The organism is Arthrobacter sp. S39 (genome assembly GCF_004320525.1).
Lineage (GTDB): Bacteria > Actinomycetota > Actinomycetes > Actinomycetales > Micrococcaceae > Arthrobacter.
The window spans coordinates 341,453-396,792 of the sequence record NZ_SIHX01000001.1 but is presented as its reverse complement, the minus strand read 5'-3'; the positions used below and the strand labels follow the sequence as shown (position 1 = coordinate 396,792).

Genomic DNA, 55,340 nt, shown 5'->3' with positions numbered 1-55,340 from the left:
ACAGCAGCAGGTATGCCATGTAGCAGGCGCACCACAAGCGCAGTTCAACCCCGAGTTTCACTACGGGAGGGCTGAACAGCATCAGGGCGAACAACCCGGCAAAGACGAACGGCGCAAGCACGCCCAGAACCGGACCGAAGAGCTGGATGCCGGTATCGAACCACGGCTTGAACGGCACCAGGTCGTGTCCCCGCCAGACAGTTTCCGTCTTGGTGTACGCCTCGATATCACCTGTAGTGGCCCACGCCGCCGCCGGCCAGATCAGCGCGGCGGCCCCGCTGACGGCGGCGAGGCCTGCAAGGCCGCCCAGCTCCCGCGGGCTGTGGACCTGAGGTCCCTTTCCACGGCTGCGCTGCACCAGCCGGTAAACAAACAGCAGCCCCACCACCGCGGCGAACGGCACACCAACAGGGCGGGAAAGGCACATCAGCAGCACCACGGGCATCGCCACGTAGTACTGCCGACGAATGACGAGGAGCAGCGCCGCAGCCAGGAGGAGGACCGTCAGCGGCTCAGCGTAGGGCACCTGCAGTATGCCGGAAACGGGGAACGTCGCAAAGAAGGCAACCGCCCACATGGCCGTGCTGTGCTGCGCCTTATGGCGGAACAGGCTGTAGATCACCAGGGCGGCCACCAGTCCGGAGAGCATGGCGACAATTGTCAGCGCAGCCGCCGGGGCAATGCCAGCCAGTGTCGAAACGGCCCGGCCCAGGAAGGGGAAGAGCGGATAGAACGCCCAGGCGTTTTCCTGGACGTTTCCCGCGGCGTCGGCCGGCAGGGCCGCCGGGTAGCCGTTGCTGATGACTTCGCCGTACCACCGCGCGTCCCAGATATTGATGAAGTTCCAGTAGTCGGGCTTCGCGGGGAACCAGGGGTTCGTGCCCTGATGCAGGGCGGCGGCCATGAAGATGCAGGCGCTGGCCAGCCTTGCCGCCACATAGAGGGCTGAAACCTGGAGCCACCAGGGCCACCGGCGCATTGCGTCTCCGGCGCGCACGGCAAGGCCGCTGATCGAGGCGGCGGGTCCTGGCCTGCTCCCGGTGTCAGTAGTCAAGCCCCGACCACCGACTCGCCCCGGTCCTGGCCTTCCGGAAGTTGCTCCGGGTCCGCCGGATTCTGCGGCGGATACCGGGCTTCAGACAGCTGCGCCTTTAAGCGCTCCACTTCGTCGCGCTTGGCGGCCAGCTGGTCGCGGAGATCATCAAGCACCTGGTCCACCTGATCCATGCGGTAGCCCCGCAGGCCCAGGGAAAATCGGACACGGTCGACGTCGGCCGGGGCCGCGTCAGCGGGGAGCAGGACCGGAGGAAGGTTGGCGACCGGCTGCTCGAAGCCGCTGTCGAAGAGTCCGCTTTCCCGGACCCCGCCCGGGCGGCCGCGCCAGGACACGCCGCTTTTGGCGCCGGCACCCGCCCATACGACGGCGCCTGCCAGCGCGATGGCAAGGAAAACCAGAAAAAAGCTCACAGCATCAATCGTGCCAGATCAACTGTCACCTGCTATTCGGGCCGTTGCTCCCCGGTGGACGGTGCCCGGACCGTGCCATGGAGCACCCGGTCCACCGCATCGGCTGGATCATCAACCACCTGGATCAGGTCCAGGTCCTTCTCCGAAACCATGCCTTCGGCCACCAGTGTGCCTTTGATCCACTCGATCATGGGGCCCCAGAAAGCAACACCGAGCAGGACGATGGGGAAGGAGGTGACTTTCCGGGTCTGGACCAGCACCATCGCTTCAAACAGCTCGTCCAGCGTGCCCAGCCCGCCGGGGAGGACGATGAAGCCCTGGGCATACTTCACGAACATGGTCTTCCGCGCGAAGAAGTAACGGAAGTTGATGCCCAGATCCACCCACTGGTTGAGGCCCTGTTCAAACGGAAGCTCAATGCCCAGCCCTACCGAAACGCCGTTTCCTTCAACGGTCCCCCGGTTGGCGGCCTCCATGGAGCCGGGTCCGCCTCCGGTAATCACCGCCACGCCGGCTTCCGCCAGGTGGCGGCCCACGGCGACGCCCATCTCGTAGTAGGGGCTCCCCGGCTTGGTCCGGGCAGAACCAAAAACGCTGACCGCCGGGCCGAGGTCCGCCAATGCGCCAAAGCCTTCAACGAACTCGCTCTGGATCCTCAGCACACGCCATGGATCGCTGTGGACGAACTGCCCGGCGCCTTTGGTGTCAAGCAAATGCTGGTCAGACATTTCCACGGCCGCCTGCTTGCGGCGAAGTTCAAGGGGCCCCTTACGGCGCGGCTGGGTGGTTTTGGCCGGATCTGCGTTGATGCTCATCCCCCAAGGCTAGCGCCACGCCCGGTCCACAAGCGGCAGGTATCTCTTGAATCACGATCCGTATGAACTTGGCGTGATTCCCGTCATATCCAGTCTTTGTTCGCTAGATTCTTCTTATGACTACTCATGTGCCCGGCGATGCGCTCGTCTCCCTGAACGGTGTGAATAAGCATTACGGTCAGCTGCACGTCCTCAAGGACATCAACCTCCACGTCCGCAAAGGCGAAGTGGTTGTTGTCATCGGTCCGTCAGGTTCCGGCAAGTCCACGCTGTGCCGTGCCATCAACCGCCTGGAAACCATCGAGGGCGGCACCATCAGCATTGATGGGAAGGTGCTGCCGGAGGAGGGGAAGGAACTGGCCCAGCTCCGCGCCGACGTCGGCATGGTTTTCCAGTCCTTCAACCTGTTTGCACACAAGACCATCCTCGAGAATGTGACCCTGGGGCCCATCAAGGTCAAGGGCGTGGCCAAGGCGCAGGCCGACAAGGAGGCCATGGCTTTGCTTGAGCGTGTGGGCGTGGGACACCAGGCACCCAAGCTCCCGGCGCAGCTTTCCGGCGGTCAGCAGCAGCGTGTGGCCATCGCCCGCGCCCTGGCGATGAAACCGAAGGTCATGCTCTTTGACGAGCCCACTTCGGCCCTCGACCCCGAGATGATCAACGAAGTCCTTGATGTCATGATCCAGCTGGCCAAGGAAGGCATGACCATGGTGGTGGTCACCCACGAAATGGGCTTCGCCCGGAAGGCCGCTGACCGCGTGGTCTTCATGGCGGACGGCCAGATCGTCGAAGACGCCAAGCCGGAAGAATTCTTTACCAACCCCAAGAGCGACAGGGCCAAGGACTTCCTGTCCAAGCTGCTCACGCACTGATTTCCCGCTTTACGAACGCACACACTCCAGTTCGCACCCAGGCCGTGACCCACGGCCGACCAATGAAAGGAATGTCATGAAGGCATTTATGACCCGACGCAAGTCGTTCCTCGTGGCGGCTACCGCTGCCCTGGCGCTGTCCCTGAGCGCATGTGGCGGATCCACCCCCGGCACCACCAGCGACCCCACCGTTGCCGAGAAGCCGACATTCGCCGCAGGCACCACCATGGCGAAGCTGGCCGCGGACGGCAAAATCAAGATCGGCACCAAGTACGACCAGCCGCTCTTCGGCCAGGTGGGCCTGGACGGCAAGCCCGTTGGCTTCGACGTCGAGATGGGCAAGCTGATTGCCGCCAAGCTCGGAATCGCCGCCGACAAGATTGAGTGGTCAGAAACCGTTTCGGCCAACCGCGAACCCTTCATTGAGCAGGGCAAGGTTGACCTTGTTATTGCCACGTACACCATCAATGACAAGCGCAAGCAGGTTGTCAGCTTCGCCGGCCCGTATTACGAGGCCGGCCAGGCGCTGATGGTCCTCAAGGACAACGACACCATCAAGAAGCCCGAAGACGTCAAGGGCAAGAAGGTCTGCTCCGTGACGGGTTCCACCCCCGCTGCCACGATCGTGGACAAGTACGGTGCCGAACTGTCGCCTGCCGGGACCTACTCGGCCTGCCTTGAGCCGCTGCGCAACAAGCAGGTTGAAGCCATCACCACGGACAACGTGATCCTGGCCGGGTTTGTGGACAAGGAGCCTGACGTATTCAAGCTGGCCTCTGACGAGACCTTCACCAAAGAGCCTTACGGCATCGGCCTGAAGAAGGACGACACCGAGTTCCGTAACTGGATCAACGACCAGCTCGAGGCGTTTGGCAAGGACGGATCCTACAAGAAGGCTTGGGAAGCAACCGCAGGCACGGTCATCAAGACTGCACCTGACCTTCCGGCCATCAACCGTTACTAGGTAACAACGGCGGTTTTCCGGGGGATTCGTTGAATAACGGATCCCCCGGAAACCGCCTCCTCTTTTTCGACCGCCTACGCCCAGAGCCGAAGGATCCTATGGAAGTCATCATCGAAAACCTCCCCTTGTATTGGGAGGGCCTTCTCCGCACTCTTTTCCTTTCCGTCGTCTCCGGGATCATCGCACTTGTCCTGGGAACACTCCTGGCAGCCGCCCGCGTCTCACCCGTTGCAGCCCTCCGGGGTTTCAGCACCGTCTACGTGGAAATCCTCCGGAACACACCCCTGACCATTGCCTTCTTTTTTGCTGTGGTTGTCCTGCCCCGCCTCGGCGTGACATTCCAGCAGTTCGAGGTCGCAGCGATCATCGCACTCAGTGCTTACACAGCGGCCTTCATCGCCGAAGCTGTCCGCTCCGGCGTCAACAGCGTCCCGCTTGGGCAGGCGGAAGCGGCTCGCAGCATCGGCATGAATTTCGGCCAGGTCCTGAACCTCATCATCCTTCCCCAGGCGCTGAGGACCGTGATCCCGCCGCTGATCAACATCCTGATTGCCCTGGTCAAGAACTCCTCGGTTGCCGGTGCGTTCTTTGTCCTCGAACTGTTCGGTTACGGGCGCCAGCTGGCCAACGCAAACGGTGACCAGGTCATGGCAGTACTGCTGGGCGTGGCCTTCTTCTATCTGCTCCTCACCATCCCGCTGGGCATCCTTGCCAGCACGGTGGAACGAAAGGTGGCGATTGCCCGATGACTTCAGTCCTCTACGACGTTCCCGGCCCCAAAGCGCGCCGGGTTTCACTGATCGGTTCCGTGGTCGGAACCGTGCTGATCCTGGGCCTCCTGGCATGGATCGTCATGACACTCGCCCAGCAGGGCATTTTTGAAGGCCGCCGCTGGGCCATCTTCACCCGGGGCGACGTCTGGACGCTGCTCGCCAATGGCCTCGGTGCCACGCTCAGCGCCGCCGCCCTCGCCGCAGTGATCGCGTTCCCCCTCGGCCTGATGTTCTGCCTGCTGCGCATCTCGCTGGTCGCCTGGATCCGGATTCCGGCCCGCGTGGTCCTGGAATTCCTGCGCGGCATGCCCGTTGTCCTGATGATGCTCTTCGTCCTGCTGGTATTCGGGACGAGTTCCTTCGTTGCCGTGGTGACGGGGCTCGTCCTCTACAACACCGCCATCTTCGCGGAGATCATCCGGGCCGGCATCCAATCGCTGCCGAAGGGACAGCGGGAGGCGGGCCTGACCATCGGCCTGACCAGTTTCCAGTCCCGGATGCTCATCGAACTGCCGCAGGCTGTCCGACGCATGATGCCGTCGCTGGTTGCCCAACTGGTGGTGCTCCTGAAGGACACCTCGCTGGGCTACATCGTGGCGTACGGCGAACTTCTGCGCGCGGTGCAGGTCATGGCGGACTTCCTGGGTAACGCATTCCTGTTCCCCATCTTCTTTGTGGCCGCCGCCATCTACATTGTGATCAACATCTGCGTTTCCCGGCTCGCAATCTGGATCGAGCGCCGGGGTTCACAGAAGACGGCGGGCGGTGTTGCCAAGGCGCCAACCGCAGTGGTCGCACCGGAACTACCGGAAATACGCGAACCCAAGTAGCTATATCCATCGCACACGCAGAAGGGTCCGCAGCCAGTTCAAATCCAGGCTGCGGACCCTTCTGCGTGCGGGCTATGCCGCCAGCCAGCTCCGCAACGCCCGCAGGCACTCCCGGATGGCGTCGGCGTCCACGTGCTCGTTGTCCTTGTGGGCCAGCAGAGGGTCGCCGGGCCCGAAGTTCACCGCCGGGATTCCCAGTTCGCTGAAACGCGCGACGTCGGTCCAGCCGTATTTTGGTTTCGGCTCGGCTCCCACGGCTGCTACGAAGGACGCGGCAGCGGGATGGTTCAGGCCGGGCCGGGCGCCGGCCGCAGCGTCCGTGCGGACGACGTCGAAGCCGTCGAGCAGCTCCCGGACATGCGCCTCTGCCTGGTCCGGGGACTTGTCGGGCGCGAAGCGGTAGTTGATTTCCACCACGCACCGGTCAGGGATGACGTTGCCCGCCGTGCCGCCGTTGATCTTAACCGCGTTGAGGCTCTCACGGTAGTCGAGGCCGTCGACATTGACGGTCTGTGGTTCATAGGCGGCAAGCCTGGCGAGGATCGGTGCCGCGGCGTGGATGGCGTTGCTGCCCATCCAGGCGCGGGCGGAGTGTGCAGCTTCCCCCACGGTGGTGGCTTCGAAGCGGCTGGTGCCGTTACAGCCGCCCTCCACCGTTCCATGGGTTGGCTCGAGGAGGATGGCGAAATCGCCGTCCAGGAGCCCGCCGTGGTTGCGGACCAGGCGGCCCAGCCCGCTCTTGACCGCTTCCACTTCCTCGTGGTCGTAAAAGACAAAGGTGACGTCGCGCCCGGGTTCCGCGCCGCCGTCGAACATGGTGGCTGCCAGCGCGAGCTGGACTGCGACGCCGCCCTTCATGTCCGTGGCTCCCCGCCCGTACAGAACCCCCTCGCCCGGGATGCCGGATTCCCAGCTCGAGGGAACCGTGCCACGGGCCCCGTCGGTGACCGGCAGCGGAACGGTATCCAGGTGCCCGGCCAGGATGACGCGTTCCGGCCGTCCCAGTTCCGTCCGGGCGATCAGGGAGTCGCCGTCACGCACGATGCGCAGCCCGGGAATGCTGCGGAGGGCCGCTTCCACGGCGTCGGCCAACGCCGTCTCGTTCCCGGACACGCTGTTGATGTCCATGATCGCGGCGGTGAGCAGGGAGACGTCCTGGCGGAGGTCAAGCGGCAGGACGGAGGCAACGGGTGCGGTTTCGGCAGTCACGTTGCCAGTCTAGTTCGAACCCGGGGCCCCGCTCTCGATAGACTGGGGCCATGACTGAGACCGCTACTTCTGCCGTGCCCGAAAACCAGAACGCAACCGCTGATGCCCGCTCCGCCTATGGCTTCGGGCTTGCCACCATCGCCACCGCCAACGGTGACGCCACTGTCCTGGATGTCTGGTTCCCGGCGCCTGCCATTGGAGTTGCCGCGGAGAACCTGCGTGCCGTAGAGAACGCGGACCCGGCCCTCGCCACCATCGCGGCGGACGGAGCCGACGCGGACCGCGGTACCGAGCAGAAAGTGGTTTTCGTCCAGATCAACCTGGATGAGGCACCGGCCGACACGGCCGATGCGTACCTGCGGCTGCACCTGCTGTCGCACCGCCTGGTGCGCCCGAACTCCATCAACCTGGACGGCATCTTCGGCAAGCTGCCCAACGTGGTCTGGACCAACTTCGGCCCGGCCGCCGTGGACGGCTTCGAACTGACCCGCGCCAAGCTGCGCAAGCGCGGCGCCGTCACCGTTTACGGCGTCGACAAGTTCCCGCGCATGGTGGACTACGTGGTCCCCGCCGGGGTCAGGATCGCCGACGCCGACCGCGTCCGCCTCGGTGCCCACCTCGCCGAAGGCACCACCGTGATGCATGAAGGCTTTGTGAACTTCAACGCCGGCACCCTGGGGACCTCCATGGTCGAGGGCCGCATTTCCGCCGGTGTCGTGGCCGGTGACGGCAGCGACGTCGGTGGCGGAGCGTCCATTATGGGCACCCTGTCCGGCGGCGGCAAGGAAAAGATCGCCATTGGCGAGCGCGTCCTGCTGGGCGCCAATTCCGGCGTCGGGATCAGCATCGGCGATGACTCCGTCGTCGAGGCCGGCCTGTACGTCACCGCCGGCACCCGCGTCCGCGTGGTCGGCCCGAAGGACGCCGACGGCGAGGACACCACCAAGGTGGTCAAGGCCGTGGAACTGTCCGGCGTCCCGAACCTCCTGTTCCGCCGTAACTCCACCACCGGCGCTGTGGAGGTCCTCCCCCGCAAGGGCCAGACGGTGGAACTCAACGACGCCCTGCACGCCAACTGATCCGCGCAGCTGACCCCTCAGTGGCACGTCGACGTGGCCTTCACCGACCCGTGGTGCTGCTTCTCACCCTGGCATTGGTAGGAGGCGGCGTCTACACGGCTGTTTCCTTCCTGCAGCGCTCCGAGACCCTCGTATCGGAGCGCTGCACGGCCGAGCTTGGCTCCCGGACTGCGGAGCTGGCCACGGACCAGGCGGTGAATGCCTCGCTGATCACGGCCGTCGCTGTCCAGCGCGGGCTGCCGCCACGGGCCGCGACCATCGCCCTTGCCACCGCCATGCAGGAATCCAAGCTGCGCAACATCGGCCACGGCGACCAGGCCGGGCCCGATTCTCGGGGCCTGTTCCAGCAGCGCCCCTCGCAGGGATGGGGTACGGAGGCTCAGGTCATGGATCCCTACTACGCGGCCAACGCGTTCTACGACGCCCTGGTCAAGATCCCTGCCTACGAGTCCCTGGAAATCACCGACGCCGCCCAGCGCGTGCAGCGCTCCGCCTACCCTGAGGCGTACGCTCAGCACGAAGAGATGGGCCGGTTTTTCGCGTCGGGATTGTCAGGCCAAACGCCCGAGGCCGTGCACTGCACGTTGCGCTCCCCCGACGCTGCGGGCGACACCGCCCAGGTCGCCACTGAACTCGCCCAGGCCTACGGTCCGCTGGCCGCTACGGCCGAAGGGCAGACGCTGACCATTGAAGCCAGCGGCGCCCAGGCCTGGTCGGTTGCACAGTGGGCTGTCGCCAATGCCAAGGGCCTTGCCGTCACCGACGTGGCTGTTGCCGGGCGTAGCTGGAGCCGGGCTGCGGATGAAGGGTGGCAGGTTTCCGATGCCGCCGACGGCGAAGTCAGGATTACCGTCTCGCCAGCGGTCGAAAGCTGATGCTTCCCCTGGGAGCTGGGCTGCCCTGGGCCGAAAGTGCTCAGACGAGCATTTCCACCACTGGCTGGACGTAGCTGCGGAAGAGCTCGGGCTGGGACATCAGCTCATGGCTCATGATGATCTTGTCCGGTTCGAGATACCACGCCCGCTGCTCGTTCAGGGGCAGTTCGATGATCGTCAGGTTGAAGTCCCGGGAACCCCGGCCCACCTCCATCAGGCGGTCGTCAACCATGTCATCGAGCAGCTGGTCGGAGCCGCTGGCCACCCTCTCTGCTTCCAACTCCGCATACTCGCTGCGGCGCTCCCGTGCCCATGTCAGGGCTGCGCCAAAGTGCGCCTGCAGGACCCGTTGCAGGGCCGGCGAGTTACCAAAGGCCTCAAAGTCGGGCGGAGTGAGCTCCGGCAACATCTGGGGATGGGACTTGAGCAGCTGGTCCCACCAGGCTTCCCATTCAGTCTTGAGGGCGCTGAGCCCGCCTACTTCGGCCGTCAGATGGGTATGGTCCGCATGGCGGATCTTCGGAGCGGCGTGGGACAGTGCGGGACGGCCGGCGCCGTCCAGTCCGGCGGCATCACGCACATACAGGGCGATCATCATTGGACCTGATGTGTCCATGGTTATCTGCCAACCGGAACCGCCTGTGTGGTGCATCCCTTGTCCTTCCGTGGCGTGCGCTGTACCGGCCTGATGTCCGGATCTGCCTCCCCCGGCTCCCAGTCTATTCCCGAAGCTGCCCGACGTTAACGGCCTGACCAGCGGACATGCCAGCAAGGTGCCGCTCCAGGACGTCACGGCACATCTGCCCAGTCATCCACTCGGGCTGCAGCAGGGCGTGCATGCACAGGCCGTCGATCGTGGCCAGGAGCCGTTCCGCCTCGATAACCAGGGCTTGCTGCCCCCCGCCGTTGTCGGGCATGAGTGCCGTGACAAGCTGGCCGATGACGGCGGCCACCCCGCGGTGGCTCCGGTCAGCCTCGGCAGCCAGGAAAGGCTTGATGCGTGCCGCGTTTTTGAAGGCCATCCAGACGCAAGCGTCCACCGCACGTTCCACGTCCAGCGGCAACATTTCACCCAGCAGTGTTAATACAGCCTCGTGGTATCCCGGTGCACCCGGCGGCAGCGCTTCCAGTTTTGCCAGGGCATCGGACAGCCGGAGGATGATCCGGTCCACGACGGTGGCGAAGGAGTAGCTCAGGAGCTCCTCGCTGCTTGCGAAATAGTGCCGGACGGACCCCACCGCCAGCCCCGTTTCATCGGCAACTTCACGGAGCGAGGCCCTCTCCAGGCCGTCCACGGCAATGATCCGGAAAACGGCGTCGACAACTTCCCCGCGCCGGACTTCGGCATCTACGATTTTTGGCACTCCTCCTTTTTAACACACTTGTGCTGAAAAGATGGTTTTCTGTTGCGGCGTTTCCGGCCGGGACCGTGACCGGCATCCGGAATGGCCGGGCGACACGGACCTTAGTGGGATAGCGTTGAGGCATGAAAATTCTGGTCACAGGTGGCACCGGGTACATCGGCTCCCACACAGTTCTGTCCCTGCACGAAGCCGGCCACGACGTGGTGGTGATCGACAACCTGGTGAACTCCAGTGAGGAATCCCTGCGCAGGGTTGCCGAGCTCAGCGGGAAGACCGCCGAGTTCCACAACGTGGACCTGGTGGACGAGGCCGCCGTCGAAAAGGTGTTCGCCAACGGCGGGATCGACGCCGTCATCCACTTCGCCGGCCTCAAAGCCGTGGGCGAATCGGTCCGCGAACCGCTGAAGTACTACTACAACAACCTCGTGGGCACCCTGAACCTGATCCGGGTCATGGACCGGCACAACGTCCGCTCCCTCGTCTTCAGCTCCTCCGCCACCGTCTACGGCGAACACAACCCCATCCCCTATGTCGAGAAAATGGAAATCGGCGCCAACAACCCCTACGGCCGCACCAAGGAACAGATCGAGGACATCCTCTCGGACCTCGGCGACGCCGATCCCCGCTGGCACATCGCCCTGCTGCGCTACTTCAACCCCGTCGGCGCACACCCCTCCGGCCGCATCGGCGAAGACCCCCAGGGCATCCCCAACAACCTCGTCCCCTTCATCGCCCAGGTCGCCGTCGGACGCCGCGAAAAGCTCATGGTCTTCGGCGGCGACTACGACACCCCCGACGGCACATGCCTGCGCGACTACATCCACGTCGTCGACCTCGCCGAAGGCCACGTCGCAGCCCTCAACCACGTCGCAGACCGCACCGGAGTCTTCCGCTGGAACCTCGGCTCCGGCACAGGCTCCTCCGTCCTGGAAGTCCTGCGCTCCTTCGAAAAAGCCGTAGGCCAGCCCATCCCCTACGAAATCACCTCACGCCGCGCCGGCGACCTCCCCGCCTTCTGGGCCGACGCCACCTCCGCCCTGGCCGACCTCAGCTGGTCCACCACCAAAACCATCGACCAGATGTGCGAAGACCACTGGCGCTGGCAAAAGAACAACCCCCTGGGCTACAACGACTGATCGGTCCGGTGGTTGAGCCTGCCGAAACCTGGATCTCGACAAGCTCGATCACCGATGGCACGAAAAAGCGGCCGGTCACCTTCGTGGGGAAGGTGACCGGCCGCCGTCGTTAATCAGCCGGTGGGATCTAGCGGACCGGGTAGTCGCGCTCGGGCTCGCCGATGTACAGCTGCCGCGGGCGGCCGATCTTAGTGTTGGGGTCGCTGATCATCTCACGCCACTGCGCGATCCAGCCCGGCAGGCGGCCGATCGCGAAGAGAACGGTGAACATCTTCTCGGGGAAGCCCATGGCCTTGTAGATCAGGCCGGTGTAGAAGTCCACGTTCGGGTAGAGCTTGCGCTGGATGAAGTAGTCATCATTCAGTGCCTTCTCTTCCAGGCGCATGGCGATGTCCAGCAGTTCGTCGTTGCCGCCGAGCTTGCTGAGGATCTCGTGGGCCGTTGCCTTGACGATCTTGGCACGCGGATCGTAGTTCTTGTAGACGCGGTGTCCGAAGCCCATGAGGCGGACGCCGTCTTCCTTGTTCTTGACCTTCTCCATGTAGTCCTCGGGCTTGGTGCCGTCGGCCTGGATCTGGCGGAGCATCTTCAGCACGGCTTCGTTGGCGCCGCCGTGGGCCGGGCCGAAGAGGGCGTTGATGCCGGCCGAGACTGATGCGAAGAGGTTGGCGTTAGAGGAACCCACCAGGCGCACCGTGGACGTCGAACAGTTCTGCTCGTGGTCGGCGTGCAGGATCAGGAGCAGATCCAGCGCCTTGGCGATGACCGGGTCCACTTCATACTGCTCGGCCGGGAGGCCGAAGCTCAGGCGCATGAAGTTTTCCACGAGGTTGTGGGAGTTGTCCGGGTACAGCATGGGCTGGCCGATGCTCTTCTTCAGGGCGTAGGCGGCGATGACCGGCATCTTGGCCAGGAGCCGGTACGTGGAGACCTCTACCTGCTCGGCGTTAAACGGATCCAGCGAGTCCTGGTAGAACGTGGACAGCGCCGACACAGCCGAAGAGAGCACAGGCATCGGGTGAGCATCACGCGGGAAGCCGCTGAAGAAGCCCTTGAGCTCTTCGTGCAGCAGCGTGTGGTGACGGATCCGCTGGTCGAAGGCTTCCAGTTCCGTGGGGCTGGGCAGGTTGCCGTAAATCAGCAGGTAGGACACCTCAAGGAAGCTGGAGTGCTGCGCCAGCTGTTCGATGGGGTATCCGCGGTAACGCAGGATGCCGGCATCGCCGTCGATGTAGGTAATTGCGGACGTGGTTGCTGCGGTGTTCATGAAGCCGGGGTCAAAGGTGACTGCGCCCGTCTGCTTGAGCAGCTTGGAAACGTCGTAGCCTTCGTTTCCTTCAACAACCTGGATGCGCGGGAGCTTGAGCTCGCCTCCTGCATGGTGCAGGGTTGCGCTGTTGGTCTCAGTCATGGAGTCCCCTTCATGAGGCGCGTGGGCCTCTGTCGAAAGCTTGATCCAACATCCGGTGAGCCGTGGCACTGACCCTGTTCATCCAGGAATCCAACACCCGGGCTGCCTTCTTGTAGAAAGCCACCATTGATAGTCACTTAAAAAGTACCGCCCGATTGCGGGTGTCACTAATCGGAGGCGTGGGAAACCCCCGTAAAATGCCGTCTTTGTGGCGCGAGTCACACGATTGTTACGCGGCCGCCGCGAGCCGCGCCACCGCGGCGTCGATCCGTTCGTCGGTGGCTGTCAGCGCTACGCGGACGAACCCGTTGCCGGCCTCTCCGTAGAAAACGCCCGGGCCCACCACAATCCCGCGGTCCGCGAGGCGGCCCACGGTGTCCCAGGTGCCCTCACCCGCACTGGACCAGAGGTACAGCCCGGCTTCGGATTCCTTGATCTCCAGGCCGAACTGCTGCAGCGCCGGCACCAGCCGTTCGCGGCGTCCGCGGTAGAGGTCCTTCTGGGCCACGACATGTGCGTCGTCGCCCAAAGCCACACGCATGGCTTCCTGCACTGGATAAGGGACGATCATGCCTGCGTGCTTGCGGCTGTTGACCAGGTTGGCCATGATCTCCGGATCGCCGGCCACAAAGGCTGCCCGGTAGCCGGCCACGTTGGATTGCTTGCTCAGCGAGTACACGGCCAGCAGCCCCTCGTGCGACCCGCCGGCAACGCGGGGGTCAAGGATGCTGGGCACCGGTTCGCCGCCGCGCTGGACGTCCCAGGCGCCCCAGCCGAGCTCGGCGTAGCATTCATCCGATGCGACGACGGCTCCCAGTTCCCTGGCCTGTTCCACCAGCGCCCGCAGGGACTCAACGTCCCTGACGCTCCCGGTGGGGTTGCCGGGGGAATTCACCCAGATCAACCGCACCCTCGAGCGGGTGGTTTCGTCCAGTTCATCGAGGTTGTCCGTGGCGACCGATGTGACGCCGGCGAAGGTGGCACCGATGTCATAGGTCGGGTAGGCCACCTTGGGACGGACGACGACGTCACCCGGCTTGAGTCCCAGCAGCAGGGGCAGCCACGCAACAAGTTCCTTGGAACCGACGGTGGGCATGATGTTCTTGGGGTCCAGGCCCGCGACGCCGCGGCGCCGGTCGAACCAGGCGGCGATGGCTTCCCGCAGCGGGATAGTGCCGTGCACGGTCGGGTAGCCGGGGGCGTCCGCGGCGGCCTTGAGGGCCTCCTGGATCAGCGCGGGCGTCGGGTCAACGGGAGTGCCGATCGAGAGATTGACGGCCCCGCCGGGGTGCTCCGCTGCCCTGGCCACGTACGGCGCCATGGCCTCCCAAGGGTAGTCGGGCAGGCTCAGGCCAAAACTGTTCACCGCTGCGGTCACCGGGGCGTCCCGGCTCAGTGGTCTTGGTTCTGCGGGGGCAGGGCGGCGATCATCGGGTGGTCCTTGCCCGTGTTGCCGATCTTTGCGGCGCCGCCGGGCGAGCCGAGGTCGTCGAAGAATTCGACGTTTGCCTTGTAGTAGTCGGCCCACTCATCGGGGGTGTCATCTTCGTAGTAAATGGCCTCGACCGGGCATACCGGCTCGCAGGCACCACAGTCGACGCACTCATCCGGATGGATGTACAGCGAACGCTCACCCTCATAGATGCAGTCGACCGGGCATTCCTCAATGCATGCCTTGTCCTTGACATCTACACACGGCTGCGCGATTACGTACGTCACGTCCCTTGCCTCTCCACGTTGTTTCCGGCGACCGCCGGCAGTTGCATCCGGCGCATTGGCCGGACTCTTGACTTCTGAGCCTATTATCTCCCAGCCCGTTCCTGCGAACCTAGCGGGGCCCATAGTATGAAGTGGTGAGACCCACCCAGCCTACGCCCCAAGAGTTTCTGGCAGCAGCCGCGCCCGGGACCCGGGTGGTGGTCCGCTACCGGATCGCCGGCGGCGGCCTCACTGACGCACTGGGCCACCTGGTGGACACTGACGACGGCGACTGCACCGTGCGTACACGGCAGGCCGACGTCGTGATCCCCCTGGAGCTCGTGGTGGCGGCAAAGGAAGTTCCGCCCGCCCCGCCGCGGCGCCAGGCGCGCACCAGCGACTGAGCGCCGGCGCCTAACGGACTCAAAACAAAACTGCCGGCACGACGGCGGGGTTCCCGCCTGCCGTACCGGCAGTTTCAGTTAGTGCTGTTTGTGACTAGACCTTCGCGCGGGCGCGGTTGGCCTTGGCACGCTCGTTGGTGTCCAGGATGACCTTGCGGATGCGGATGGACTCCGGGGTCACCTCGACGCACTCGTCCTCGCGGGCGAATTCGAGGGACTCTTCGAGGGTCAGGTCGCGCGGCGGCGTCAGGTTCTCGAAGGTGTCGGAGGAAGCGGCACGCATGTTGGTGAGCTTCTTTTCCTTGGTGATGTTCACGTCCATGTCGTCGGCGCGGGAGTTCTCGCCCACGATCATGCCTTCGTAGACCTCGGAGGTGGGCTTCACGAAGAAGGAGCCACGTTCCTGCAGGTTGATCATGGCGAACGGCGTCACAACACCGGCGCGGTCGGCGATCATCGAACCGTTGGTGCGGTACTCGATCGGACCGGCCCAGGGCTCGTAGCCCTCGGAGATGGAGGCCGCGATGCCGGCGCCGCGGGTGTCCGTGAGGAACTTGGTGCGGAAGCCGATCAGGCCACGGGCGGGAACGATGAACTCCATGCGGCACCAGCCGGTACCGTGGTTGGCCATGTTGGTCATGCGGCCCTTGCGGGCTGCCATCAGCTGGGTAACGGCGCCGAGGTATTCTTCCGGCACGTCGATGGTCATGTGTTCCATCGGCTCATGGATCTTGCCGTCGACGGTCCTGGTGACAACCTGCGGCTTGCCCACGGTCAGTTCGAAGCCTTCACGGCGCATCTGCTCAACGAGGATGGCCAGTGCCAGCTCGCCACGGCCCTGGACTTCCCAGGCGTCGGGACGCTCGGTGGGGAGAACCTTGATGGAGACGTTACCGATCAGTTCCTTGTCCAGGCGGTCTTTCACCTGGCGGGCGGTGACCTTGGCGCCCTTGACCTTGCCGGCCAGCGGCGAGGTGTTGATACCGATCGTCATGGAGATCGCGGGATCGTCCACGGTGATCAGCGGCAGCGGCTGCGGGTTCTCGGCGTCGGTCAGGGTCTCACCGATGGTGATCTCCTCGATACCGGCGACGGCGACGATCTCGCCCGGTCCGGCGGACTCGGCCGGAACGCGCTCCAGTGCCTTGGTGGCGAGGAGTTCGGTGATCTTGACGTTCTTGAGCTCACCGTTGGCACGCGCCCAGGCAACGGTCTGGCCCTTGCGCAGGGTGCCGTTGTAGATGCGCAGCAGTGCGAGGCGGCCCAGGAACGGGGAGGCGTCCAGGTTGGTGACGTGGGCCTGGAGGACACCGTTCGGGTTGTACGTGGGGGCCGGGATGTGCTCAATGATGGTCTTGAACAGCGGCTCCAGGTCTTCGTTCTCCGGAGCAGTGCCGTCTGCCGGCTGCTCGAGGGAGGCGCGGCCTACCTTGGCGGCTGCGTAGACAACGGGAACGTTGAGGATCTTGTCCAGGTCCAGGTCCGGAACCTCGTCGGCGAGGTCAGAGGCGAGGCCCAGGAGCAGGTCCATGGACTCGTGGACGACTTCCTCGATGCGGGCGTCGGGGCGGTCGGTCTTGTTGACCAGCAGGATCACGGGCAGGTGCGCGGCCAGGGCCTTGCGCAGCACGAAGCGGGTCTGGGGCAGCGGGCCCTCGGACGCGTCAACGAGCAGGACAACACCGTCAACCATGGAAAGCCCGCGCTCGACCTCGCCACCGAAGTCGGCGTGGCCGGGGGTGTCAATCACGTTGATGGTGATGGTCTCACCATTGGAGGACGGTCCGTTGTAGGCCACGGTGGTGTTCTTGGCCAGGATGGTGATGCCCTTTTCGCGCTCCAGGTCACCGGAGTCCATCACTCGGTCTTCGAGGTGGTTGTGCTCGGCGAAGGAGTTGGTCTGCTTGAGCATGGCGTCGACCAGCGTGGTCTTGCCGTGGTCAACGTGGGCCACGATCGCGACGTTGCGCAGGTCACTGCGCGATGCAGTGGCTACCGCGGTGTTGGTGGTGGTTTCAGACATGCGTAATGGCTCGATTCAGTGGGTCAGCTGTAAGTATCGCCGCATTTCCAACCGGAACGCACGACGGATTGGCCCATTAGCACAGGGCACCTTCCCCCATTCTAGCCGCTGAGCCTTTTATTGGCCTAAAAACGCCGGACCGTCTTCAGCGGCGGGCCTCCGGCGATACCGCCACGACACGCATTTTTTGTGAGAAATATCACTGGCTATATTTGACTTGATGGACGATCATGGCTGTGATACTTCAAGCAAGTCCGGAGAACCACTGATGCGAAAAGCCTCGGCTCTGTCCCGCTTCGTCGCATCCGGAGTCGCTGCCGGCGTCCTCCTTTGCGGCTGCAGCCAGCCCCCTGCTCCCCCCGCTGCGTCCACAGTGCAGGCTCCCGCGTCCGGACGGTACGCGGCCCGGGGCGTGGATCCGGCGAATCTTCCTGCCGGCACCATTTACCGGAATCCGGCCAGCGGCCGGGACGAAGTGGTGGTCCCCGACATCAGCCGCACGGCACTCCTGATAGGTGACTCGCAGTCCGAACCGGCGGACGGCTGGCCCCGCCTGGGCCTGGCCGCGATCGGTTACAAGGTCCACTTCTGCGGGCTGGGCGGCACGGGCTTTGTGGCCGCCAACGGCAAGACCGGGAACTACATTGATGCCTTGGAGCGGGGCGACTGGAAGCTTCCCTATGGCACTCCCCCGCTGATCGTCATCCAGGGCGGCGGCAACGACGCCGGCAAGGGCGCCACTGACGCACAGATCGTGGCCAACGCAGACCGCCTTATCGCGGCCCTACAACAGCGGTATCCGGGTGTCCCGCAGGTGCTGATCGGCACGCTCGGGCGCGGCGCGAACTATGGCGGTGGCCGCCGCAGCCAGGTTGACGCCCTGCTGGGTACCGTCGCGGCCAGGCACGGCATGCGGTTTGTGGGCGTCGGCGACTGGCTGAGCAAGTACGGCCTCGCCAAGGACCTGGCCGACGCCGTCCACATGAACTCCTCCGGCCGGCGGGCGCTGGGAACCCTTCTCGAAGGCAGGCTGCGGGAGCTGGGTATAACGGCTCCGACCGGTGAGACGGCAGACTCCGCGACCGTCACCGACCAATACGTGACCGATCCCCAATAGTCCTTAAACGGGTGGAGCCGGCGCCCACCAGTGCACCGGCTCCATCAGATATCCGCTTGTCAGGCTACCTCGGGCGGAAGCATCAGCTTCGCTCCCGGGATGGCGTTCAGCAGCGCCTGGGTGTATTCCTGCTGCGGGGACTCGAAGACATCGTCTGTGGATCCCGTCTCCACCAGTTTGCCCTTTTCCATGACGCAGACGTGGTCTGCGATCTGCCGCACGACAGCCAGGTCATGGGTGATGAAGAGGTACGTGAGGCCCAGGTTGGACTGCAGGTCAGCCAGGAGGTTAAGTACCTGTGCTTGAACCAGTACGTCCAGCGCGGATACCGCCTCGTCGCAGATGATCACTTCCGGGTCCAGGGCGAGCGCCCGCGCGATTGCGACGCGCTGGCGTTGTCCGCCCGAGAGCTCGTTGGGATACCGCTGCATGCTTGACTGAGGCAGTGCAACCTGGTCCAGCAGTTCCCGGACCTTCTTTTCCCGGCTCGCCTTGTTGCCCACCTTGTGGGTCCGCAGAGGCTCCTCGATGGTCCGGTAGATGTTATACATCGGGTCCAGGGAGCCGTAGGGATCCTGGAAGATCGGCTGCACACGGCGGCGGAATTTGAAGAGTTCCGATGCCTTTAGCAAAGAGGTGTCGACGCCGTCGAAAAGGATCTTCCCGTCCGTAGGCTTCTCCAACTGCAGGACCATCTTTGCCACAGTGGACTTGCCGGACCCTGACTCCCCCACAATCGCAGTGGTGGTCCCCCTCGCCACGGCGAAGCTGACACCGTCCACTGCCGCGAAATCCGTGGACTTACCCAGCCCTTGCCGCAGCTTATAGACCTTGCGCAAGTCCCTGATCTCCAGAACATGGTCCGCGGCAGCCACCTCCGCATCAGGGGCGAGCAGATCAGACGCTTCCACGCCCTGTTCCTTAGCGACCTGGATCCGGCGGCTGGCGAGAGACGGCGCAGACTCGACCAGCCGTTTGGTGTACGGGTGCTGCGGATTCTGTAGCAGCGCCAAGGATGGTCCGGCCTCCACTACCTGCCCGCGGTACATCACCACCACCTTGTCGGCCCGCTCTGCCGCCAGGCCCAAGTCATGGGTGATCAGCAAGACGGCGGTGCCCAGGTCCGACGTCATCGTGTCCAGGTGATCCAGGATCTGCCGCTGGACCGTGACGTCCAGTGCCGACGTTGGCTCGTCCGCGATCAAGAGTCGCGGCTGGCAGGACAACCCGATGGCGATAAGCGCACGCTGGCGCATGCCGCCGGAGAACTCGTGCGGGTACTGGTTAGCCCGCCGATGGGCGTCGGGAAGTCCTGCCTGAGCCAGAACCTTGGCGATGTCATCCGGCCCGCTGGGCCGGCCGTTCGCGCGAAGCGTCTCCTTGACCTGATAGCCGATCTTCCAGACCGGGTTCAGGTTGGACATCGGGTCCTGCGGCACCATGCCGATCGTGTTGCCACGGAGTTCGATCATGCGCTTCTCGGTGGCATGGGCGATGTCCTCGCCGTCCAAGAGAATCTGCCCCCCGGACACCGAACCGTTGTTGGGCAGCAGGCCGATGGCAGCCAATGCCGTGGTGGACTTGCCCGAACCGGACTCCCCCACGATGGCCACAGTTTCACCGGGCATGATGGTCAGGTGGGCATTGCGAACGGCCTGAACGTCGCCACCGCTGGTATTGAACGTGATGGCCAGGTCGCGAATTTCCAGCAGGGGCCTGGTTCCTGAATACCCTGCTTCAGCAACGTGCACGTCGGGAATTGTCATCTTTTTGTCTCTCATCGCTGCCGGCTCTTCGGGTCGAGGGCGTCGCGGACAGCGTCGCCCAGCATGATGAAGCTCAGCACTGTGATCGACAGGGCCGCAGCCGGATACAGAAGAATTTCGGGCTTCGTCCTAATGGATGACTGCGCGCCGGCGATGTCGTTGCCCCACGACATGATGCCCTGCGGAAGTCCGATACCAAGGAAGGACAGCGTGGCCTCGGCCACAATGAAGATGCCCAAATCCAAGGTGGCCAAGACAATAATCGGAGCCAAAGCGTTCGGCAGCACATGTCGCACCAACGCCCCTACTTTCGATACGCCCAGCGCGCGCGCGGCTGTCACAAAATCAGCATTTCGGACCTCGATAACTGCGCCACGGGCAATTCTGGCCATCTGGGGCCATGCCAGCAGTGCGATGACCAAGACCACTGTCCAGACGCCTTTATTCTCCCGAAGCGCGGGCAACTGCGTGATGACCAAGGCGCCCAGAACCAGCGGGAGCGCAAAGAAAATGTCACCCAGCCGGGCAAGGACGGCGTCAACCCACCCGCCGTAATAGCCGGCAAGCGCGCCGAGCGTAACACCGACGACGATGACGCACAGAACGGAGAGCACACCAACAGTCAATGAAGCCTGGGTCCCGTGAATAACTCTGGAGTAGATATCACATCCCTGAAACGTAAATCCGAAGGGGTGTCCCGCCGTAGGACCGCCCTCAGAATTGCCCAGTTCGCAGCCGTCGTTTGGTGCTACGGAGGAAAACAAGCCGGGAAAGAGTGCCACTACCGTCAGCATAAGAATCAACAGCGCGGAAATAATGAACAGCGGACGACGGCGAAGCTTGCGCCAGGCGTCGGCCCACAAGCTCAACGGCGCCTGGTCGATCTTCAGCGTGTCCGTTGCGAGCAGCGGCGTCTCATCGATGGGGGCTACAAAGTGGTTGCTACTACTGGTCATAACGAATCCTTGGGTCCAGCCAGGCGTACAGGAGGTCTACGAGGAGGTTGGCCAACACAAACACCAACACCAGGACACTGACAATGGCAACGATGGTGGGACCTTCGCTTCGCAATGTGGCCTGGTAGAGCTTGTTGCCCACCCCCGGAACGTTGAAGATGGCCTCCGTGACGATGGCGCCGCCCATGAGTCCACCGAGATCTGCTCCCAAGAAGGTCACAACCGGAATCATGGAGTTACGCAGGATATGTGTGAGCACCACTCGGGGCCGGGAAAGTCCTTTGGCGGTTGCAGTGCGGACATAGTCGGCGTTCATGCTCTCGCTAACGGACGCCCGGGTCAGACGAAGGACGTACGCGAAGGACACGAGACCCAGCACCGTTGCCGGAAGCAAAAGGTTGCCCCAGTCCGCGTTGGCACCGACTGTTGGTTTCGCCCAGCCGAGTTGGACTCCGAAGACCAACTGAAACACGAAGCCGAGGACGAACGTGGGAACCGCGATGACAACCAGCGAGACCACCAGAACGGTTGAGTCAAACCACTTCCCACGACGAAGGCCTGCGAAAACACCGAAGGCAACGCCGAAGACCGCCTCGATAATGAGTGCTTCAACTGCCAGCATTGCCGTCACGGGGAAAATTCTGGTCAGTGATGCCGCGATGGGCTGGCCGGTGAAGTCATTGCCGAGATTGAACGTAAACAGGTTCTTGAGGAACAGTCCGTACTGGACCCAGAACGGCTGGTCAAGGTTGTACTGGGTCCGCAAAGTGTCAATAACAGCCTGAGGCGGCTGGCGGTCGCCGAACAAAGCAGCGATGGGGTCGCCGGGAAGGGCGAAGACCATGTAGTAGACAAGGAGGGTGGTACCAAGGAAGACGGGGATTACTTGCAGGAGCCTGCGCAGGATAAAGCGGACCACAGGATCACCGTCCTTCCGAAGGAATGGGGGTTCATAAATGCCTTCCTGCCGTGCAGGAGAATGGGGGCCCGGCTATGACACCGGACCCCCAAATGCCTGGCGGCAAGTTAGATCGTGGGACTACTTTGCCGTGATGTTGTAGTAGAGAATTCCGCCATTCCAGCCGGTTTCGGCCGAGACGACGTTCTCACTCCATACGATCGGCTTCGCCTGGTCCCAGAGCGGCAGGCCCGGCAGGTCCTCGAAAAGGATCTCCTGAGCCGCGTTGAACTTGGCATTGGCCTCCTCGGTGGTCTTGGCACCGAGGCCTTCCTGGAGCAGCTTGTCGAACGCCGGGTTGGTGTACTTCTCGTAGTTCGAAGGCGCCCCCGTGGCCCACACGGGTCCGAGGAAGTTATACAGCGACGGATAGTCACCCTGCCACCCTGAACGGGTCAGACCCGGGAGGGTCGCGGACTTACGCAGGTTCAGGACTTCAGCGAACTTGGCGAAGGGCTGAATTTCAGCCTGGATGCCGAGGTTGTTCTTGAAACCGTTGGCGACGGCGTCAATCCATTCCTTATTACCCCCATCGGTGTTGGAAGCAATCTGAAGCGGCTTGGAGGCATCGTAAGGCTGGATCTTTTCAGCCTGAGTCCACAGGTCCTTGGCCTTGGCGGCGTCGAACTTCAGGACTTCACTGCCCTTGAGGCCTTCTTTGTAGCCGTCGATCACCGGCGGTGCATAAGCCTTGGCCGGGGTGCGGGTTCCGCTGAAGACCACCTTGCAGATTTCCTCGCGGTTGATGGCGTAGGACAGAGCCTGGCGGCGCAGTTTTCCGGCTTCCCCCTGGAAGTTCGGGTTGTAACCCGGGATGTTCAGGGTGGAGTTCGTGGCAACCGGCTTGGTGGCGTTCCGGTCCTGGAAGTCCGTGGTGTACGTTTTGAGCGCGTTGGACGGCAGGACATCGGTGACGTCCAGGTTGTTGGCCTGAAGGTCCGTGTATGCGGGGCCCGGATCGGTGTAGAACTTGAAGGTCACGCCACCGTTCTTGGCTTCGCGCGGGCCGTTGTAGTCCGTGTTCTTCACGAGCGAGATGGACTGGTCATGGACCCAGGCGCCAGTCTTTTCCATCTTGTACGGGCCGTTGCCGATCGGGTTTTCACCGTAGGCCTTCGGGTCTGCCAGCGCGGCAGAGGGCATGGGGAAGAATGCCGAGTAGCCGAGGCGCAGGGACCAGTCCGCCTCCGGCTGGACGAGCTTTACGGTGATGGTCGAATCATCCGTTGCGACGAGGCCCGACATGGTCTCGGCAGTGGGTGCGGGCGAGGTCTTCTTTGTTCCATCGGCCGCAGTCTCGGTGGTAACTGCAGAGACGTCAGCGTAGCCATCAATGGACTCGAAGAAGAACCCGTTCTGCTGCACATTCTTCGAGTTCGCGGCGAAGTTCCAGGAGTCAACAAATGTCTTGGCGGTGATCGCCTCGCCGTTGGTGAACTTGTGGCCCCCCTTGACCTTGATCGTCCAAGTCTGCGCGTCGCTGGACTCGATCGACTCCGCCAAGGCTTCGACGGGTTTGCCGTCCGGGCCGTACGTCCGGAGACCTTCGAAGAGCAGCTCGACGACGCGGCCACCGTAAACTTCACCAGTATTTGCCGGCAGCAGGGTGTTCTGGGGTTCGTTGCTGTACGCGGTGATGACCTTGTTGGGATCGCCAGCGGATTGGCTGGCACCGTCATTGCTGCCGCCTCCAGCGCCGCAGCCGGTCAGGGCCAGTGCGGCGATTGCCACCATGCCCAGTGCTTTGGAAGTGCGCGTGAAACGCATTCCGCCTCCTATGAGTTGTGGGAGATTTTCAGGGGAAATCTTTTGCTTCCCCGCAGCCTGGCCACAGTCTTCTACTGTGACGCAGACTACATATACGAGTAGCCTAACCGCACAGAGTCCAAATACTGGTACTCCGTTGCCAAACCGTAACCGGTTAATGATCATTAGCTAGCCGGGTCGCGGAAGTTGTGCAAGTCACATGCTACTCGCAGGTAGGGTTTGCGGCGAATCGGCCCTGATATCTCCCCCATAGCCGCCGTGCAGGCGGCCAGGCGCCTACTTCTGGCGCCACTCCCAGACATTCCACCAGACGCCCAGTGGCCCGCCACTGGGCTTCACGCCGGCCAGGCGCCCTGCAACAGCGGTGGTTCCCGTGGTCTGGTAGAGCGGCAGGCCGTAGTCGCTTTCCCACACTCTTTTATCGATGTCGGCCATCAGTTCGTCCTGCTTGGCCAGGTCCGTGGTGGTGGACAGCTGTTCCATCATCCTGTCCGCGTCGCCGTCGGAATAGCCATTGAAATTCGTGCCCGCCCCGGTCCGGAAAATCTGCGGGACGCGGCCGACGCCCACGCCGGTGCTGATCCAGCCCAGGATGGCGGCGTCGTATGTTCCGCCACCGAGGGCCCTGGCCCAATCGGCGCTGCCCTGCCCGGCATCCAGGACACGGAATCCTGCGAGGGCGGCCGAGTCCCGGATGAGTTCAAAGGCCCGTACCCGGTTGGGATTGTCCCGGTTGTACAGGATCCGGATGGTAGGTGTCGTCCCGTCCAGGAGCGAAGCGGCACCATCGATGTCCACGTCCGCGTAGTCTTTGGAACCGTTGTCCTTCACGGTGTCGGCGTATTTGGGGTGGGACGGCAGGAAGACGTGGGAGTCGAGAGGTTTTGCGTCGGGAATCAGGTCGCCGACGATTTCTTCCACGATGTCCTGCCGCGGGACCGTCTTCAGGAACGCCTCGCGGATCTTGCGGTCGGCGAACGGACCGGCAAAGTTCAGGTCGAGATGGTCATATCCCGATTGGCTGTACCGCTGCACAGTGATCCCCTGCGCCTCCAGCCCGCTGAACAAACCCTCGGAGCCTGCGGAGGGCTGAGGCGAGATGATGTCGGCCCGGCCAGTCTTGAGCGCGTCCACGGCGGCCGTCACAGCACCGGTGAACTGGATGGAGATGTCATCCAGGTAGGGCTCCGGACCCCAAACGTAGTCCTTGTTCCGGACCAGCGTCACCGAAGTCTCGGGGACGATATCCCGCACAATGTAGGGGCCGTTCGACAGGTACACCGCCGGATCCCCTGGCAGCGTCTTGGCATCGAATCCGGAGTTCCAGAAGTTGCTGACCACCTGCAGGTCCGTATTCAGCGCTGGTTTTTTCGCGTCACCGCGTGGCGCATCGCGCAGCAGCTCAAGGAGGTCATCTTCGTCGTTCAGCCCGGCCTTGGCAGCCACCACGTGGGCCGGGAGACCGACGTCGAAGGCCACTTCCCAGTCGGCGTAGGGCGATCCGTACTCAAGCGTGATGGAGCGGCCGTCCCCCCCGATTTCGGGAAAGACGGTGGTGGCCAGGCCGCTGGTGTCCGACGCTGCCGAGAAGTACTTGGTTCCCGTGCCCGCGACGGGGTCTGCGTCGTCGTAGTAGCCGGACCCCGCGGTCCACGCAAGGACTAGGTCTCCGGCATCAACAGCTTCGCCGTCGGACCATTTGACGCCGTCATTGACCGTGTATTTCACCTTCAGCGGCTGGTCGGAGACCTTTTCATACCGGCCGAACTTCTCGTTCCGGACCACTCTCGCGGAGTCGTCCACGTAGTAGAACCCGGAGTGCGTGGCGTACCAGACCTTCGAATTAATGTCCGTGTTGCCGTCCATGCTGAACGGGTTGAACGACGAGAGCGCGTTGACTTCGGCCACCGTGGCACTGCCACCGCGCTTTGCCTCGCCCACCACTACGGGCACGGCTCGCCCGCCGCTGGAGCAGCCGGCAAGAAGCAGGGCGGCCGCCACTGCACCGCTGATGAGCTTGACCAGACGCCTGAGAGGCATGCCGTCTCTCCTTATGTGTTCCCTCTGCCGGAGGGGCCCTGGAGTCGCCAGGATCACGTCCAATGTCCTTCAGCAAGGATACTTCGTATGGTGCGCGGCCAGCACCATACGAGCTGCCCCGCTCCTAGATGCTCCGCTTAAGCCCGACGTGGGCAGTCCGATATCCGAGCCGGGTGTAGAAGGCCCGAGCCCCTTCCCGTGCTTCGTCGGTGGTCACCTGTGCCAGTTGAGCCCCACGCGTGCGCCCAAAATTGTGTGCCCACTCAAGCATCGCGGCGCCCAAGCCCTGTGAACGTTCCGAGGCCGCAACCCGCAGCCCTTCGATCTGTAGCCGGGAAGAACCACCCCGGGAAAGACCTGGAATGACGGTCAGCTGCATCGTGGCGACGATGCGGTCTGCACCGTTGCGGACAACCCCGAGATAGTTGGAACTGTCGCGAACAACCATGTTGTACGCCGCCTCGTATCGTTCGAGCTCGACGCACTCACGATCGGGACCGAACTGATCATCAGACAGCAGCGCGGCGATGGCCTCAACATCGTCGCGACCCGCCCTTTCCAGCCTGTAGGTCCGGCCCGCCACGCGCAGCAGTCCCCGGACCGAGGACCGCGCCTCTGCCTGCAAACGGGCCACCAGCAGATCAAGCCATCCGCCGACGTTGGCTCGAGCCTCAACGGTGTCGGGATAACGGCATCTCAGGTGCAGCCCGGACTCGTCCAGAATGAACCACAGCATGACGCCGTCGGTGTCGATCGTCGCGCTCACATACTGCGCTTCGAGTCCGACGGAGTCGATTCGCACCGGCAGTCTGCGCAGGTCCAGCCAGGAGATCGCGAACATGCCAGGAGCCACGGGCATGCCGCCCCATGGAGCGAGCACGTCCGCGAGCGGCCACGAGCCAAGCTGGACGGCTTCCTTTACCGCGGCCGCCGCCGAGTGCGGCTCGGCGACGGCCGATTCCAGTACCGAATTGGTGATGAACCAGCCGACTGAGTCATGCCAGTTGTCGTCGAAGCGGCTGTGCACGGGAAAAACTGCCCGCAGCGGGGTTCCCGCCAACTCGCGCGTTACCGCGGTCATTGCAACAACAGCGAGTGCGAGCGTCGACACACCGTCGTTGCGGGCCTGCACAGCAAATGAGGCGGCGTCGTCGAGACCGAAGACATCGCGCACTTCCACTCGCTCGTGCTGCGGATCGGGCGGACCCAGGGGCAGCGGGAATTGCGGCATGACACCGCCGCTGTCCCTGATGATGTCTTCCCATCGGTGACGCACATGGTCCGGCGCCGCATTCCGATCCAGCAGCGCCTGCGTGTGTTCAACAAATGCCGGCGCCGGGCCGGGCAACGGTTCACGGTCCGTGCTCCCAGCATCCAGCGCCGACAGCAGGTCGCGCGCGATCACCAGCATCGACCACATGTCGACGTGGGCGTGGTCGGCCGCAATCACGACGGTCAGTCCGGCCGCAGTCTCCAGAACGCACAGCCGATGTGAGGGCTGCGCGTATGGCGAACATGCCGCATCGAGAATGTCCCGCACCGCATCGTTGACGGCCTGACCAGGGGATATCTGATGCTCAACCCAAGTTCCCGGTGCAATCTCAATTTCGTGCAGTTCCGGAGAGCCGTCCGCACCGGGACTGAATGCCGTTCGCAGCGTGCCGTGACGGGCTACCACAGCCAGCCAGGCATCGGCAATTGACTCACGACGCGTTGGTGTAGGCAACCGAAAGGACAACGCCATCCAGGAGCCGGGGCGGTCGCCTGCCCCCACATGGAGCCGCTGGTCAAAGGACAACGGAAGGCGGCGTTCGAGCGCAGACACACTGACGTCGTAGCCCCAAAGTCGTCCGAACGGTAGGCGCAGGTGCTTGACGTTGGTCAGCCGCATGGCAGCATCCTATAGCCCCCAGGTAGCCTGAAGACTCCACGCGACCGCCCATGGTGACGCAGTCAGTCACGAAACGAGGAGCCTGATGCCCACTTTCGAGGTTCCCGGAGCCGAACTTGAGGTTGCTTTGAGCGACGAAGGAGGACACCCGGTTGTCCAACTGCACGGCCTGACCTCAAGCCGCGCACGCGACCGGGTGCTCAGCCTGGACCTCGGTCGAGGGCTCAGCGGAACCCGGCTGCTGCGTTACGACGCACGTGGCCATGGCCGGTCAACGGGTCGGATGGTCCCCGAAGACTATCAATGGCAAAGACTCGCCGAGGACCTCCTGCGGCTGCTCGACCACTGGTTCCCAGGGGAACGTATCCACGGAGTTGGCCCCTCAATGGGTGCCGGCACGCTCCTGCACGCGGCTTCCCGCGAGCCGGACCGCTTTACCGGGCTCACGCTTATGGTCCCGCCCACCGCGTGGGAAACCCGGCCTGCACAGGCTGCGAACTACCGGGCCGGCGCGGCACTTATCGAATCTGTTGGTGTCGAGGCATTCCTCGCCACCTCGCGCGAGGCAACACCGCCTCCGGCCACACGTGGTGCGCCGGAGACGGTGCCCGACGTGGCCGACGCCCTTCTACCGTCCTTGCTTCGAGGCGCGGCACTCAGCGATCTGCCAACTCCTGGGGCCATCGCTCGAATCGACGTACCAACGACGATCCTGGCGTGGGTCGAAGATTCGGGCCACCCGCTGTCGACCGCAGAATCCCTTGCCGCATTGCTCCCGCAGGCAACGCTGACCGTGGCCCGCACCCCAGGAGATGTCGAAACCTGGCCCAGTCTCCTGAGCCAGGATGTCGCCCGTCGGGGCTAACCGTGAATTAACAAGCCGATGGCGCACAACATGCTGCTGAGCGCCACCGGCCACTGCGGAGCTTATTTACACGTTAAAGCGGAACTCCACCACGTCGGCGCAGTTACGCCCCTTACGGGCGCCACCAGGATCATCGCTACCCGATCAGGTAGACCATGCCGCGCCCCTTATCGGCGAGATTCGCGGCGAAGACCCGTGCCCGTCGAAGATAGCCAACGGCATACTCGACGTCGAGGTCCCGATCGACATACGGCGAAACCGGCAACCGCAGCCTCACCTCCCCGTCAGAGACATCGTCCAAGTCCTGAGCAATCACCAAAACCTCGGACGGTGTCAGGGCCCGTAGCCACGGCTCCCAACCTTCACCATGCATCGTCACGTTGCCTTCGAACATTCGAAAAGCGGGTCGCGCCGCCATGCCCGCCCGCAATGGGGCAGTGAGAACCTGCAGATGCCGCCACGCCTTGTCCAGGTAGAGCATGTCGCGCCCAGATATCAATTGCCCGAAGGTGGTACCACTGGTTCCGGCACCAGGTTCAAGGCCCCAAGCATCAGCAAGCGGATCGACCGACACGACGCTCTTCGGGGCGGAAAGCACCTGTTCAGTGACGTCGCCGTCGAATGCATATGCGTAATATCTGATTCCCATTCACCAAGTATTGCCAAGGGGCAAGCTGCGCAGGACAGCCGCGTTGCGTTATGTGGATAACTCGCGAATGGACTTAACTGGCTCGCTGTTTGAGACCTGACGAATGCAGGGTTGGGGCCCCCTCGCTTGCCTGCGCGTGACTACACGGGCTGGCCCGGGGACGCCCTCCGCATCGAAAGCAGTTGGGTGCGACCAATCTGCATGGCTATGACCAGCCGCACCGATCTGTTCACGCGACCTTGAGAGGCGTGATGGCCGCGATCTGCTCGGCCGCACGATCTGCGGCAAGGTCGAGATCGTAATGCGTCTGCAGGTTGAGCCAGAACTGAGCCGACGTTCCAAAATACTTGCCGAGACGTAGTGCAGTGTCGGCTGTGATCGCACGCTTGCCATGCACTATCTCATTGATTCGGCGCGGCGGCACATGGATCGCCACGGAGAGCTTGTTCTGCGTGATGCCAAAACCCTCAATGAAATCCTCCATGAGAACTTCACCTGGGTGAATCGGCGCAAGATAATCAATGGCAGTCAACGATCTCCACCTCCTCTGGTCCAGCGTCCGTCCACCTAAAGCAGATCCGCCACTGGTCGTTGATCCTGATGCTGTATTGACCAGCCCGGTCACCTTTCAGCCCTTCGAGCCGGTTCCCCGGCGGAACGCGGAGATCCTCGATCGACTCCGCGGACCCCACCTGGCGAAGCTTGCGGAGGGCGGACCGAAGGATCCGTGAATCCATCGAAGCCACCTGCTCACGACGCCACAGTCGTTCGGTGTCCTTGCTCCCGAACAACCTGATCATGGCATCAGGATATAACGCATAGCGTTAATAACGCTAGACGTTAAACCTGAATTCCACGACGTCGCCGTCGGCCATCACATATTCCTTGCCTTCAATGCGCACCTTGCCGCGGGACTTGGCCTCGGCCATGGATCCGGCCTCGATCAGGTCGTTGAAGGACACCACTTCGGCTTTGATGAAGCCACGCTGGAAGTCCGTGTGGATGACGCCCGCCGCCTGCGGGGCCGTGTCTCCCTGATGGATGGTCCACGCACGTGTTTCCTTGGGACCGGCCGTGAGGTAGGTCTGCAGGCCCAGCGTGTGGAATCCCACCCGGGCGAGCTGGTCCAGGCCGGACTCGTCCTGGCCGTTCATTTCCAGCATTTCCCGGGCTTCTTCCTCGTCCAGTTCCACGAGGTCGGACTCGAGCTTCGCATCGAGGAAGACGGAGTCCGCGGGGGCCACCATGGCCCTCAGCTCTTCCTGCTTTTCCGGGCTGCCCAGGATGCCTTCGTCCGCGTTGAAGACGTAGATGAACGGCTTGGCCGTCAGGAGGCTGAGCTCCTTGAGGTGTTCCATTTCCAGCTTGTCGCTCTTAATGGATGCGAAGATCGTGTCGCCGCGTTCCAGGACCGCCTGCGCAGCCTTGATGGCTGCCAGCTCGGCAGCTTCCCGCTTCTTGATCTTGACTTCTTTTTCGATCCGGGGAATGGCATTTTCGATCGTCTGCAGGTCAGCCAGGATCAGCTCGGTATTGATGGTCTCCATATCCGAGCGGGGATCCACCTTGCCGTCCACGTGGATGACATCGGGGTCATCAAACACCCGGACCACCTGGGCAATGGCCTCGGCCTCACGGATGTTGGCAAGGAACTTGTTGCCCAGGCCTTCACCCTCCGACGCGCCCTTCACGATTCCGGCGATGTCCACGAAGGACACCGGCGCGGGCAGCAGGCGCTGCGAGCCGAAGATCTCCGCGAGTTGCTTCAGCCGTGGATCCGGCAGGTTCACGACGCCAACATTGGGCTCGATCGTGGCGAACGGATAGTTCGCTGCGAGCACCTGGTTGCGGGTCAGTGCGTTGAAGAGAGTTGATTTGCCGACGTTGGGCAGTCCGACGATGCCAATAGTAAGAGCCACGAGCATTGATTCTACCCGCAGCAGGCCGCGAACCTTCCCGCGGCCGTCAATGGAGGGCCTGCTGCACCGTACGGACATCGTGCCCGACGGATTGGCGCTGGCCTAAATTGTCACAGGGGCATGCCAAAGTGAGGATATGGATGCTTTCGCCCTGATTCTTGCCCTGTTGATGCTTCTGGTTGGCGCTTTTGCCGGTGCCGCCGCTACCTACTTTTCGTTCCGCCAACGCGCACACGCGCTTGAGGAGGATTTCGACGCCGTCTCGTCCCGTCTTTCCGAGGTCAGCGCCCAGTTCGCGGCCGCCGACGCCGAACGCCGCCTCCTCAGCATCCAGAACCGGGAGCTGGGCGACTCGCGCAGCCAGGACGGGAATGTGCTGCGTGCGCTCGCACCGGTAGCGGAAAAGCTGACTGCCGTGCAGCAGCAGGTGGCACTGCTGGAGCGCGACCGCCTCGAGCAGTACGGGCAGCTGGCACAACAGCTCCAGGAAGCCCGCCTGTCCGACGCCCAGCTGATCCGCTCCACACACGCCCTGGAGTCTGCCCTTCGCTCCAACAGCGCCCGGGGGCAGTGGGGCGAGGTGCAGCTGCGCCGCGTGGTGGAGGCATCCGGGATGCTCAAGCACGTGGATTTCCTGGAGCAGGTCCACAGTTCCGGAACGGACTCCACGGTCCGACCCGACCTCGTGGTCCAGCTGCCCGGGGAAAAGCAGCTGGTGGTGGACGCCAAGGTGCCGTTGTCCTCCTACCTCGCCGCCCAGGAGCTTGGTTCCGGATCAGGCACGGAACACAACAACCATGCGGAGAACTCCCAGCAGGCCCTGCTGGCCGCCCACGCAAAAGCCCTGCGCGCCCATGTGGACGCCCTCAGCAATAAGAAGTACTGGGACATTCCCGGGAACACCCCCGAGCTGGTGATCTGTTTCCTGCCGGCTGAATCGATCCTGGCGGCGGCGCTCATGGCGGACGCGACCCTCCTGGACCATGCCTTGTCCAGGAATGTGGTCCTGGCATCGCCGAGCACCCTGCTTGCTGTGCTGAAATCCGTGGCATTCACCTGGCGCCAGGATGTGCTGACGGACAGCGCCCGCGAACTGTTCGAGCTCGCCCATCAGCTGTACGAACGGATGGGAACCCTTGGCGAGAACGTGGGCAAGCTGGGATCGTCGCTGAAGTCCTCAGTGGACCGCTACAACTCCATGATCGGAACGCTTGAGGCCCGGATCCTGCCGACAGCCCGAAAGCTCAACGCCATGGACGGATCCGGCCTTGTCACCCCGCCGGCCCTGGACGTGACGCCGCGTTCACTCGCGGCGCCGGAACTTCAGCAGGACGAGGCCGCGGCCTGACGCTGGCGGAACGGGTCAGTCGCGCGACCGGCGTCCGCCGAGCGCGCGGCTGACGTCGCCGGCTTCCTTGAGTGTTGCGCGGAGCTCCTTCGGCAAGGAGAAGAGCAGGTCTTCCTCGGCGGTGACAACTTCTTCGACGGAACCGTAGCCATAGTCGGCGAGCAGCCGCAGGACATCTTTGACCAGGACCTCGGGCACGGAGGCGCCGGAGGTGACGCCGACGGTGGCCACGCCTTCAAACCATGCCTCGTCCACTTCGTTGGCAAAGTCCACGCGGTAGGAGGCCTTGGCGCCGTACTCCAGGGCTACTTCCACGAGGCGGACCGAATTCGAGGAGTTGGCCGAACCCACCACGATGACCAGGTCTGCCTGGGGCGAGATCTTCTTGATGGCCACCTGCCGGTTGGTGGTGGCGTAGCAGATGTCGTCGCTGGGCGGATCCTGGAGGGTGGGGAACCGTTCCTTGAGAAGCCGGACGGTCTCCATGGTCTCGTCAACGCTCAGGGTGGTCTGGGACAGCCAGATGACCTTTTCGGGGTCGCGGACTGTTACTTTGTCCACTTCATGCGGGCCGTTGATGATCTGGATGTGCTCCGGGGCTTCGCCCGCGGTGCCCTCAACTTCCTCATGGCCGTCGTGGCCGATGAGGAGGATGTCGAAGTCGTCCTTGGCGAACCGGACGGCTTCCTTGTGGACCTTTGTCACCAGCGGGCAGGTGGCATCGATGGTGCGCAGTCCGCGGTCCTCTGCGGACTGGACCACGGCGGGCGATACACCGTGGGCGGAGAAAATGACCAGGGCACCTTCGGGCACCTCGTCGGTTTCGTCCACGAAGATGGCGCCCTGCTCCTCGAGCGAGCTCACCACGTGGACGTTATGCACGATCTGCTTACGCACGTACACCGGCGGGCCGTAGTGCTCCAAGGCCTTTTCGACCGCAATCACAGCCCTGTCCACACCGGCGCAATAGCCGCGGGGGGCGGCGAGCAGGACCTTCTTGGGACCTGTCACCGGTGCAGCGGCGGATACTTCCTCAGGAGAGCGCCGCCTTCGCGGTACGGTTGGCATCGAGAGGGAAACAGCAGAGGAAGTCATTTCTCCATGCTACCGGCTGACGGCCCGGCGCCCCCGCGAAGCGATCCCGATCACAAGGCCGGCCGCGAGAAGCACACCGCCGGCAACCGCGGCTGCGGCAGTCCAGGACTGGAAGCTGCCGGACGCCGCCGCGGCAAACGCGTCCTTGAACATGTCGGCAACCTCGTTGCCGCTGGCCGTCGCCACGACGGCATCCCGAGCCAGCTGCGAGCCGTAGGTCCACAGCGCGGCCAGAAGAAGCGCCCCAACGCCCGCGCTGAAAACCACGGTCCAGCGCCGGCGTGCGGCCACCAGGGCAAGCGCCAGGGCGATTCCGGCGCCGATCGCCAGGGAATAGCCCAGCGGCGCGTACGCGGACACCCGTTCGATCCATTGCCGGTGTTCCGGCTGTCCGACGTTGATCAGGGTCTGCTCCGGCGCTTCCAGCGGCAGGCCGGTCGTGCGTGCAAGCTCCTCCGTCGCGAGCGCCACCAGTGGCGCAACGTCCAGCGTGAGCGATGTGGAGGTCTCAGCGTAGGCCGGCGGCGACGCGGGGTCGGGAAAGCTCAGCCGATGGCTCTTCCTGAGCGTCTCCTCCCAGGCGGCCGGGTAACCCGGCAGTCCGGTCAGGGATCCGGCCGCCGCTTCGACCACCGGCCGGACGACGTCCGCCAGGGCATCCGGGACGGCGCCAGTGTCGATGGTTCCGACAGCTGCGGCCGCGAGCCGCTGCTGGAAGTCTGCGTCCTGGCCCAGCGGGCCCGACAGCGCTACGAAGCCGTCCTCCTGCACCACGTTGCGGTCAACCCAGATCGCGGGGACGGCGACGGCGGTCAGCAGGACGCCGATGATGAGGGCCACGGCTGAAACGAAGGTGCGCAAAGCAGGTCCTAACTGGTGGGAGGCTGAGGAGCCATCCTACGCATGAAGGCTGGACAGTGAATGTCCGCCTCCGGTGATAGTGCTTATGGATAAGGTTGATGACAGCCGCCATTCAACCACGAGCCACCATCTGCCTAGCAAAGGACCGCCATGCCGCCAGCCACAGCTTCCCGGGGCAGGGCGCATGCCTGAACAGGCTGCCCTGCCGGACACTGCTGCCAGCACGCTGCCTGCGACGGCCGCTGAAACCAGTCCGGACAATCCCTGGCCATTGCAGCTGCTGTCCCAGAAACTCAAGGCACACATCGACCGGACGCCGTCGGCGTGGGTCGAGGGCCAGGTCATCGAAATGAACCGCCGCGGCGGAAATGCATACCTGACCCTCCGCGATGTGGACGCGGAGGTTTCCCTTCCGGCCTCCGTCTGGACCAAAGTACTGGACCGCCAGAACATGCCGCTGGAGCGTGGATCCCGGGTGGTCGCCCTGCTCAAGCCGGAGTTCTGGCTGAAGACCGGCCGCCTCAACATGCAGGTCAGGGACATCAGGCCGGTGGGGCTTGGCGACTTGCTGGCGCGGATCGAACGCCTGCGGCAGGCCCTCGCAGCCGAGGGCCTGTTTGCCGACTCCCGCAAGAAGCCCCTGCCCCTGCTGCCCCACCGCATCGGCCTCATCACCGGGCGGGATTCCGACGCCAAGAAGGACGTCCTGCAGAATGCGGCACTTCGGTGGCCGGCAGTGGAATTTGAGGTCCGTGAGGTGGCCGTCCAGGGAAACACCGCCGTCTCCCAGATCGTCCGGGCACTGAAGGAGCTCGATTCCCGTCCGGACGTTGACGTTATTGTCATCGCCCGGGGCGGTGGCGCCCTGGAGGACCTGCTGCCGTTCAACAGCGAAGAGCTGATCCGGGCTGTCGCCGCCGCGGTGACACCCGTGGTCAGCGCCATCGGCCACGAAGCGGACCGGCCTCTGCTCGACGACGTCGCCGACCTGAGGGCTTCAACGCCAACGGATGCCGCAAAGCGGATCGTCCCGGACGTGGCGGAGGAACTGGCAGGCGTCCGCCAGGCCCGGGAGCAGCTCCGCCGCTGCATCAGCCGGCTCGTGGACCGGGAGACCGACCGCCTCCACGCCCTGCAGTCCCGCCCGGTCCTGTCGGCGCCGGAAACCATGGTGACCGGCCGCGCCGAGGAGATCGAGCGCCTGCTGCGCAGGTCGTCCGCCGCGGTCAGCTCACTGGTGGTGCGTGCCGCCGACCAGCTGGTCCACCTGCAGGCCCAGGTGCGGGCACTTTCACCGCAAAAAACGCTCGACCGCGGCTACGCGGTGGTGGAACTTGCCTACGGCCGGCCCGCCCGGGCAACAGAAGCCGCGGGCCATGCCGTCGTCCGTGACCCGTCGGAGGCGCCGTCCGGAACCGCGCTGTCGGTGCGGGTCGCCCACGGCCTCTTTGGGGCCACATCCACAGGGGAACTTCAACAAGGAGAAGCACATGCCCGAGACAAAGCCTGATCCGGAAATTGACGCGCTGAGCTACGAGGAAGCCCGCGAGCAGCTCATCGGCGTAGTGGGCAAGCTGGAAGCCGGAGGGGCGAGCCTGGAGGAGTCGCTGGCCCTCTGGGAACGCGGCGAAGCCCTGGCCAAACGCTGCGAGGAGTGGCTCGAAGGCGCCCGGAAGCGCCTGGCGGCTTCCCGGGACCAGCCCCTCTAAACGCCCCGAACAACCTTTCGGCTCAGGACCTGTCCACGAGCTCCCGTTCGATGGGCACATCAAACTGGGCCTTCGGCCATTCCAGCCTCAGGTCAGTCAGGGCTCCCATCACGAGCTGCTGCACGGCGATCCTGGCAAACCATTTCTTGTTGGCCGGGACCACGTGCCACGGGGCCGCTTCGGTATTGGTTTGGTCGAATGCAGCCTGGTAGGCGTCCATGTAGTCGTTCCAGAACGCCCGTTCCTTAAGGTCACCGCTGCTGTATTTCCAGTGCTTGCCGGGGTTGTCCAGCCGGGCAAGGAGCCGGGCCTTCTGTTCGGCCTTGCTGATGTTCAGCATTACCTTGAGGATTTTGGTGCCGGCGTCAGTCTGGCGTGCCTCGAATTCGTTGATGGCACGGTACCGGCGCTTGATCTCCTCGGGCGTCGCCCAGTTGTGGACCCGGTGGATCAGGACGTCTTCATAATGGGACCGGTCGAAGATTCCCACCATGCCCGCGGCGGGCACGGCTTTCTCGATCCTCCACAGGAAGTCGTAGGACTTCTCCTCCTCGGTGGGTGCTTTGAAGGCCTTGAACTGGACCCCCTGCGGATCCATCGGGGCCATGACATGGTTGACGATACCGCCCTTGCCCGCCGTGTCCATGGCCTGCAGGATAAGGAGCAGCCGTTTTTTCCCACCGAAACGTGACTCTGCGAAAAGTTTCTCCTGCAGCTCAGCCAGGGCACCGTCCAGTTCCGCCAGGATGTTTTGGCCGTCCGTCTTGTTGCCCGAATAGCCGGGCGTGGCCTCTGGGTCCGCGTCGGCGAGGGAAAAACCGCTTCCGATTCTCAGCGTTTCAGATGGGTGCTGATCGAACTCAACCAAGCCGGCCATGGGGATCCTTTGTCCGCAGTTCACGCGCGGGATGGGCGCGTGAGGACAGGCTAGTTCCCCTGGTACCTGCTTAGGAAGTCCCCCATGCGTCCCACGGCTTCCTCGATGTCCTTGACGTTGGGCAGCGTGACCATCCGGAAGTGGTCCGGGCGCACCCAGTTGAAGGCACGGCCGTGGGAAACCAGGATTTTCTGCTCCCGCAGCAGGTCCAGCACGAATTTCTCGTCATCGCGGATGTGGTAGACCTCGGGGTCCAGCCGGGGGAAGAGGTAGAGCGCGCCCCTGGCCTGCTGCGTGCTGACTCCGGGGATGGCGTTCAGCATGTCGTAGGCCTTGTTGCGCTGTTCCAGCAGCCTTCCGCCGGGAAGGATGAGGTCGTTGATGCTCTGGTATCCGCCCAACGCTGTCTGGATGGCGTGCTGGGCGGGCACGTTGGCGCACAGGCGCATGTTGGCCAGCAGGTTGATGCCCTCCAGGTAATCGGCGGCTTCCTTTTTGGGTCCGGAAATGGCCATCCAGCCCGCGCGGTAGCCGCAGACACGGTAGGCCTTGGAGAGCCCGCTGAAGGTGAGGCAGAGGACGTCGTCGCCGGTCAGCCCGGCCAGGTTCACGTGGACGGCATCCTCGTAGAGGATCTTTTCGTAGATTTCATCGGCGAAAAGGACCAGCCCGTGTTTCTCGGCCAGGGCCACGATCTTCTTGAGCGTCTCTTCGGGGTATACGGCGCCTGTGGGATTGTTCGGGTTGATCACCACGATGCCCTTGGTGCGGGGCGTGATCTTGGCTTCCATGTCTTCAAGGTCGGGCTGCCAGCCGGACTCCTCGTCGCAGAGGTAGTGCACGGGCTTGCCGCCGGCCAAGGCCACGGAAGCCGTCCACAGCGGGTAGTCCGGCGTGGGAATGAGGACCTCATCGCCGTCGTCCAGCAACGCCATGAGCGACATGGTGATGAGCTCGCTGACGCCGTTGCCGAGGTAGATGTCGTCAACATGGATGTTCTGGATGCCGCGCGTTTGGTAGTACTGCGACACGGCGGTGCGGGCCGAGAAGATGCCGCGGGAGTCGCTGTACCCCTGGGCATGCGGCAGGTGGCGGATCATGTCCACCAGGATGGCGTCCGGGGCTTCAAATCCAAACGGCGCGGGGTTTCCGATGTTCAGTTTGAGGATCCGGTGACCCTCCGCCTCCATCTGCTGGGCGGCCTGAAGAATCGGTCCACGGATGTCGTAAAGGACGTTGTGAAGCTTGGTGGACTGCCTGAATTCTGCCATCCATCAAATATGCCACAGGAAGGATGTACTTCCGTTGAGACCTCGCCCACACCCGCGGCGCACGTACGACGGCGGCTGCCGGACTCTCGTAAGTCCGGCAGCCGCCGTCGGGGTACTGCAGAGGCCAGCCGTTACTTGACGATGCCCTTGTCCTTGAGCCAGGCCGCCGCGGCGTCCTTGGCGTTCTGCTTCTGGCTGCCGCTGACCGCACGGTTGAGGTTGACCAGGTCATCGGTGGTCAGGACCCGGGAAACGGCGTTGAGGGCTTCCTTGGCCTTGTCGGTCATCTTTGCCTTGTTGTACAGCGGCAGGACCTGCTGGGCCTTGAAGTTGTTCTTCGGATCCGCCAGCACCACAAGGTCGTTGTCCGCGATGGACGGGGTGGTGGTGTAGATGTCCGCCACCTGGACGTCATCGGTCAGCAGGGCCTGCAGCGTCAGGTTGCCGCCGCCGTCGCTGAAGGGCTTCAGCGCTTTAAGTTCACACCCGTAGTTCGCCTTGAGCCCCGGGAAGCCGTAGGCACGGGTTTCAAACGTTGCCGGCGCCGCCATGGTCAGGTCCTTGCATACCTTGGCCAGGTCCTCGATGGACTTCAGCTGGTACTTCTCGGCCGTGGCTTTGGTGACCACCATGGCGTCCTTGGACTCAGCCTTTGCTGCTTCCAGGACTGCCAGTCCCTCGGGAAGCTTCCCTGGCAGGGCCTTGTAGATGTCGTCGGCCGAGACCTCTGCGGCCTCCGGGTCCACGTGCGAGAGCAGGTTGCCGGAGTAGTCCGGGACCAGATCCACGGAACCGTCCTGCACGGCCTTGAAGTAGATCTCGCGGGAGCCGATATTCGGCTTGGTGCTGGCCGTGACGCCGGCTGCCGTCAGCGCGCCGGCGTAGATCTCGGCCACGATCTGGCTTTCCGGGAAGTCCGCCGATCCCACCACCAGCGGGCCGCCGGTTGAACCGCCGGTTCCGGTGGTGCTGGGCGTCGACAGCGGGTCGCCGCCGCCACAGGCGGAAAGAGCGACGGCGATGCCGACGCCCGCCGCCAGGCCGGCGAGGCCCCGGCGGGTAACGGTTGTCCGGGCGGTTTTCTTCATGGGGTGCCTCCTTGAACAGCGGCTGCCGCAGGCGCGGCAGCTGTGAGATCGGCGGTGGCCTTGTGGCCGCCGTGGGGATCGGTGGACAGGCCGGGCGACAGAAGCATTCTCTGCACCCCGGCGAGGATAAGGTCGACGGCGATGGCCAGGCCCGCGATGAGCAGCGAACCGGCGAGCATCCGGGGGAAATCCTGCAGGACCAGGCCGTCAAAAAGATACCGGCCGAGGCCGCCGAGCGGCAGGTACGCCACAACGGACACCGTGGCGATGACCTGGAGCACGGCCGTCCGGATGCCGCCGAACATCACCTGCAAACCGTTGGGTACTTCCACCCGGAACAGGATCTGCAGTTCGGTCATCCCCATGGCCCGGGCAGCATCCACCACCGTCCGGTCAACGCTGGAGATTCCGGCATAGGTTCCCGCGAGCAGCGGCGGAACGGTGAGGATCACCAGGGCCCACACCGGTGGCATCAGGCTGCTGCCCGCGAGCAAGGCGAACAGGACCAGCAAACCCAGGGTGGGCAGCGCACGGAGGGCACCGGCCACGGCAACGGCAACCACCCGGCCGCGGCCGGTGTGCCCGATGTACAGCCCCGCGGGGACGGCGATGGCTGACGCGATCAGGAGCACCAGGCCGCTGTATTGGAGATGCTCCAGCAAGCGCATGCCGATGCCGGAGCTTCCGGACCAGTGTGCGGGGTCGGTGAGCCAGGCGAACGTGTCAAGGAAGATGTTGCTCATCCGGCCGCCCCTGCAATCCCGGGCAGGCCTGCCGCGTCCATCCGCTCCGCATCCGCCGCCGGCGATTTTGCCGCCCGCGTCCACGGCGTCAGCAGCCGCTCCAGAAGCACCAGCACCGCGTCCATCAGCAGGGCAAGCACCAGGATGGCAACAATGCCCACCACGACTTCCGTGACGAAGGTCCGCTGCAGGCCGTCCGTAAACAGCATGCCCAGGTTGCCCACTCCGAGGAGCGCGGCAACGCTGACGAGGGAGATGTTGCTGACGGAGACCACCCGGAGCCCGGCGAACATCACGGGCAGGGAGAGCGGCAGGTCGATCTGGAAGAAGCGCAGCCACGGCTTGTAGCCCATGGCCACCGCAGCCTGGCGCAGGTTTTCGTCCACGGAGTCAAAAGCATCGAGTGCGGCCCGCACCAGCAGGGCCACCGCGTACAGGGTGAGGGCAACAATGACGTTCACCGGATCGAGGATCCGCGTCCCGAGGAGGGGAGGCAGGATGATAAACAAGGCCAGCGACGGGATGGTGTACAGCAGCGAACTTGCGGTCACAACGACAGACCGCAGTGTGGAATTCATCCGGGCGAGCTGGGCCAGCGGGATGGAAATGACCAGCCCGAGGACCATCGGGATGAGTGCAAGCACCAGGTGCTGGCCGGCCCGTTCCAGGACCATGCCGCTGTTTGCCAGGAACCAGTCCATCAGAGTGCAGCCTGCCGGACCTGGCGGGCTTCCTCAATGACGGCAAGGACTTCGTGGGCCCTGATGGTGCCCAGGACGCGGCCCTCCCGGTCAACGGCCACGCCTTGGCCCGACGGCGACGAGAGCGCCGCGTCCAAGGCCCGGCGGAGGGTCTCTCCGGGGCGGAACAGGGAACCGCCGGGAATGAGTTCGGTGTCCGTTCCCGGGCTCGCCCAGCCCAGGGGACGCATTCCGGCGTCCACCACCAGCTGCCAGCCGGACACGGCGTCGGGATCCCCGGCGAAGCCTGAGTCTCCCCGGACGAGCGTGGGCACCGGGTGGATGGTCACGCCGTCGGACGCGGTGAATCCCAGGTGCCGGAACCCCCGGTCCCGGCCGACGAAAGCCGCAACGAAGTCATTGGCCGGCGCGCGCAGGATCTCCTCCGGCGTGGCGTACTGCGCCAGCTTGCCGCCCACGGCAAACACCGCCACCTTGTCCCCCAGGACCGTGGCTTCGTCAATATCGTGGGTAACAAAAACGATGGTCTTGGCGAGGTCCTTCTGCAGCCGCAGGAGTTCCTGCTGGAGCTCGTCCCGCACCACTGGATCCACGGCACTGAACGGCTCGTCCATCAGGAGCACGGGCGGGTCGGCTGCGAGCGCGCGGGCCACGCCGACGCGCTGCTGCTGCCCGCCGGACAGCTGGGAGGGGTAGCGCCTTCCGAGGGTGGACGCCAGGCCGACGACGTCGAGCAGCTCTTCAGCGCGTTTGCGCGCCTCAGCCTTGGAGACGCCGTTGAGGCGGGGAACGGTGGCGATATTGTCCAGCACTGAACGGTGCGGCATGAGCCCGGAAGACTGCATCACATAGCCCATGGAGCGCCGGAGCTCCGCCGCGGGAACGGACGTGACGTCCTTGCCATCCACGGTGATGACACCGGACGTGGGCTCGACCATGCGGTTGATCATCCGCAGCGACGTGGTTTTCCCGCAGCCGGACGGGCCCACGAAGACAGTGATCGCGCCCCTGTCGATGGACATGGTCAGCTGGTCCACGGCCGGGTGCCCGCCCTGATACTGCTTGGTGACGCTGTGGAACTCAATCATGGCCTGGTCCATTGCGGGACTTACCTGTTCTGTTGGACGGCATCGGAGTGTGGATCAACCCGATCAATAAGCATACTGATAATCACGGCAACCCTCATCCGACCCCAGCTTAACCAGTGGCGCACCAAAAGTGGGCGAAGGAAGCCCTACTGTAATCATTCGGAGACCTCGACTGCGCGGATGGGCCGCCTAGAGTTGGACTGTGACCAATCTCGAAGTGACTCCCGAGCAGGAAATTTGTCCCCCGGCGGCCCCCGAGGAGAGCTCGGGCCCGTGCCTGCAGCTCTGGCCGGAACGGGAAGTTCCGCTGGGCGGAGTGCGTGCCATGAATGTCCGGCGCACCCTGCCCCAGCGGGGACTGCCGACCATAGGGGCCTGGTGCTTCCTGGACAGCTTCGGCCCCGACCGCACCGCCATGTCGGTGCTCCCCCACCCGCACATCGGGCTGCAGACCGTGACGTGGCCGCTGGCCGGGAATATCCGGCACCGGGACAGTGTGGGCAGCGACGTCGTGGTCCGCCCCGGCGAGCTGAACATCATGACGGCGGGACGGGGCGTATCCCACTCGGAGTTCGCTGTTCTTCCGTCGCCGCTGCCAGCCTCTGAGGGCGGCGGGCAGCTGCCGCTGCAGCGTGGCCTTCAGCTCTGGGTGGCGCTCCCGGACAGCCAGCGGCACCGGGAGCCTGCCTTCGAGCAGCACCGCGAACTTCCCACCGTGACGGGTGAAAATTTCACGGCCACGGTAATGGTGGGGGAATTTGCCGGCGCAACGTCGCCGGCAACCATGTACTCCCCCATTGTCGGTGCAGACATCTCGTGCGCGGGTCCAGTCGTCCTGCCCCTCAACCAACACTTCGAACATGCCGTCCTGGTGCTCGACGGCGGGCTGGTGGTGGACGGGCAGGAGATTCCGCCGGGGCCCCTGGGCTACCTGGGCGTGGGCCGCTCAGTGCTGGCTGTGCAGGCCCTCCCGGACACACGCTTCGTGATCATCGGCGGTGAACCGTTCCAGGAGGAACTGCTGATGTGGTGGAACTTCGTGGCCCGCACCCATGAGGAAGTGGAGGAAGCCCGCGAGGCGTGGCAGGCCCAGGACGGTTTAGCCGACGCGGAAGCCCGGGGCTCCCGTTACGGACTGGTCGAAGGGCATGGCCCGGAGGCGGGCGCTGAAGCCGGCCGCATCCCGGCGCCCCTGCTGCCCACCGTCAGGCTGACGCCGCGGAAACGGAGCACACGCCCCTGACCGGCCGGTCCACCAGGCTTTAGTCCTGCTCGGAGACCAGCTGCAGGACACCAAACACCGGTTCCTGGTCCAGTACCCGCACGTCGGTGATGCCTGCGGCGGCCAGGTGCTTGCGGAAGGCATCCTGGAGCGGGACCACGTTCATGCCGAGGCCGCCACCCAGGATGACGGGACCAGCAATGCCGAGCTTTCCGAGTGCCTGCGCGGCCAGGCCGGCAAGGTCGCTGCCGGCCCGGTCCAAGAGCTCCAGGCTCGCGGGGTGGCCGGCGGCGGCCGTCTCCACCACGGGACGGGCCTGCTGGGCCCAGAAGCGCCGGCCGGTGTCAGGGGAATGGAACAGGGAGATCAGCCGGTTGGGGTCATCCACGCCGCAGGATGCAAGGAGCGCCGCCGTCAGCCTGTCGACGGGCAGGCCCTGGTTCATCCGGCGCAGGCTGTAGCGGACCGCTTCGCGCCCCAGCCAGTAGCCGCTGCCTTCATCACCGAGGAGATAGCCCCAGCCGCCGGCCCGGGCCTCGTCTCCGTCGGCGTTCCTGCCCCACGCGGCGGAACCCGTTCCGGCAATCACCGCAACGCCGGTACTGGCGCGTCCGGCCGCCAGGAGCAGGCGCGAGTCATGGACCACTGTGATCCTGGCTCCGGGAACGTGGGGTTCGATCAGCGCCGCGAGCGCTGCGGCGTCATCGTCCGTGTCGATGCCGCCGGCGCCGGCATAGACCTGGGACACCTGGCCCCCGCCGATCCGTGCAAACAGGTCAGCCAGGTTGAGGGCCGCGTCTTCACGGCTGACGTTCTGGACGTTGGAGCTGCCGGCTGACTCATCCGCGACTGCCTTCCCGTCCTCGAAGCGCACGCCGCGGGTCTTGGTGCCCCCGATGTCCAGTCCGATGATGACTCCCGACAGCGGGCCAGGCCTCGCGGTGCCGTGTGCTTCGGTAGGTGCAGTGTTGGGGTTTTCGCTGTAAGTCACGTCACCCAGCCTACTGAGCCTGACGCTGGAAGCCCGTGCCGCCGTCGCCATATTTCACGCGCCGCCGGACCGGGACCTGACCAGGCCTGCCAGCAACTGGGGGCCTTCCTGGAGCACCATCTCGCGGAAAAGCCGGACTGCGTCGGATTCCGCATCGGGGCCAGGCTTCCGAACCCGCCATGCCAGCCCGATTTCACGGGATGCCAGGTCCGACTCGATTGCGACTTCAACCCAGCCGAGGTTGCCTGTCTCCGGGCTGACGTCACGCCCCGGGCCATTGCCGCCAGGCGGAAGGATGCTCACGCCGAGCCCGGCCGAGACCAGCCCCCGCACTGTATGCGAATCCTGGCTTTCAAAGGCGATGCGCGGCCGGAAACCCGCTTCGCGGAATAGTGCATCTGTCAGGGACCTCAGACCGTAACCGGACCCCATTGCCACAAAGGGATCGCTCCTGATCTCCTGGATCCGGGCGCTGCGCCGGGAGGCCAGCGGATGGGCGTGATGGACCACCAGCCGCAGCGGTTCACGGTAAAGGGCAGCCGACGAGACTGTGCGGCCCGCCGGTGCCACCGGAGCTGTGAGGGCAAGGTCAGCCGCGCCGGATGCGAGTTCCGCGAGGCAGCTGTCCCGGGCACCCTGGCTGAACGTGAAGCCGGCTTCCGGATGCCTGCTGCGGAAGGCGCTGATGAGCAGCGGCAACGTCGCCTCACCGAAGGTGTGCTGGAACGAGATGGAAATCCTTCCCCGGACCACATCCGATTCGTGCCTGACCAGGTCCAGCCCGGCCTGGAACTCAGACAAAGCCGCCTCGATGAACGGCAGCAGGGTCCGGGCGGCGGAGGTCAGCCGGACTCCCCTGCCGTCCCGGATCAGGAGTTCGGTTCCGACGGCGGCGCTGGCGCGGCTGAGCGCACGGCTCACGGTGGACTGCGGCACACCCAGCAGCTCCGCCGTTTCGGTCACGTGCTGCGTCCGTCCCAGCTCCGCGAGCAAAGGCAGCAACGGAAGCAACTGTGCGAGCTGTTTATGGTCAGCGTCCATGGAGCCGCCCTTCGAGGTCCGTTTATCGTTCCATATTTGATATGAAATTTCATCTAAACATGCATTGGAAGCATATATTCCCTTGGGTCTAGGGTGGAGAAATGGGCACATATCCGCGGACGGCAGGCAATGACGCGTCGAATCCCAAAGCGTGGGATGGCCACCCGAAGGGGTCTGCTGCGTACGGAAAGGTGCTGGCCGGCCTGGCCTTTGCCGGCGTCGCCACCTTTGCCCAGCTCTATTCCACCCAGGCGGTGTTGCCCATCATGGCAACGGACCTGCAGATTACGGCCGCCGAAGCCGCCCTGACCATTTCGCTGGCCACCGTCGGACTGGCGGTCACCGTCATCCCATGGTCTTTCCTGGCGGACAGGATCGGACGGGTCAAAGCCATGGCCATGGGGATCACGGCGGCCACGGTCCTCGGCCTGCTGGTGCCGCTGGCCGACAGCTTCGGGATGCTCCTGGGACTGCGGCTGCTCGAGGGCATGGCGCTGGGAGGGATCCCCGCGATCGCCATTGCGTACCTGAACGAGGAAGTAAACAAGGCACATGCTGCCCTGGCGGCCGGCAGCTACGTCGCGGGAACCACCCTGGGCGGCCTCGCCGGGCGGCTTGTTGCCGGACCCGTCGGCGAATTGTGGGGCTGGCGGGCGGCCGCACTTGCCGTTTCCCTGCTGGCCACCCTCGCAGCGGTACTTTTCCTGCTGCTCGTCCCCAAGGCCCGGGGATTCACACCAGCCAAAGCGGCGGGATTGCGGGGTGCGTGGAAGACCCTCGCCGGGCATATCCGCAACCGAAGGCTGTTGGCTCTGTATGTCCAGGCCTTCCTGCTGATGGGCGGCTTTGTGGCGGTGTACAACTACCTCGGCTTCCGCCTGGCCGGTGCGCCCTTCACCCTGCCGGCCACACTGATCAGCCTGATCTTCCTCGCATACCTGTCCGGAACGTTCTCCTCACGCTGGGCAGCGGCGCTGACACTGAGGTTCGGGCGTCGGAACGTCCTGCTGGCCGGGGTCATCCTGATGGTGGCCGGGCTGGCCCTGACCCTGACGGAGATGCTGGCCATCATCCTGCTGGGCCTCGTCGTCTTCACTGGAGGGTTCTTCGCCGCCCACAGCATCGGCGCAGGCTGGACGGGCAGCATCGCTTCCACGGGCCGGGCACAGGCGGCTTCGCTGTACAACCTGTCCTACTACCTGGGCTCCAGCGTCATCGGCTGGGCCGGCGGACTGGTGTTCCAGTCCTGGGGCTGGCCGGCGCTGGCCGGGACCGTGATGGTCCTGGCCTGCCTCACGGCGGTGACTGTCGCCGTCGCCCATCCCTGGCGCGAAACCCGCGCAACCACCGCGCCGGAGGCCGGGCGGCCGGAAGCTGCCGCCGCCTAGGAGCGAACTATCCGCTGCCCATGGCCTGATCTCCTGGCGAATATTCGGACAGACGGACCGGGACGGGGGTGAACGGCCGGAATCTGGCGTCTAGGATGAACTCAGAACACTTTGAGGAGATCCCATGAGCAGTAACGCCAAGAACGTCCGGCCGGGGCACACCGAACCCCTGGATGCCATCGACGAGCGGCTGCTCGCAGCCCTGGTGGACGACGCCCGGATCTCGAACAAGCAGCTGGCCGAACTCGTGGGCATCGCCCCCTCGACGGCCCTGATGCGCACCCGGGCACTCTCCGAACGCGGCATCGTCCAGGGCTTTGAAGCCAAACTCAGCCTGTCCGCCATCGGACGCTCTGTCCAGGCTCTGGTGGCCGTCCGGCTCAGGGCCCATGACAGGGACCAGATCGACCGCTTCACCGCACGGGTTCCGCACCTGCCGGCTGTGCTCTCCACGTTCCACACCTCAGGCTCCGTGGACTACCTCCTGCACATCGCCGTGGCCAGCACAGAGGACCTGCGCGACTGGGTGCTGGACAATTTGGCGACGGACCCCGTGGTGGGCCACACGGAGACAACCCTGGTCTTCGACCACATCCAGGGAAACCACGGGCCGCTGCCCGAATAGGCCTGCCTTATTGCTGCTGGCGGCGGGCGCCCGGCTGCATCGCTGAACGCATGGTGACTCCCGCGAGCACCATGGCAGCCGCGCTGCACAGCACCACAAACCCGGCGACGGACGCCTGCAGCCCGAACACCGCCGTCGCCCATCCCAGTCCCAGGACGGGCACCGCGCTGCCAAGGTACGTGATCACGTACACCGTGCTGATGATCCGGGCGTGGTGGGACGGCTCCACCTTTCCGGCGACGTCGTTGAAGACAGTGCGGAACGCCACCCCCTGGCCCAGCCCGGCACAGATGCTGGCCAGCACCAGCAACAGCGGACTGTTCCACGCCGCGGAGGCAGCCAGCAGCAGCACCGAAATGCCGAGGACGGCCAGCCCTGCCGGCACCGCATAGCGGCCACGTACGCTGAGCAGCTGGCTCAGGGCAGATGCGCCCAGAGTGATGCCCGCCAGGGCGCCGATGACGGGGCGCGACTCTGCGTGCACGATCTGGGCAAAATAGCCCGGCGCCAGGGACAGGCAGAAGCCAAAGACGGAAAAGCTGAGGAAGCCGACGGCGGCCGCGAGCCAAAAGGCACCCCTCGCCTCGGTGGACACGGACGGCCGGCGCGGCGCCAGCGCCTTGAATGGCCTGGCAGGGTCCGCGGGCATCATTGCAGGCCGCGCCTGGAGCAGGTAGAGGGGCACGAGCAGGCAGGCAAGTACCGCGGAGTGCACGTAGTACGGCGCCGTCGTCGGCCCGGGCAGCATCGACAGGACGCCGCCAATGACCGGGCCTGCCGCCACACCCCCGGCAGAGGCCAGGAGCGTAAAGCGCGAGGCCCATTCGGGGCGGGAGGGCAGCAGTTCACGCAGGGCGGCCGCACTCGCGCCGGTGGCGAGGGCCACGGCGACGCCCTGCAGGGCGCGTCCGGCGGAAAGTGCCGCCAGCCCCTCCGCCTGGGCGAAAATCCAGCCGCCAGCGAGCCCCACCACCACGGCAAGGATCAGGGCAGCCCGCCGGCCGATATGGTCCGACCAGTGCCCCGCGAGTATGAGCGTGGATACGAGGGCGAGGACGTAACTTGCGAACGCGACGGTGATCCCGAACGTCGAGAGGCCCAGGTTTTCCTGCAGCAGCGGGTACAGGGGCGTTGCCAGGTTGGCGCCCACCAGCAGCGTGAAGATGACGGTTCCCGCCATCACCAGCCGTGCAGTGGTGGAGGCGTCCCACCCCGCACGCCCGGCGGTGGCGGGCCGCATGCGGAGTTCACTGAAGACAGTCATTCGCGTGCCTTTGCTTCGACCGGCACCGGGTGTCCTTGTGGGATCCGGCGCCGGGGTAAAAATGGATAAGTACAGATTGCAGCACTTCTGCCCTATCGGTCCGCTGTTCATGAAAGAATTGATCAAAATCATCAAGTCCCGGCCGCAGTCATGGCAGAAAGTGACAGTTTGAATAACCTGGACCCCACCGACCTGAAGATCCTGCTGGAACTGATCCGCGATCCCCGCGTGCAGATCGGCGAACTGAGCGACACGCTGGGCATTGCCCGCAACACGGCACAGTCGCGCATCAGGCGCCTGCTCCGCACCGGCGTCCTGCACGACGGCGGGCGGGAGATCGACCTCGAAGCGGTGGGCTACGACGTCGTTGCCTTCGTCACGATCGAGGTGACGCACCGGGAACTCGATGGTGTGGTGGGGGCGCTGCGGCTCCTCCCCCAGGTCCTGGAAGTCCACGAAATCTCAGGCCGCGGAGACGTCTGGTGCCGCGTGGTGGCCACCGACACGCATAACCTGCAGGCTGCCCTCCGCCAGATCCTGAGGATCAAGGGCGTCATCCGCACCGAAACCGTGCTGGCCCTCCACACGCACATCCCGTACCGGACCGAACCCCTGATCAGCAGGCTCGCCCAGGGCGGACCGGCCCAGTCAACACGGGCTGTCCGGGCGTCCAGCGCCTCCCGCGGGCAGCCAACCGACTAGGCTTTCGAGCATGGATTGGCTCTCATATATCTCGCAGATCAATTGGCTGGCCGTGCTGCTTGCCTTCGTTGCAAGCATGGTCATCGGCTTCGTCTGGTACCTGCCCGCCGTGCTGGGCAACCGGTGGATGGCCGCCATTGGCAAGACGGAAGAGGACCTGAAGAACATCAGCGGCGGCGCCGGCATCTGGGTTCCCATGATGGTGGCCGCGGCCCTGACCGCCATCCTGCTGGCTGTCCTGATCAGCAAACTGGGCCTGGACAATGCGCTGGCCGGAGGCTTCTTTGCCTTTGTCCTCGCCCTGGTGTTCCGCGCCGGCGGCCATATGATCCACAATGGCTTCGCCGGCCGTCCCGTGGCAGTCACCCTGATCGACTCCGGCCACGATCTGCTGGCAATGACCGTTGCCGGCGCGATCATCGGAGCCATGTCCTGAATCCCCGGCACCCTTCCGTACAGACAGGCCGCTCCCTCCCGTGACCATCATCGACAACGCCGTTTACGTGGACGGTGTCCGCAGCGCGGAGCCGGAATCCCTGGAACAGACGTTCGAGACGCTCGCCGGACACGGCGGGATGGCCTGGATCGGGCTGTACCGGCCGACGGCGGCAGAGATGGCGGCCGTCGCCAGCGAATTCGGACTCCACGCACTGGCCGTGGAGGACGCCATCTCCGCGCACCAGCGTCCCAAGCTGGAGCGGTATGAGGACAACCTCTTCACCGTGCTCCGGCCTGCCCGCTACCTCGATGCCACCGAAACCGTGGAATTCGGCGAGCTCCATATCTTCACCGGCAGGAACTTTGTGGTCACTGTCCGGCATGCCGAAATGGCAGGCGTTGCCACAGTGCGGCGACGGCTGGAATCCCGGCCCGACCTTCTCAAGCACGGCCCGGAAGCAGTTCTGTACGCCCTGCTGGACAAGGTGGTGGATGACTACGCCCCCGTGGTGGCCGGGCTCGAGAATGACATCGACGAGATCGAAGACCAGCTGTTCAGCGGTGACAGCACCGTCTCCCGGCGGATCTACGAGCTTGCCAGGGAGGTCATCCAGTTCCAGCGCGCGATCCACCCGTTGCCGGGCATGATGCAGCAGCTCAAGCGCGGCTTCGAGAAATACGGCGTGGAAACGGAACTGCAGCACAGCCTCCGGGATGTGGAGGACCACGTGGAGCGGGTCATCTCCCGCGCCGACTCCTTCCGGGACCTGCTGCAGAACGCCCTGACCCTGGACGGGACGCTGACGGCCAACCGCCAGAACGAGGCCAGCGCCGAACAGAACGAGCAGGTCAAGAAGATCTCGTCATGGGCCGCGATCTTTTTTGCGCCGTCATTCGTGGCCGGCGTCTACGGGATGAACTTCGACCACATGCCTGAACTCCACTGGGCCGTGGGCTACCCGATGGCCATCGCACTGATGGCCGGAACGGCCGGGCTGATGTACGGCATCTTCAAGAGGAAGGGCTGGCTTTGACGCCGGCCACGGCGGCCGACGGCGGAACCGCACCGGCGCCGGCACATGGCCGGATCATCACTCCCGGCACAGAGCACCAGCTGGGCACCTACGGCCTGTTTCCGCCGTCGGCCGCCCAGCAGCGCACGGTGACGCCCGGCGCCGTGCCGCTCACGGCGAGGAATGCTGAACCGGAACTGCTGTGGATCGGCTTCGCCGAGCTCTGCAGCGGCGCCGCAGCACGCTCAGACTACCGGGCGTTGGCGGACCGCCACTCCACATGGGTCATTGACGGTGTTCCTGACCCCGAAGCCGTTTCGGCGGAAAAGGCGCCAGCGTGGCGCCGGTTCGAGGAGGCCGTGGAAGCCCTCTGCGAGCAAGGAAGGACGCTGTTTGTGGTCGGCGCCCACTCCCTTGACTGGGAACGCGCCACGGTGGCCTGGCAGGGCGCCGGCATCCCGGGTGATGCGGACGTTCCGGAGGTAATGGCCGGGATTGCCCGCCGCCTTTCGGTCCTGGAGCGGGTGAAATCGGCTGCCGGGGCGGTTCCGGAGGGCGTCTGCGGAAGTTAGGCCGCGTGAACGCCGATGTCCGCACTGTCCTCAGTGAAGACAAGACGGCGGTTGGCGACTTTGTCAGTGAAGAACCGGTCGTGGCTGACCACGACGACGGCGCCGGGGAAATGCAGCAGGGCACGTTCCATCACCTGGGTGCTGGAGAGGTCCAGGTGGTTGGTGGGCTCGTCCAGCAGCAGGACCGAGGCTCCGGAGAGCAGGCACTGGGCCATGGCCACGCGGGCACGCTGGCCACCGGACAGGTTGCCGATCCGCTGCTTGAGGTCGGCGTCCGAAAACTGGAACATCGCCAGGAACCGGTGAACGGATTTTTTCGTCGCCGTCAGGGCCAGGCTGTCCGGCATCGCATTGACCGCATGGGTGACCGTGTCGTCGTCGTTCAGTTCTTCCAGCACCTGGTTGTAGGAAACCATGCCGGCCCCCTTCGCCCAGGTGACCGAACCGGAATCGGCGGGCTCCTCGCCCGTGAGGGCCCGCAGCAGCGTGGACTTGCCGCTGCCGTTGGCGCCAATAACGGCGATCCGGTGCCCGCGGCCGATCTCGAAGCTCAGGTCCTGGAACAGCGTCCGTCCGTCGTAGGCCTTGCCGAGCGAATCCACCCTGCAGAGCACGTCCTTGACGTACAGGCCGCCGTAGATCTCCGTGATGATCTGGTCCACGGGCCGCGGCGTACGCGACTTTTTGATCTTGGCCAGCTGGTTGGCGAGCCCCTTGCCCGCCGCCTTGGCAGCCTCACGGCGGTCCGAGATGCCCTCGGCCTCGAACGCCAGCAGCTCGGACTCGTGCAGAAACTGGCTTTCCAGGCTCTTGAGCCGGAACTGCTTTGCCACCACATACTCGGCGAAGTTTCCCGGGTATTCGTGCAGGTGGAAATTCTCCACCTCCACGATCCGGGTGACGACGGCGTCCAGGAAGGTCCGGTCGTGGGAGACGATGATCGCGGCGCCCTTGAAGGTCCGGAACCAGCTTTCCAGCCATTCGACGCCGGCGACGTCCAGGTAGTTGGTGGGCTCGTCCAGGAGGAGCACGTCAGGGGCCTCAAGCAGGATTTTTGCCAGCGCGGCGCGGTTCCGCCAGCCACCGGAGAGTTCATCGATGGAGCAGGCGCGATGGGCGTCGCTGAAGCCCAGTGTGGTGAGTACCTTGTCGATGCTGCGCTGGTAGTCCCAGCCGTCCAGCCGGTCCATGTCTTCGAAGAGCTCCGACTGGCGGTGGATCAGGGTGTCCAGCTGGGAGTCCCCCGGGCCCGCTGCTATGGCGGTGTCGATGGCCGCCAGTTCCGCCTCAATGTCCTTGATGTGGGCGAACAGTCCGTCCAGGACCTCAAGGATGCTCGACTCGCCGTTCAGTTCCGAGAACTGGGAGAAGTAGGCGGTGGTGACGCCGGGGTCCAGGCTGATGCTCCCGGCATCCGGGACAACCTGCCCGAGGATGAGCTTGAGGATGGTGGACTTGCCTGACCCGTTCCTGCCGATGAGGCCCACGCGGTCGCCCGGTTCGAGCCGGAAGAATGCTTCACGGAGCACCGGTGTTTTGTCGAAACCGACGCTGACGTCGTTCAGCCGGATCAAACTCATTGACTCTGTCCAATCCAGGGAGTTCAGGCGCCGATGATCCCGATTGGATCAGGCAGCCATGGTGTGGAGCTAAGGAGATTCGAACTCCTGACCTCTTCGATGCGAACGAAGCGCTCTACCAACTGAGCTATAGCCCCGGAACAGCCCGCTCTCCGGTGGGAGCCGCGGGGCCGGTGACCCTAGGCTACAAATTTTCCGGCCACTTTACCAACCGGGACCGCAAATGCCCCGGCACCAGTGACCCCGGTGGTCCCCGCGGCTCAGGCGCGCCGGCGCTGCAGGACGTCGTCGAGGTTGCTCAGTGCGCTCTGGGCTTTGGTCAGCGGCTTCGGCGCCGGTCCGGCAGCGGGGGCGGAGACAGTGCCCTGCTTCAGCGACGGCTTCCCGACGGCCTTGGGCGCCTCGGGGAGATCCAGGGGCTCAGGTGCCGGCCGTTCGGCCTTCGCGGCCTCGACGTAGACCGGTTTGGGAACTTCAACGGGTTCCCAGGTTTCGGCGGCAGAGCCGGCGTCCGCCGCTGTCCTGGCGCTGGTATCGCCGGCTTCGAGGGCAACGGCGAGGGCGGCCTCGCGCAGTTCAACGGCGGTCAGCGGCTTGGGCTTGGGCTGGTGGGCCTCGGCGTCGAACAGGGGCCGTTCCGGCTGCGACGCAGGCTTGGGTGTGTTGAGGGGAGTCCGGTCCGGCTCGCTGGGGCGGCGGGCAGGCGAACCCATTGCGGCACGGAACGCGGCGTTGACCTTTTTCCTGCGGTCACGGACTGCCAGGCCGCGGAGCAATGCCAGCGATCCGAAGGCCAACAGGAAGGCAGAAACCGGCAGCAGCCCACTGCCCAGGCCAAATGGGAGAAGCATGCCGGCGATGAGCGCGGTCAGGAGGGAAATCAGGGCCGCAAGGGCGAGCGCCGTGCGGCCGTAGTGGATCTTGAACCCACTGGGCACCGACCTGTCGCCGGGCTCCGGCGCGGCGGTGTCCGCTGCGCCGTTGCCTGCTGCGGAAGCGGGGCTCTTCCTGATGTCCATGGCTTTCTCCTGCTGGGCGGTGATGTTCATGACCGTCCCGGCTCTCGGGTCCGATGAGTCAGTAGCTGGTGCGTCCGCCGTCATCTCACCTGCAGCCTGAAACTGGTGCCGGCGGTTCCGGAGAACATACGGGGCAACCCAGACAATCCAGAGCACAACGGCAACCACAAGGATCACTGAGCTGCTAAGGGGGAAGTCCACAATCAAAACCGTATGAGCATTAAGTCAGCCCCTGCGGCATTAGCCACGGTGTGTCGTCGGCAACGTGGCAAATCAATGGATTTATGACGGCCCGGGACTCAGGACGGGCGGGTGGCGAGCCACCGGGGCAGCAGCCCGTCGGGGACTTCTTCCGAGGTCAGGGCAAAGGTCCGGTGGTCAGCCCAGTCGCCGTTGATGTGCAGGAAGCGGGGCCGGTACCCTTCGTCCCGGAAGCCCAGCTTTTCAACGACCCTCAGGCTGGGCCCGTTCTCCGGACGGATGTTGATCTCCATGCGGTGCAGCCCCAAAACCTGGAAGCAGTGGTCCGTGGCCAGTGCGACGGCCGTAGGCGCAATGCCATGTCCTGCCCGCCCCTGGTCCACCCAGTACCCGAGCGTTGCCATCATGGCTGAGCCCCACACAATGGATGACACTGTCAGCTGGCCAACTATGGCTGGAGCCGCCGCGCCGGGCCGCCGCTCAGTGATGAGGAACGGCAGTGCCGTGGACTGCGCGGCCTGGACCTTGAGGGACCGCACCATCTGCCGGTAATCGGGCAGGCCTCCCCCGGGCGCCGGGTTGGACGCCTCCCACGGAGCCAGCCATTCGCTGTTCCGCCCGCGGACTTCGGTCCACTCTTTCTTGTCCCGGTACCGGATGGGACGCAGTACCAGGTCGCTGCACTCCAGCGTGACCGGCCAGATGGGGCCTGCGCGCACGGTGCGTTAGTGGGAGAGACCGGCGGTGAAACCGGGCAGCCACTCGCGCAGACCGGGACCAAGGTCATCGCTGTCGATGGCCAGCTGGACGCAGGCCTTGAGGTAGCTGAGCTTGTCGCCGGTGTCATAGCGGCGTCCACGGAACACGACGCCGTAGACTCCGTGGCCTTCGCCGTCGCCGGCGGCCAGTTCCTGCAGGGCATCGGTGAGCTGGATCTCGCCGCCGCGCCCCGGTCCGGTGCGTTCCAGCACCTCAAAGACCGCAGGGTGCAGGACGTAACGCCCAATGACGGCGAGGTTGGAAGGCGCATCTTCGACGTCGGGCTTTTCCACCAGCTCGTTGATCCGGACGTAGCTTTCGCCGTCGATTTCCTGGATGTCCGCGCAGCCGTAGGCGCTGATCTGGGACGGTTCCACTTCGATCAGGGCCACGACCGAGCCACCGGTTTTCGCCTGGACCTCGATCATGGTGCTCAGCAGTTCGTCCCGGGCGTCGATCAGGTCATCGCCGAGCAGGACGGCGAACGGTTCGTAGCCAACGTGCTGCTTGGCACGAAGCACCGCGTGGCCAAGGCCATTGGGGTCGCCCTGGCGGACGTAGTGGATGTCACCGAGGTTGCTGGCGGCCTGGATGGATGACAGTTTTGCTGTCTCACCCTTGTCGGCCAGGGTGGCTTCGAGCGCCGGGACCCTGTCGAAGTGGTCTTCGAGGGCGCGTTTGTTGCGGCCCGTGATCATCAGGATGTCGTGAAGGCCGACCTTGACGGCTTCCTCAACGACATACTGGATGGCAGGTTTGTCGACTACCGGGAGCATTTCCTTCGGCATGGCCTTGGTGGCAGGCAGGAACCTGGTGCCGAGTCCCGCAGCGGGAATGACGGCCTTGCGTACGGTCTGGTTAGTGGTATTCACCGGACTAATCTAGCGGAGGGAACA

Annotated in this window: 55 protein-coding genes and 1 tRNA gene (1 of these 56 cut by a window edge); 20 read left to right on the top strand and 36 right to left on the bottom strand. The window is 64.6% G+C overall.

Translation table 11 applies throughout. From position 1 onward, the window contains the following. The 3 genes from EYS21_RS01915 to EYS21_RS01905 form a co-directional block, all read right to left on the bottom strand. A protein-coding gene (locus EYS21_RS01915; RefSeq protein WP_131131880.1) for a glycosyltransferase family 39 protein crosses the window boundary here: on the bottom strand, positions 1 to 979 show its 5' portion. The gene continues 194 nt to the left of window position 1, outside the view; the window shows 979 of its 1,173 coding nt (coding positions 1-979); it begins with the start codon at positions 977 to 979; its stop codon lies beyond the left edge, outside the window. Between the two features lie 71 nt (positions 980 to 1,050). Then, positions 1,051 to 1,467 (bottom strand): DivIVA domain-containing protein, encoded by a 417-nt coding sequence (locus EYS21_RS01910; protein WP_131131432.1) that lies wholly within the window; start codon positions 1,465 to 1,467, stop codon positions 1,051 to 1,053. Positions 1,468 to 1,499: 32 nt separating this feature from the next. Then, positions 1,500 to 2,282 (bottom strand): TIGR00730 family Rossman fold protein, encoded by a 783-nt coding sequence (locus EYS21_RS01905; RefSeq protein WP_131131431.1) that lies wholly within the window; start codon positions 2,280 to 2,282, stop codon positions 1,500 to 1,502. 116 nt (positions 2,283 to 2,398) lie between these two features. Between EYS21_RS01905 and EYS21_RS01900 the strand changes: the two genes are divergently transcribed. The 4 genes from EYS21_RS01900 (at position 2,399) to EYS21_RS01885 (ending at position 5,721) form a co-directional block, all read left to right on the top strand. After that, complete coding sequence (locus EYS21_RS01900; RefSeq protein ID WP_104062136.1) at positions 2,399 to 3,154, top strand: amino acid ABC transporter ATP-binding protein; 756 nt, start codon at positions 2,399 to 2,401, stop codon at positions 3,152 to 3,154. 76 nt (positions 3,155 to 3,230) lie between these two features. Continuing rightward, positions 3,231 to 4,118 carry a glutamate ABC transporter substrate-binding protein gene (locus EYS21_RS01895; RefSeq protein WP_131131430.1) on the top strand — a complete coding sequence of 296 codons (888 nt, stop codon included), beginning with the start codon at positions 3,231 to 3,233 and terminating at the stop codon, positions 4,116 to 4,118. 98 nt (positions 4,119 to 4,216) lie between these two features. After that, positions 4,217 to 4,867 (top strand): amino acid ABC transporter permease, encoded by a 651-nt coding sequence (locus EYS21_RS01890; protein ID WP_131131429.1) that lies wholly within the window; start codon positions 4,217 to 4,219, stop codon positions 4,865 to 4,867. Next, complete coding sequence (locus EYS21_RS01885; protein ID WP_131131428.1) at positions 4,864 to 5,721, top strand: amino acid ABC transporter permease; 858 nt, start codon at positions 4,864 to 4,866, stop codon at positions 5,719 to 5,721. The genes EYS21_RS01890 and EYS21_RS01885 overlap by 4 nt, the downstream gene beginning before the upstream one ends. A 72-nt stretch (positions 5,722 to 5,793) precedes the next feature. Here the strand turns inward: EYS21_RS01885 and dapE are convergent, their stop codons facing one another. After that, positions 5,794 to 6,930, bottom strand: a complete 1,137-nt coding sequence (dapE, locus tag EYS21_RS01880; protein WP_131131427.1) for a succinyl-diaminopimelate desuccinylase — start codon at positions 6,928 to 6,930, stop codon at positions 5,794 to 5,796. 50 nt (positions 6,931 to 6,980) lie between these two features. Between dapE and dapD the strand changes: the two genes are divergently transcribed. After that, positions 6,981 to 8,009 (top strand): 2,3,4,5-tetrahydropyridine-2,6-dicarboxylate N-succinyltransferase, encoded by a 1,029-nt coding sequence (gene dapD, locus EYS21_RS01875; RefSeq protein ID WP_131131426.1) that lies wholly within the window; start codon positions 6,981 to 6,983, stop codon positions 8,007 to 8,009. Positions 8,010 to 8,029: 20 nt separating this feature from the next. Beyond that, positions 8,030 to 8,884: a hypothetical protein gene (locus EYS21_RS01870; protein ID WP_131131425.1), complete on the top strand. Its 855-nt coding sequence runs from the start codon at positions 8,030 to 8,032 to the stop codon at positions 8,882 to 8,884. Between the two features lie 40 nt (positions 8,885 to 8,924). On the opposite strand, the gene EYS21_RS01865 is transcribed toward EYS21_RS01870, so the two are convergent. Both EYS21_RS01865 and EYS21_RS01860 read right to left on the bottom strand, forming a co-directional pair. After that, on the bottom strand, positions 8,925 to 9,536 hold the full coding sequence (locus EYS21_RS01865; RefSeq protein ID WP_131131424.1) for a hypothetical protein: 612 nt from the start codon (positions 9,534 to 9,536) through the stop codon (positions 8,925 to 8,927). 67 nt (positions 9,537 to 9,603) lie between these two features. After that, on the bottom strand, positions 9,604 to 10,248 hold the full coding sequence (locus EYS21_RS01860) for a TetR family transcriptional regulator C-terminal domain-containing protein (protein WP_131131423.1): 645 nt from the start codon (positions 10,246 to 10,248) through the stop codon (positions 9,604 to 9,606). Positions 10,249 to 10,370: 122 nt separating this feature from the next. Between EYS21_RS01860 and galE the strand changes: the two genes are divergently transcribed. Further along, a complete protein-coding gene (gene galE, locus EYS21_RS01855) occupies positions 10,371 to 11,384 on the top strand; it encodes a UDP-glucose 4-epimerase GalE (RefSeq protein WP_131131422.1) in 1,014 nt (337 codons plus the stop codon). Between the two features lie 127 nt (positions 11,385 to 11,511). Here galE and EYS21_RS01850 read toward each other — a convergent pair whose 3' ends face one another. The 3 genes from EYS21_RS01850 to fdxA form a co-directional block, all read right to left on the bottom strand. Beyond that, on the bottom strand, positions 11,512 to 12,795 hold the full coding sequence (locus EYS21_RS01850) for a citrate synthase (protein WP_131131421.1): 1,284 nt from the start codon (positions 12,793 to 12,795) through the stop codon (positions 11,512 to 11,514). A 229-nt stretch (positions 12,796 to 13,024) separates the two neighbouring features. Beyond that, a complete protein-coding gene (gene dapC / locus EYS21_RS01845) occupies positions 13,025 to 14,173 on the bottom strand; it encodes a succinyldiaminopimelate transaminase (RefSeq protein ID WP_131131420.1) in 1,149 nt (382 codons plus the stop codon). A 14-nt stretch (positions 14,174 to 14,187) separates the two neighbouring features. Beyond that, positions 14,188 to 14,514: a ferredoxin gene (gene fdxA, locus EYS21_RS01840; protein WP_009356972.1), complete on the bottom strand. Its 327-nt coding sequence runs from the start codon at positions 14,512 to 14,514 to the stop codon at positions 14,188 to 14,190. A 131-nt stretch (positions 14,515 to 14,645) separates the two neighbouring features. On the opposite strand from fdxA, the gene EYS21_RS01835 reads away from it, so the two are divergent. Continuing rightward, positions 14,646 to 14,897: a hypothetical protein gene (locus EYS21_RS01835; RefSeq protein WP_347559517.1), complete on the top strand. Its 252-nt coding sequence runs from the start codon at positions 14,646 to 14,648 to the stop codon at positions 14,895 to 14,897. A 94-nt stretch (positions 14,898 to 14,991) separates the two neighbouring features. Here EYS21_RS01835 and typA read toward each other — a convergent pair whose 3' ends face one another. Continuing rightward, positions 14,992 to 16,920: a translational GTPase TypA gene (gene typA, locus EYS21_RS01830; RefSeq protein WP_131131419.1), complete on the bottom strand. Its 1,929-nt coding sequence runs from the start codon at positions 16,918 to 16,920 to the stop codon at positions 14,992 to 14,994. A gap of 268 nt (positions 16,921 to 17,188) precedes the next feature. On the opposite strand from typA, the gene EYS21_RS01825 reads away from it, so the two are divergent. Further along, positions 17,189 to 18,037: an SGNH/GDSL hydrolase family protein gene (locus tag EYS21_RS01825; protein ID WP_131131418.1), complete on the top strand. Its 849-nt coding sequence runs from the start codon at positions 17,189 to 17,191 to the stop codon at positions 18,035 to 18,037. A gap of 59 nt (positions 18,038 to 18,096) precedes the next feature. Here the strand turns inward: EYS21_RS01825 and EYS21_RS01820 are convergent, their stop codons facing one another. From EYS21_RS01820 to EYS21_RS01795, 6 genes are all read right to left on the bottom strand, one after another. Then, positions 18,097 to 19,803: an ABC transporter ATP-binding protein gene (locus EYS21_RS01820; RefSeq protein ID WP_131131417.1), complete on the bottom strand. Its 1,707-nt coding sequence runs from the start codon at positions 19,801 to 19,803 to the stop codon at positions 18,097 to 18,099. 11 nt (positions 19,804 to 19,814) lie between these two features. Beyond that, the gene (locus EYS21_RS01815; RefSeq protein WP_131131416.1) at positions 19,815 to 20,759 is read right to left on the bottom strand and encodes an ABC transporter permease; all 945 of its coding nucleotides are present in this window, start codon (positions 20,757 to 20,759) and stop codon (positions 19,815 to 19,817) included. Further along, positions 20,749 to 21,678 (bottom strand): ABC transporter permease, encoded by a 930-nt coding sequence (locus EYS21_RS01810; protein ID WP_131131415.1) that lies wholly within the window; start codon positions 21,676 to 21,678, stop codon positions 20,749 to 20,751. Before EYS21_RS01810 ends, EYS21_RS01815 begins: the two co-directional genes overlap by 11 nt. Positions 21,679 to 21,798: 120 nt before the next feature. Further along, positions 21,799 to 23,484, bottom strand: coding sequence for an ABC transporter substrate-binding protein (locus tag EYS21_RS01805; RefSeq protein ID WP_131131414.1), 1,686 nt, complete (start codon positions 23,482 to 23,484; stop codon positions 21,799 to 21,801). A gap of 276 nt (positions 23,485 to 23,760) precedes the next feature. Next, positions 23,761 to 25,524: an ABC transporter family substrate-binding protein gene (locus tag EYS21_RS01800; protein ID WP_131131413.1), complete on the bottom strand. Its 1,764-nt coding sequence runs from the start codon at positions 25,522 to 25,524 to the stop codon at positions 23,761 to 23,763. Positions 25,525 to 25,648: 124 nt separating this feature from the next. Then, positions 25,649 to 27,415, bottom strand: coding sequence for a GNAT family N-acetyltransferase (locus EYS21_RS01795; protein ID WP_131131412.1), 1,767 nt, complete (start codon positions 27,413 to 27,415; stop codon positions 25,649 to 25,651). A gap of 85 nt (positions 27,416 to 27,500) precedes the next feature. Here EYS21_RS01795 and EYS21_RS01790 point away from each other — a divergent pair, with 85 nt between their 5' ends. Further along, positions 27,501 to 28,280 carry an alpha/beta fold hydrolase gene (locus tag EYS21_RS01790; protein ID WP_131131411.1) on the top strand — a complete coding sequence of 260 codons (780 nt, stop codon included), beginning with the start codon at positions 27,501 to 27,503 and terminating at the stop codon, positions 28,278 to 28,280. 136 nt (positions 28,281 to 28,416) lie between these two features. On the opposite strand, the gene EYS21_RS01785 is transcribed toward EYS21_RS01790, so the two are convergent. From EYS21_RS01785 to ychF, 4 genes are all read right to left on the bottom strand, one after another. After that, positions 28,417 to 28,929, bottom strand: coding sequence for a DUF1877 domain-containing protein (locus EYS21_RS01785; RefSeq protein ID WP_131131410.1), 513 nt, complete (start codon positions 28,927 to 28,929; stop codon positions 28,417 to 28,419). Positions 28,930 to 29,158: 229 nt separating this feature from the next. Further along, positions 29,159 to 29,461: a HigA family addiction module antitoxin gene (locus EYS21_RS01780; RefSeq protein WP_131131409.1), complete on the bottom strand. Its 303-nt coding sequence runs from the start codon at positions 29,459 to 29,461 to the stop codon at positions 29,159 to 29,161. Then, positions 29,448 to 29,729 (bottom strand): type II toxin-antitoxin system RelE/ParE family toxin, encoded by a 282-nt coding sequence (locus tag EYS21_RS01775; RefSeq protein WP_131131408.1) that lies wholly within the window; start codon positions 29,727 to 29,729, stop codon positions 29,448 to 29,450. Before EYS21_RS01775 ends, EYS21_RS01780 begins: the two co-directional genes overlap by 14 nt. A 33-nt stretch (positions 29,730 to 29,762) precedes the next feature. Further along, positions 29,763 to 30,848, bottom strand: coding sequence for a redox-regulated ATPase YchF (gene ychF, locus EYS21_RS01770; protein ID WP_131131407.1), 1,086 nt, complete (start codon positions 30,846 to 30,848; stop codon positions 29,763 to 29,765). A 136-nt stretch (positions 30,849 to 30,984) separates the two neighbouring features. On the opposite strand from ychF, the gene EYS21_RS01765 reads away from it, so the two are divergent. Continuing rightward, complete coding sequence (locus EYS21_RS01765; protein WP_131131406.1) at positions 30,985 to 32,196, top strand: DNA recombination protein RmuC; 1,212 nt, start codon at positions 30,985 to 30,987, stop codon at positions 32,194 to 32,196. A gap of 15 nt (positions 32,197 to 32,211) precedes the next feature. Here EYS21_RS01765 and EYS21_RS01760 read toward each other — a convergent pair whose 3' ends face one another. Next, a complete protein-coding gene (locus tag EYS21_RS01760; RefSeq protein ID WP_131131405.1) occupies positions 32,212 to 33,291 on the bottom strand; it encodes a 4-hydroxy-3-methylbut-2-enyl diphosphate reductase in 1,080 nt (359 codons plus the stop codon). 9 nt (positions 33,292 to 33,300) lie between these two features. Further along, entirely contained in the window at positions 33,301 to 34,152 is an 852-nt protein-coding gene (locus tag EYS21_RS01755; protein WP_131131404.1) for a hypothetical protein, read from the bottom strand. A gap of 184 nt (positions 34,153 to 34,336) precedes the next feature. Here EYS21_RS01755 and xseA point away from each other — a divergent pair, with 184 nt between their 5' ends. Together xseA and EYS21_RS01745 are read left to right on the top strand one after the other, a co-directional pair. Continuing rightward, positions 34,337 to 35,662, top strand: a complete 1,326-nt coding sequence (gene xseA / locus EYS21_RS01750) for an exodeoxyribonuclease VII large subunit (protein ID WP_131131403.1) — start codon at positions 34,337 to 34,339, stop codon at positions 35,660 to 35,662. After that, the gene (locus tag EYS21_RS01745; RefSeq protein WP_131131402.1) at positions 35,643 to 35,861 is read left to right on the top strand and encodes an exodeoxyribonuclease VII small subunit; all 219 of its coding nucleotides are present in this window, start codon (positions 35,643 to 35,645) and stop codon (positions 35,859 to 35,861) included. The genes xseA and EYS21_RS01745 overlap by 20 nt, the downstream gene beginning before the upstream one ends. Before the next feature lie 22 nt (positions 35,862 to 35,883). On the opposite strand, the gene EYS21_RS01740 is transcribed toward EYS21_RS01745, so the two are convergent. The 6 genes from EYS21_RS01740 to EYS21_RS01715 form a co-directional block, all read right to left on the bottom strand. Then, positions 35,884 to 36,738, bottom strand: a complete 855-nt coding sequence (locus tag EYS21_RS01740) for a polyphosphate kinase 2 family protein (RefSeq protein WP_131131401.1) — start codon at positions 36,736 to 36,738, stop codon at positions 35,884 to 35,886. Positions 36,739 to 36,788: 50 nt separating this feature from the next. Continuing rightward, positions 36,789 to 38,009 (bottom strand): pyridoxal phosphate-dependent aminotransferase, encoded by a 1,221-nt coding sequence (locus EYS21_RS01735; RefSeq protein ID WP_131131400.1) that lies wholly within the window; start codon positions 38,007 to 38,009, stop codon positions 36,789 to 36,791. Positions 38,010 to 38,140: 131 nt separating this feature from the next. Continuing rightward, positions 38,141 to 39,097: an ABC transporter substrate-binding protein gene (locus EYS21_RS01730; protein ID WP_131131399.1), complete on the bottom strand. Its 957-nt coding sequence runs from the start codon at positions 39,095 to 39,097 to the stop codon at positions 38,141 to 38,143. Beyond that, positions 39,094 to 39,840 (bottom strand): ABC transporter permease, encoded by a 747-nt coding sequence (locus EYS21_RS01725; RefSeq protein WP_131131398.1) that lies wholly within the window; start codon positions 39,838 to 39,840, stop codon positions 39,094 to 39,096. The genes EYS21_RS01730 and EYS21_RS01725 overlap by 4 nt, the downstream gene beginning before the upstream one ends. Next, a complete protein-coding gene (locus tag EYS21_RS01720) occupies positions 39,837 to 40,541 on the bottom strand; it encodes an ABC transporter permease (protein WP_131131397.1) in 705 nt (234 codons plus the stop codon). The genes EYS21_RS01725 and EYS21_RS01720 overlap by 4 nt, the downstream gene beginning before the upstream one ends. Further along, positions 40,541 to 41,641 carry an ATP-binding cassette domain-containing protein gene (locus EYS21_RS01715; RefSeq protein ID WP_131131396.1) on the bottom strand — a complete coding sequence of 367 codons (1,101 nt, stop codon included), beginning with the start codon at positions 41,639 to 41,641 and terminating at the stop codon, positions 40,541 to 40,543. Before EYS21_RS01715 ends, EYS21_RS01720 begins: the two co-directional genes overlap by 1 nt. Before the next feature lie 190 nt (positions 41,642 to 41,831). Here EYS21_RS01715 and EYS21_RS01710 point away from each other — a divergent pair, with 190 nt between their 5' ends. Next, positions 41,832 to 42,872 carry a pirin family protein gene (locus EYS21_RS01710; RefSeq protein ID WP_131131395.1) on the top strand — a complete coding sequence of 347 codons (1,041 nt, stop codon included), beginning with the start codon at positions 41,832 to 41,834 and terminating at the stop codon, positions 42,870 to 42,872. A 19-nt stretch (positions 42,873 to 42,891) separates the two neighbouring features. Here the strand turns inward: EYS21_RS01710 and EYS21_RS01705 are convergent, their stop codons facing one another. Continuing rightward, the gene (locus EYS21_RS01705) at positions 42,892 to 43,764 is read right to left on the bottom strand and encodes a BadF/BadG/BcrA/BcrD ATPase family protein (RefSeq protein ID WP_242633269.1); all 873 of its coding nucleotides are present in this window, start codon (positions 43,762 to 43,764) and stop codon (positions 42,892 to 42,894) included. A 132-nt stretch (positions 43,765 to 43,896) separates the two neighbouring features. After that, positions 43,897 to 44,883: a LysR family transcriptional regulator gene (locus EYS21_RS01700; protein WP_131131393.1), complete on the bottom strand. Its 987-nt coding sequence runs from the start codon at positions 44,881 to 44,883 to the stop codon at positions 43,897 to 43,899. A gap of 101 nt (positions 44,884 to 44,984) precedes the next feature. Here EYS21_RS01700 and EYS21_RS01695 point away from each other — a divergent pair, with 101 nt between their 5' ends. Together EYS21_RS01695 and EYS21_RS01690 are read left to right on the top strand one after the other, a co-directional pair. Beyond that, positions 44,985 to 46,271, top strand: coding sequence for an MFS transporter (locus EYS21_RS01695; protein ID WP_131131392.1), 1,287 nt, complete (start codon positions 44,985 to 44,987; stop codon positions 46,269 to 46,271). A gap of 124 nt (positions 46,272 to 46,395) precedes the next feature. Then, entirely contained in the window at positions 46,396 to 46,896 is a 501-nt protein-coding gene (locus tag EYS21_RS01690) for an Lrp/AsnC family transcriptional regulator (protein ID WP_131131391.1), read from the top strand. Between the two features lie 7 nt (positions 46,897 to 46,903). Here EYS21_RS01690 and EYS21_RS01685 read toward each other — a convergent pair whose 3' ends face one another. After that, a complete protein-coding gene (locus EYS21_RS01685) occupies positions 46,904 to 48,160 on the bottom strand; it encodes an MFS transporter (protein WP_131131390.1) in 1,257 nt (418 codons plus the stop codon). 150 nt (positions 48,161 to 48,310) lie between these two features. Between EYS21_RS01685 and EYS21_RS01680 the strand changes: the two genes are divergently transcribed. From EYS21_RS01680 to zapE, 4 genes are read left to right on the top strand one after another with little or no spacing between them, the layout of a single operon-like run. Beyond that, positions 48,311 to 48,862 carry an Lrp/AsnC family transcriptional regulator gene (locus EYS21_RS01680; RefSeq protein ID WP_242633234.1) on the top strand — a complete coding sequence of 184 codons (552 nt, stop codon included), beginning with the start codon at positions 48,311 to 48,313 and terminating at the stop codon, positions 48,860 to 48,862. Between the two features lie 10 nt (positions 48,863 to 48,872). Further along, positions 48,873 to 49,298, top strand: a complete 426-nt coding sequence (locus EYS21_RS01675; protein ID WP_131131388.1) for a DUF1761 domain-containing protein — start codon at positions 48,873 to 48,875, stop codon at positions 49,296 to 49,298. A gap of 40 nt (positions 49,299 to 49,338) precedes the next feature. Beyond that, positions 49,339 to 50,334: a magnesium/cobalt transporter CorA gene (gene corA / locus EYS21_RS01670; RefSeq protein WP_131131387.1), complete on the top strand. Its 996-nt coding sequence runs from the start codon at positions 49,339 to 49,341 to the stop codon at positions 50,332 to 50,334. Then, positions 50,331 to 50,885 (top strand): AFG1/ZapE family ATPase, encoded by a 555-nt coding sequence (gene zapE / locus EYS21_RS01665; protein WP_165478241.1) that lies wholly within the window; start codon positions 50,331 to 50,333, stop codon positions 50,883 to 50,885. Before corA ends, zapE begins: the two co-directional genes overlap by 4 nt. Here zapE and EYS21_RS01660 read toward each other — a convergent pair. The 5 genes from EYS21_RS01660 to galU form a co-directional block, all read right to left on the bottom strand. Next, on the bottom strand, positions 50,882 to 52,465 hold the full coding sequence (locus tag EYS21_RS01660; protein WP_131131385.1) for an ABC-F family ATP-binding cassette domain-containing protein: 1,584 nt from the start codon (positions 52,463 to 52,465) through the stop codon (positions 50,882 to 50,884). The genes zapE and EYS21_RS01660 overlap by 4 nt on opposite strands. Before the next feature lie 64 nt (positions 52,466 to 52,529). After that, a tRNA-Ala gene (locus tag EYS21_RS01655) sits at positions 52,530 to 52,602 on the bottom strand. Between the two features lie 123 nt (positions 52,603 to 52,725). Then, a complete protein-coding gene (locus tag EYS21_RS23315; RefSeq protein ID WP_242633233.1) occupies positions 52,726 to 53,685 on the bottom strand; it encodes a hypothetical protein in 960 nt (319 codons plus the stop codon). Positions 53,686 to 53,783: 98 nt separating this feature from the next. Further along, the gene (locus tag EYS21_RS01645) at positions 53,784 to 54,404 is read right to left on the bottom strand and encodes a GNAT family protein (protein ID WP_131131383.1); all 621 of its coding nucleotides are present in this window, start codon (positions 54,402 to 54,404) and stop codon (positions 53,784 to 53,786) included. A gap of 6 nt (positions 54,405 to 54,410) precedes the next feature. Further along, on the bottom strand, positions 54,411 to 55,316 hold the full coding sequence (gene galU / locus EYS21_RS01640; protein WP_131131382.1) for a UTP--glucose-1-phosphate uridylyltransferase GalU: 906 nt from the start codon (positions 55,314 to 55,316) through the stop codon (positions 54,411 to 54,413). Positions 55,317 to 55,340: the final 24 nt, after the last annotated feature.

Bases quoted from the DNA above. Each gene is read 5' to 3' on its own strand.
- EYS21_RS01730 (WP_131131399.1), bottom strand. From the start codon at position 39,097: ATGAAGAAAACCGCCCGGACAACCGTTACCCGCCGGGGCCTCGCCGGC.
- EYS21_RS01740 (WP_131131401.1), bottom strand. From the start codon at position 36,738: ATGGCCGGCTTGGTTGAGTTCGATCAGCACCCATCTGAAACGCTGAGA.
- EYS21_RS01660 (WP_131131385.1), bottom strand. From the start codon at position 52,465: ATGAGTTTGATCCGGCTGAACGACGTCAGCGTCGGTTTCGACAAAACA.
- EYS21_RS01890 (WP_131131429.1), top strand. From the start codon at position 4,217: ATGGAAGTCATCATCGAAAACCTCCCCTTGTATTGGGAGGGCCTTCTC.
- EYS21_RS01865 (WP_131131424.1), bottom strand. From the start codon at position 9,536: ATGCACCACACAGGCGGTTCCGGTTGGCAGATAACCATGGACACATCA.
- EYS21_RS01900 (WP_104062136.1), top strand. From the start codon at position 2,399: ATGACTACTCATGTGCCCGGCGATGCGCTCGTCTCCCTGAACGGTGTG.
- EYS21_RS01885 (WP_131131428.1), top strand. From the start codon at position 4,864: ATGACTTCAGTCCTCTACGACGTTCCCGGCCCCAAAGCGCGCCGGGTT.
- EYS21_RS01765 (WP_131131406.1), top strand. From the start codon at position 30,985: ATGGATGCTTTCGCCCTGATTCTTGCCCTGTTGATGCTTCTGGTTGGC.
- EYS21_RS01795 (WP_131131412.1), bottom strand. From the start codon at position 27,415: ATGCGGCTGACCAACGTCAAGCACCTGCGCCTACCGTTCGGACGACTT.
- EYS21_RS01815 (WP_131131416.1), bottom strand. From the start codon at position 20,759: ATGACCAGTAGTAGCAACCACTTTGTAGCCCCCATCGATGAGACGCCG.
- EYS21_RS01690 (WP_131131391.1), top strand. From the start codon at position 46,396: ATGAGCAGTAACGCCAAGAACGTCCGGCCGGGGCACACCGAACCCCTG.
- EYS21_RS01715 (WP_131131396.1), bottom strand. From the start codon at position 41,641: ATGGACCAGGCCATGATTGAGTTCCACAGCGTCACCAAGCAGTATCAG.
- EYS21_RS01785 (WP_131131410.1), bottom strand. From the start codon at position 28,929: ATGGGAATCAGATATTACGCATATGCATTCGACGGCGACGTCACTGAA.
- EYS21_RS01825 (WP_131131418.1), top strand. From the start codon at position 17,189: ATGCGAAAAGCCTCGGCTCTGTCCCGCTTCGTCGCATCCGGAGTCGCT.
- EYS21_RS01760 (WP_131131405.1), bottom strand. From the start codon at position 33,291: ATGACTTCCTCTGCTGTTTCCCTCTCGATGCCAACCGTACCGCGAAGG.
- EYS21_RS01850 (WP_131131421.1), bottom strand. From the start codon at position 12,795: ATGACTGAGACCAACAGCGCAACCCTGCACCATGCAGGAGGCGAGCTC.
- EYS21_RS01700 (WP_131131393.1), bottom strand. From the start codon at position 44,883: ATGGACGCTGACCATAAACAGCTCGCACAGTTGCTTCCGTTGCTGCCT.
- EYS21_RS01895 (WP_131131430.1), top strand. From the start codon at position 3,231: ATGAAGGCATTTATGACCCGACGCAAGTCGTTCCTCGTGGCGGCTACC.
- dapD (WP_131131426.1), top strand. From the start codon at position 6,981: ATGACTGAGACCGCTACTTCTGCCGTGCCCGAAAACCAGAACGCAACC.
- EYS21_RS01745 (WP_131131402.1), top strand. From the start codon at position 35,643: ATGCCCGAGACAAAGCCTGATCCGGAAATTGACGCGCTGAGCTACGAG.
- EYS21_RS01800 (WP_131131413.1), bottom strand. From the start codon at position 25,524: ATGCCTCTCAGGCGTCTGGTCAAGCTCATCAGCGGTGCAGTGGCGGCC.
- EYS21_RS01775 (WP_131131408.1), bottom strand. From the start codon at position 29,729: ATGATCAGGTTGTTCGGGAGCAAGGACACCGAACGACTGTGGCGTCGT.
- EYS21_RS01905 (WP_131131431.1), bottom strand. From the start codon at position 2,282: ATGAGCATCAACGCAGATCCGGCCAAAACCACCCAGCCGCGCCGTAAG.
- EYS21_RS01725 (WP_131131398.1), bottom strand. From the start codon at position 39,840: ATGAGCAACATCTTCCTTGACACGTTCGCCTGGCTCACCGACCCCGCA.
- EYS21_RS01820 (WP_131131417.1), bottom strand. From the start codon at position 19,803: ATGACAATTCCCGACGTGCACGTTGCTGAAGCAGGGTATTCAGGAACC.
- EYS21_RS01695 (WP_131131392.1), top strand. From the start codon at position 44,985: ATGGGCACATATCCGCGGACGGCAGGCAATGACGCGTCGAATCCCAAA.
- galE (WP_131131422.1), top strand. From the start codon at position 10,371: ATGAAAATTCTGGTCACAGGTGGCACCGGGTACATCGGCTCCCACACA.
- xseA (WP_131131403.1), top strand. From the start codon at position 34,337: ATGCCTGAACAGGCTGCCCTGCCGGACACTGCTGCCAGCACGCTGCCT.
- EYS21_RS01790 (WP_131131411.1), top strand. From the start codon at position 27,501: ATGCCCACTTTCGAGGTTCCCGGAGCCGAACTTGAGGTTGCTTTGAGC.
- EYS21_RS01680 (WP_242633234.1), top strand. From the start codon at position 48,311: ATGGCAGAAAGTGACAGTTTGAATAACCTGGACCCCACCGACCTGAAG.
- EYS21_RS01805 (WP_131131414.1), bottom strand. From the start codon at position 23,484: ATGCGTTTCACGCGCACTTCCAAAGCACTGGGCATGGTGGCAATCGCC.
- EYS21_RS01735 (WP_131131400.1), bottom strand. From the start codon at position 38,009: ATGGCAGAATTCAGGCAGTCCACCAAGCTTCACAACGTCCTTTACGAC.
- typA (WP_131131419.1), bottom strand. From the start codon at position 16,920: ATGTCTGAAACCACCACCAACACCGCGGTAGCCACTGCATCGCGCAGT.
- EYS21_RS01685 (WP_131131390.1), bottom strand. From the start codon at position 48,160: ATGACTGTCTTCAGTGAACTCCGCATGCGGCCCGCCACCGCCGGGCGT.
- EYS21_RS01720 (WP_131131397.1), bottom strand. From the start codon at position 40,541: ATGGACTGGTTCCTGGCAAACAGCGGCATGGTCCTGGAACGGGCCGGC.
- EYS21_RS01675 (WP_131131388.1), top strand. From the start codon at position 48,873: ATGGATTGGCTCTCATATATCTCGCAGATCAATTGGCTGGCCGTGCTG.